The organism is Hydrotalea lipotrueae, assembly GCF_019249625.1.
GTDB classification, from domain to species: Bacteria; Bacteroidota; Bacteroidia; order Chitinophagales; family Chitinophagaceae; genus Hydrotalea; species Hydrotalea flava.
In genome coordinates this window covers 1-57,671 of sequence record NZ_JAESDL010000009.1, presented here as the reverse complement: position 1 = coordinate 57,671, position 57,671 = coordinate 1, and the positions used below count along the sequence as shown (strand labels likewise).

Sequence of the window (57,671 nt, the reverse complement as noted above, 5' to 3'; positions counted from 1 at the left end):
GGATTGATATATGTTCTGATTGTTTTTACAACATCTCGGTAACTTCTGTCATTTTCATAACTACCTATTACTCTAAATGCAAGGTTTTTATTGATGGGCCCATACACATCAACAACGGGCTTATATTGCTGATTGCTTCCCATCAACAATGAAATATTTCCGCCAAAATTGTATTTCGGTAATTTGCTTATCATATTTATAATTAATCCGCCGGAAGAACTTCCATATAAAAAAGCAGAGCTGCCTTTTATAATTTCAACTGATTCTAATGATACAGCTTCGGGCATGCCGGCAATATTGTAGGGCAATCCGTTCTTAAAAATACTTCCGCCACCTGCACTGCCTGTAATACCAATAATATAGCCTCTTGCTCCATAAGTTTCATTAACACCATAACGCATTTGTACCAATGAAACACCCGGAACATTTTTTACGATATCACCTAAACGAATAGCCTGCTGATCGGCAATAACTTTACTACTTATCACTGCAGTTGACAATGGCAAATCTTTATCAGGAATATTAATTTTGCCCGCATTTAGTTTTTTCTGTGCGCTTTCAACAATAATTTCCTGCAACTGTTTTTCTGATATTTTTAATTGATAAGAAAGAGGAAGCCTTGCACCTTCTTCAATCAATATTTTTTGATGAATAGTTTCATATCCAACAAAGGAAATTTCTATTATATAATTTCCTATAGCAACACCACTAAATTTGAAGAAGCCATTTTCATTGGTAACTGTAGTTCTATTTTTATTTTCATTTTTTAAATTTCTTAAATGAACCGTTACGCCTTCTGCAGGTTCATTATCGGCAGTAATTATTTTTCCGCTGATCACTCCGCCTCCTCTATCTTCATTATGCGCAAATGATAATTGAGTTGAAAATATACTCATTAAAACAAAGCAAATAGTTTTTATGCAATTCATCCATTTCATAAACATTAATTTTTTGCAAAGTTGAAACACTGCAAAAAAAATGAATGCCGCATCGGAAAAATTGAATTACGCAAAAAGGAAAAACAAAACTACTTATTAATCATTTTTACAATTGGTATAATCATTTCTTCCATACTGATACCTCCGTGTTGAAAAGTATTTTTGTAATAGTTGGCAAAATGATTATAATTGTTCGGATAACAGAGATACTCATCTTCTTTTGCAAAGATGAATGAAGAATTTACCGTTGGTACGGGCAATCCGGCTTGCCGCGGATCTTTAAATGCTAATACTTCTTTTGGATTGTAATCTAAATTTCTGCCATGTTTGTATCTTAAATTGGTTGTGGTTTGTTTATCACCAATTACTTTACAGGGCGATTTTACCCGCACACTGCCATGATCAGTTGAGAGTATGAGTTTAATATTTTTTTCCGAAATTTTTTTTAATGCCTGGTGTAGGGCACTATGTTCAAACCAGCTTTTGGTAATACTGCGGTAACTGGTTTCATCGGCAGCCAGTTCTTTCAATACTTCCATTTCTGTTCTGGCGTGGCTCAGCATATCTACAAAATTATATACAATTATATTCAAATCATTCTCCAGTAAATTATGCATGTTATTCACCAGTTGTAAACCATCTGTGTGGCTCAATACTTTGGTATAGCTAAATTTCAAATCTTCTTTCTGCAACCGCTTTAGTAATGCCCTGAAAAACAGTTCTTCATATAAATTTTTACCGCCCTGTTCATCATCATTTTTCCATTGTTCGGGGAATTTTTTTTCTATATCTACCGGTAATAATCCGCTAAAAATGGCATTTCGACTGTATTGTGTGGCTGTTGGCAAGATAGAGTAATAGGTTTCATCTTCCAGTATTCTAAAGGTTTCGGCAAAAATGGGTTGAATAACTTTCCACTGATCAAAGCGCAGATTATCAATTAGTATAAAAAATAACGGTGTGCCTTTTTCTACATGTGGCAATACTTTAAACTGCATTAAATAATGGCTCATTATGGGTGTTTCGGCAGTGGCAGGTTTTATCCATTCGGCATAATGTTTGGATACAAATTTTGAAAATTCAGCATTGGCTTCCTGTTTTTGCGATGCAAGAATTTCGCGCATTTCGGCACTATTGGTCTTTTCCATTTCCAATTCCCAATACACTAATCTTTTATAGATTTCTGTCCATTCTTTATAATCGGGGTTGTTATTGAATGCCATAAACAATTCCCTAAATTGTTGCTGATAAGCCGTTGTGGTTTTTTCAGACACCAATCTTTTATTATCAATAATTTTTTTCAGGCATAATAACACCTGATTGGGGTTTACGGGTTTCAATAAATAATCTGTTATCTGGCTGCCAATGGCATCATCCATTAAACTTTCTGTTTCATTTTTGGTAATCAGCACCACCGGTATTGCCGGATGTGCTGCTTTTATTTTAGCCAGTGTTTCCAAACCGGTAATACCTGGCATCGACTCATCTAAAAAAACAATATCCACTAAATTTTCTTCCAGGTATGATAATGCTTCAAAGCCACTGGCAAAACTTTTTACACGATATCCTTTGTTTTCTAAAAATATAATTTGCGACTGTAAACCCTCTATTTCATCATCGGCCCAAAGTATTGTTACTGGTTCCATAAGCATCTTTTTCATTAATTACAATTGTGTGCAAATAGCAGGCCAGTCATCCATCAAACAGATATGCCTGCATTTTACTGCTATAACTCAAATATATTCGATAGCCACACAAATAGTACATTTGCTGGCTGCTTTAACAAACTGGCAACACGCATGAAAGCTACTCAAAAAATTATTAATGACCCGGTGTATGGTTTTATTACCATCAATCATCCATTAATTTTCGATATCATTAATCATCCCTATTTTCAAAGATTGCGGCGTATTCATCAAATGGCATTGGCATATTTGGTGTATCCCGGAGCAGTACATACCCGTTTGCATCATGCCCTCGGTGCTTATCATTTAATGTGCAATGCTATTGCTGAATTAAAAACAAAACAGGTAGAGATTACTCCAGAAGAAGAAGTTGCAGTAAAAGCCGCCATTTTATTACATGATATTGGTCATGGCCCTTTTTCGCATGCCTTAGAAAACCAATTAATTCAATCGGTACATCATGAAACCATTAGCCTTGCCCTGATGCAAACTATAAACCGGCAATTAGATGGCCGCCTGCAAATGGCGATTGATATTTTTACCGGCATCTATCACAAACCTTTTTTACATCAACTCATTAGCAGCCAGTTAGATGTAGACCGGATGGATTATTTAACCCGTGATAGTTTTTTTACCGGTGTGAGTGAAGGAGTGATAGGTTATGACAGAATCATTAAAATGCTTGCCGTTCATAACGGACAGTTAATGGTAGAAGAAAAAGGCATTTACAGCATTGAAAAATTTTTAGTAGCTCGCCGGCAAATGTACTGGCAGGTATATCTGCATAAAACCGTATTAAGTGCCGAAAAAATGCTGGTACATATTTTAGAGCGGGTTCGCTTTTTAATAGCTGCCGGCAACAATAGCTTTAAAACTGGTGGAGTATTGGATGATTTTCTCTATCAAGACACTACCAGCCTTTCTGATGAAATTTTAACCCGGTTCTGCCGTTTAGATGATGTGGATATTTCATTTGCCATAAAAAAATGGTCGGAACACCCTGATTTTATCGTTAATAGTTTATGTAATAAATTGTTAAACCGCCAGTTGTTTAAAATTAAATTAGAAACAAAGCCGTTTACCAATGCATTCATAGCAGAAAAAATTGCTGAAGCTGCAGGTTTTTTAAAAATATCTGAACAGGATGCAGCCAATTTTGTATTTACCGGTGAGGCCGTTAATACCATGTATCAGCCTGATGATGAGAACATTAAAATTCTCTTTAAAACTGGCGAGGTAAAAGATATTTCTGCCATTGATAACCCGTTAATTCACCAAACTATTTCTTCACCCATCAAAAAATTTTACATTTGCACATTATTGTAGGGGTAAGGAAGATTAAAAAGATTAACAAATATGCAATTTACTGCTGCTCAAATAGCTCTATTAATTGATGGACAAGTAGATGGGGATGCTACTGTAGCTGTAACCTCTTTTGGAAAAATTGAAGAAGCCAAAGCAGGGCAATTGTCATTTTTAGCAAACCCTAAATACGAAGATTATTTATACCATACCCAGGCTTCCATTATTATTGTGAATCATAATCAAACTTTAAAACAGCCTGTAAAAGCCACATTAATTCGCGTATCGGATGCCTATGCAGCATTTGCAGCCCTGCTTACTAAATATCAAAAATTAGTAACCGAACAACTCAATGGAATTGAACAGCCCTCATTTGTAGCGGCTACCGCACAATTAGGAGATAATATTTATATTGCAGCTTTTGTGTACATCGGAAAAAATGCAAAGATTGGCAATCAGGTAAAATTGTTTCCGGGTGTTGTAATTGGAGATTATGTAACCATTGATGACAATACTATTTTACATGCAGGGGTAAAAGTATACAACCATTGCCAGATTGGTAAAAATGTTACCATTCATGCCGGAACAGTTATTGGGGGCGATGGCTTTGGATTTGCCCCTTTAAATGATGGTACTTATCAGAAAATACCCCAAATTGGGAATGTTATAATTGAAGACAATGTAGAAATAGGCTCCAATGCCACTATCGACCGTGCTACCATTGGATCTACCATTATTCGTTCCGGTGCCAAATTAGATAATTTGATACAAATTGCCCATAATGTTGAAATTGGGCATCATACCGTTATTGCAGCACAGGCCGGCGTAAGCGGCAGTACTAAAGTGGGCAATCACGTAATGGTAGGCGGGCAGGCGGGTATTGTTGGCCATCTCACCATTGCCGATGGCAGCAAAATTAATGCACAAAGTGGGGTAAGCAAAGCCATCAAACAACCCAACAGCGTAGTAACCGGTTCGCCTGCTTATGAATATACTGCAGCCCTAAGAAGCCAGGCTGCCTCCCGAAAGCTTCCAATACTTGAAAAGAAAGTAATGGAGTTAGAAAAAATGGTACAGCAATTGCTTGCAGAAAGAGTTACACCATAATCTTGCACTTCAACCGTTAATCGGCTTATTTTTGCATAAATTATAACAATTCAGGAAAAAGGAAGCATTATCAAATTGTGAATTTTGCTGCCAATTAAAACAAATCAAGAATGGATCAAAACTTTAATCCGGATAAACAACATACCCTCAGTAAAAGCATTAGTATAAAAGGCACAGGTTTGCATACCGGCATTTTGGTTGAAATGAATTTAAAACCTGCTAATCCGGGTTTTGGTATTCAATTTCAAAGAACCGATTTACCGGGACAGCCCATTATTAAAGCCGATTGCGATTTGGTTACCGATACTTCTCGTGGTACTACGCTTCAATTTGGTGATGCCAAAGTAAGTACTGTTGAACATATTCTGGCTGCCTTGGTAGGATTAGGTATTGATAATGTTTTAATTGAAATAAACGGACCTGAAATACCCATTATGGATGGTAGCTCAGCTCCTTTCATCACTTTTATTGAAGAAGCCGGCATTGCCGAACAGGATGCCGCCAAAGCCTGGTATAGCATTGATGAAAACATTTATTTATACGATGAAAAGAAACGGGTTGAAATGGTAGCGATGCCCGCTATTGATTACCAAATAACTACACTGATTGATTTTAACAGCCCGGTATTAGGTACCCAGCATGCCGGATTAAAAACCATCAAAGATTTTAAAACCGAAATAGCGCCCTGTCGCACTTTTGTTTTTTTGCATGAATTAGAAATGCTGTTAGATAATAACCTGATTAAAGGCGGCGATATTAATAATGCCATTGTGGTGGTAGATAAACCTTTAACCGATGGTGAAATGGAGCGGCTGGCCAAAACATTTAAACGCGAGAAAATTGAAGTTAAAAGCGAAGGCTACTTAAATAATTTAGAATTACGCTTTCCGAATGAGCCTGCCCGCCACAAATTATTAGATGTTGTGGGCGATTTGGCGCTGATTGGTTACCCCATTAAAGCCCGTATCATTGCCAATAGGCCCGGCCACAGCACCAATGTTGAATTTGCAAAGAAAATAAAACAATACATCAAGAAAAACAAACACGTTAAAGATGTACCGGTATACAATCCGGCAGCACCCTCCATATTTAACCTGCAACGTATCGAGAAAACATTACCACACCGCTTCCCGTTTTTGTTGGTAGATAAAATTATTGAACTAACAGATACACATATTGTAGGGGTGAAGAATGTAACTTTTAATGAATGGTTTTTCCAAGGGCACTTCCCTAACAACCCTGTTATGCCAGGTGTATTGCAAATTGAGGCTTTGGCACAAACAGGAGGTATTCTCTGTATTAATACCCTGCCGGAAGGTGATTATGATACTTATTTCTTAAAAATTGACAACTGCAAATTCAAACAAAAGGTATTACCCGGAGATACCATGATTTTAAAAATGGAATTCATTAGTCCAATTAGAAGAGGTATCTGCGAAATGAAAGGTATGGTTTATGTAGGCGGAAAAGTGGCTACTGAAGCTAATTTAGTAGCGCAACTCGTAAAACGCAATTAAACCTTAAACTATTCCTAATATTTCTATTTTTGTAACGGTCGGTAAACATCGGCCCATTTTTTAAAGTCTATTCTGCCATACAAACCAGAATAGCACAAATCAATAAATCAAAGCGGATGACACATCCCTACACCTACATAGATCCCAATGCTAAAATAGCAGCCAATGTTAAAATAGACCCATTCACTGTAATACATGGTGATGTTCAGATAGGCGAAGGCACCTGGATTGGCAGTAATGTCACCATTATGGATGGTACCAGAATTGGAAAAAATTGCAGAATTTTTCCTGGAGCAGTTTTAGGCGCTATTCCACAAGACTTAAAATATAACGGAGAAAAAACAACTGTTGAAATTGGCGACCATACCACCATTCGCGAATTTGTAACCATAAACCGCGGAACAGCCGATAAGTGGAAAACAACCGTTGGCAGCCATTGCCTCATTATGGCTTACAGCCATATTGCACACGACTGTATAATTGGGAACAACTGTATTTTAAGCAACAGTGTTCAGGTGGCCGGCCATGTGGTAATGGGCGATTGGGCCTGGATAGCAGGCGTTAGTGCTGTTCATCAATTTGTTCAAATTGGTCAGCATGCCTACATAGCCGGTGGCAGTTTGGTGAGTAAAGATGTGCCTCCTTATATTAAAGCAGTACGTAACCCATTAAGCTATGGTGGGGTAAACAGTGTGGGACTGAAAAGAAGAGGTTTTGAATTAGAAAAAATTAACCACATCATTGATATTTACCGCATTATTTTCAACAAAGGTTTTAATACCTCGCAGGCACTTGCTTTAATTGAAGAAGATTTGCCTGCCAGCGATGAAAGAGATGAAATTGTAACATTTATCAGGGAAAGTGGCAGAGGTATTATCAAAAAGTTTGCCTCTGATATTAGTGATGAGGATTAATTCAAAGTATCCGCTATTTTCATACAAATGACAATTGTATTACAAGATGCAGGCAAAAAATTTAACCGCGACTGGATTTTCAGGCATGTAAGCTTTACTTTCTCAGCATCAACATCCTATGCTATTACCGGGCCTAATGGAAGTGGCAAAAGTACATTACTACAAGCCATTGCCATGGCATTAAGAGTAAATGAAGGAAAATGCATCTGGCAAAACGAAACCGGGCAATTCATTCCGGAAGATCAGGTACACCAATATTTATCGATTGTTGCGCCTTATCTGGATATAATTGAAGAGATGACAGCTACTGAATTTTTGCATTTTCATGCCCAATTTAAACCACTGCTACCGGGTATTTCAATTCCCGCTATTATAGAAAAAATTGGCCTTGCACAATCGGCCCATAAGCAAATACGCTATTACAGCAGCGGCATGGTACAAAGAGTAAAATTAGCACAAGCTATATTTTCAAATACACCGGTATTGTTATTAGATGAGCCCTGCACCAATCTGGATGCAGAAGGTTACCAGCTTTACCACGATTTAATTGCTGATTATGCCACTGCCAAAACCATTATTGTAAGCAGTAATGATGCAGCCGAAATGGATTTTTGTAAAAAAAGAATTGCTATTACTGATTATAAATAAACCGGAATTAATATCGCCTGCTGGCAATCAGTAAATTCAAATCATTGTATTTCAAATTGAATTTTTGGCTCAGATAAAAATCGGTTAATGCCCCCTTAAACAAATAAATTCCTTCGCGCAGATTAATACTGTGCCATACCATTTCTTCCATTCCCCCTTCATCACTAATTTCCAATAATAATGGCATTAATACATTACTAATGGCATGGCTGGCTGTTCGGGCAAACCCACTGGGTATATTGGGTACACAATAATGAATTACGTTGTGTTTTAGAAATACCGGCTTTTCATGGGTGGTTAATTCACTGGTTTCAAAGCAACCACCACGGTCAATGGAAACATCAATAATGATACTTCCGGGACGCATAGCGGCTACCATTTCTTCAGTAACCACAACGGGCGCTCTTCCATAATCGCTGCTAAGCGCACCAATAGCCACTTCGCAAGTTTTAAGTTGTTTGGCTAAAATACCGGGTTCCAATACACTGGTCCATACCCGCTGCCCCAAATTATTTTGCAATTGTTTCAACCTGTATACATTGTTATCGAATACCTTAACACTGGCACCCAATGCCAATGCATTTCTAGTAGCTACTTCGCCCACTGTTCCTGCACCAATAATAATTACTTTAGTAGGCGGTATACCACTTACACCACCTAACAGTACCCCCTTGCCTTTGTTAAAACTGCTTAAATACTGTCCTGCAATGAGCATTAATGCACCACCTGCAATTTCGCTCATACTTCTTACAATGGGGTAACTGCCGTGTTCATCTTTTAAATTTTCAAAACTTAATGCCGTAATTTTTTTATCCATCATCCGTTCCAATATTTCACTTTTTAAAGCAGAATGATGTATGGGGGAAATAATGGTTTGATGCATCTGTAACAAAGGAATATCTTCTATTACAACCGGTGCACTTTTTAATAACAATGGTGCCTTAAATACCTCAGAATGATGGTATACAATAGTAGCACCCGCCTCGCTGTAATCTTTATCGGTATAATTGCTTCCCTCTCCGGCCTTGTGTTCCACCACAACCCTGTGCCCATTCATCACCATTACACGCACCGCTTCAGGAGTTAATGATATTCTATTCTCCTGAAAAGCCGTTTCTTTGGGCAACCCTATTTCAAGTGGTAAACCCTGTGGTTTAATATCCAATGTTTCTTCCAGTGTTTCGTAACTGAATGAAGTAGAAATAACCGGCTTTTTTGACGACATATGTTTGCTTTAAGAAAATCTATGAATATGGGTAATAAAAATACAGTATTTATTACAAATATGAAGGTATAAATGAATGGTGAGACAGTTCTGTTATAATTCTCCGGGTGGTTTCATTTACCACAACAATCCGAATAATAAAAACATCATCCGGCAAAATACCAATTGCTTTTTCAGGCCATTCTATCCAACACCAATAGCTGTTTACCAATTCTTCTATTCCGGCATTTACAGCCTCTTCCTCATCTTTTAACCGATACCAGTCCATGTGGTAAATAGTTTTGTCCTCGGCCGTAGTATATTCATTTACAAGCGCATAAGTTGGGCTGCTCACTGTTTGCTGAACTCCGCAATAAGTTGCCAAAGCATGAATTAAAGTAGTTTTTCCCGCACCCATAGGTGCTTCAAACACCCATGTATCGGCAGTTTTTCCTTCTTCAATTAAATAAGGCATAAGAGCAGGCAGTTCAGATAATGTAAAAATTGCATCCATAGGGCAAAGATATTCCTACTTACGAAAGGGTTGGTAACCCATAACTAAATTAATTTTGCAGCATGGAAAATGTATCGTGGAAAGTAGAAGGTATGAGTTGCACCAATTGTGCTCTCACCATTCATAAATATTTGGAAGAAAAAGGGGTTGATAATGTGAAAGTAAATTTTATTGGTGGCGAGGTAAATTTTGACTTGAATGATACCACCAAAAAAACCATTCTGCTAAAAGGTATTGAAAGTTTAGGATATCATGTAAAAAACGAAACGATTCCTGCTGAAAGTAAAGCCACTACACGTTGGAATTTACGGTTCACCAATCATGGTCAGCGCTTTTTATTCTGCGCTGTTTTTACCCTGCCACTCATGTTGGATATGTTTGTGCACAGCCATTTTTTAATGAATCCCTATGTACAGTTAGCCCTTACCCTGCCTGTATATTGGGTGGGCATAAAATTTTTTGGAAAAAGTGCCATTAAAAGCTTGCGCAATGGTATACCCAACATGAACGTTCTGATTGCCTTAGGTGCCACTGCTGCTTTTATTTACAGTTTATACGGTATGCTCATTGGCCGTGCTGCCGATTTTATGTTTTTTGAAACAACTGCAGCCATTATAACCTTAGTTTTTTTGGGCAACTGGTTAGAAGATAAATCTGTTGAAACTACGCAAAAAGCCATTCGCAGTTTAGCAGTAACGCAAAAAATCAAAGCAAATATGATTGCCTTTGATGACCAGCATCAAGAGCAAATATTTCAGGTAGAAAGCGAATCATTAAGAGTAGGCGATTTAATTTTGATTAATTCTGGAGAATCTGTACCCATGGATTGTAAAATTTTATGGGGTGAAGCAAAAGTAAATGAATCACTGTTAACCGGTGAAAGTATTCCGGTACAGAAAACAATGAAAGACCTGCTGATTGGTGGCAGCACTTTGGAAAGTGGCACTGTTAAAGCGCAGGTAACTGCGGTAGGAAAAGATACTGTATTAAGCAATATTTTAAATTTAGTAAAACAGGCACAGGCTGAAAAACCACCAGTACAGCAATTGGCCGATAAAATCAGCGCCATATTCGTACCCACCGTTATTAGTATTGCAGTGCTTACCCTAACTGGCAATTATTTTTTTACGAATATTGGTTTTGGTAACAGTTTACTAAGGGGTATTGCCGTTTTAGTGATCTCCTGCCCTTGCGCTATGGGATTGGCTACTCCGGCAGCTATTGCCGTAGGTTTGGGCCGTGCTGCAAAAAATGGCATACTATTTAAAAATGCCAGAAGTTTGGAAGTATTTAAAGACATTAAACAGGTAGTATTTGATAAAACCGGCACGCTTACCACCGGGCATTTTTCTATCACAAAATTTGAAACAACCATTGATACAGATACTTTTCAAAGTATAGTAGCTTCTTTAGAAAAATATGCAGCCCACCCCATTGCAAAAGCGATTGTAAAAGAATGGAAACCGGTTGTACTCATTCACTTTAGTTCTGTTGAAGAAATAAAAGGTTTGGGAATGAAGGGCATTGATAAAGCAGGAAATGTTTACATGGCAACTGCATACAAGCAGGTATCCGGTTTAACTACCGATAATGCACACAATGTATATATTACCAAAAATAATGAACTATTGGGTTGGTTAGATATTGAAGATACCATTCGCCCTGAAGCAGTGCAGGTAATTCAACAACTCCATCAAAAAAACATCAAAACAATTTTATTAAGTGGTGATTCAAAGGCTAATTGTGAGAAGATGGCCAAAGTGGCAGGAATAGATACTGTATTTAGTGAACAAACTCCTGAACAAAAATTGCAAACCATTGCCCGGCTCACCACCCAGGCACCTACTGCTATGATTGGCGATGGTATTAATGATGCTCCTGCATTAGCAAAAGCAACAGTAGGTATTTCGCTCAGCGATGCTTCGCATATTGCCATGCAAAGTGCACAGGTAGTTTTAATGAATCACGGACTTACACACCTGCCGCTGGCATTAGGCTTGGGTAAACACACTTACCAAACCATTCGTGAAAATTTGTTTTGGGCCTTTTTCTACAACATCATTGCCATACCTATTGCAGCATTTGGTTATTTAAACCCTGCCCTGGGTGCATTAGCCATGGGATTAAGTGATGTGGTATTAGCCATTAACAGTGTTCGTTTAAATTACAAAAAAGTAGTATAACCCTCTTTTAAAAAAACAATGGCACTGCCTGTTGGGCAAATATAAATTGCAATTGCAAAGCATTGTTTTGCAACAACTGCCGTTGAATAATAGCTTCATTATTGCCCGAAGGTTTCATATGTGTAATTACAATAGGTAATCCCTGCACAGCATTTATTCCTGTTAAATTGACCAGTACATGCATTTCATCCAATAATAATTTTGGGGTAAGATGACCGAATAACTGATTCTCCGGCTGCTCATTCGGATAAGAAACTTCTATAAAAATGGCTTTTAATTTTTTTTGCTGCACAAAGGGTGCTATGCATTGCCATAATTGTAATAAATCATGGCTATGTTCAATGGTATCGGCCCCAGTATCACCCAAATAAAGCAGGTAACCAGATTGATACCTGACTAAAAATGCCGTACTTTTATAATTAGATCCGTGGCTTAAAACAAAGGGTGTTACCATCATGTCTGTTCCTTCAAGCGGTACCTCCCGTCCCGTTGCGAGGGGCACATAATGGTATTTATTTAAAAATGGCAGCGTTCCTGCATCCCCAAAATTGGCCCAGCTTTGCCAGGTAAAATAGTTTTGTTCTAATACCTGTAAACAATAAGGCATGGCATAAATATTTTTTTTACTGTCGTTGGGAGCATTGATAATTAAACCGGCCACATGGTCTAAATGCCCATGTGAAATGCAATAACCTTTAATTGAATCCTGCAAAACAGCAGTTGAGGTAGTACCCTTCCATAATTTTTTTTGAATGGCTTTTTGAATGCCGGCATCAATGGTGCCGGCATCTAAAGCAATATACCGGCTGGTCCCATTCACCGCAATTAAATAGGCTGATAAGTTACTTTCATCCAATCCACCCTTTACACCTAATGGAACAACTTTAAAAACAGGCTTTTGAGCCTGCAATAGCAGTTGAAAACCCATGAACAAAAATACCATTACAACAAGGCGATACCGTAAGTAAATCATAGTTCAATATTTATAAACACATTTATCAATGATGGAAGTATTGCAAATCAAAACAATAAGGTAAAATGATTTTCCTAAACCTGCATATTTCAATTTTTATATTTATCCGGTAAATTTCAGCGAATAATTTGCAGTTCCATGTTATTTTTATACAGTTTTTTATGAACAGATGTATTAAAGCACCGCCCAATAATGAAATCAAAGCCCATAACACCAAGAGAAGTATTGCAACAGTATTGGGGTTATTCTGATTTTAGGGGATTGCAACTGCCTATTATTGAATCGGTACTGGCAGGAAAAGATACACTGGCTTTATTACCTACCGGTGGTGGTAAATCAATTTGCTTTCAGGTACCCACATTAATGAAAGGGGGTATGGCGCTTGTAATTTCGCCATTAATTGCATTGATGAACGATCAGGTAGCCAGACTCAATCAATTGGGCATCGCCGCTACTACCATTGAAAGCGGCCTTAGCTATTTTGAAATACAATTACTTTTAGAAAAAGCAGTAGATGGTAAATTTTCTTTTTTATATGTATCGCCGGAGCGTTTACAAAATAAACTCTTTCTTCTTTTTTTACCCGATTTACCTATTGGTGTTGTAGTAATAGATGAAGCGCATTGCATTTCACAATGGGGGTATGATTTCAGGCCATCCTATCTGCAAATTGCAAAACTGAAGCATTACATTAATGCAGTACCATTTATTGCATTAACCGCATCTGCTACTTTACCGGTGCAACAAGATATTATTCAGCAACTACAATTAGTGCAAACAGCTGTATTTAAACAATCCTTTACCAGACCTGCACTTTCGTATACTGCATATGAAACAGATAGTAAAATCAATAAAGTTATTGAAATTCTGCAGAAGGTACCCGGTAGCAGTATTGTGTATTGCAGTACCCGAAAGCAGACCAAAGATGTAGCACATTTGTTACAATTACAGGGCTTTTCAGCCGATTTTTATCATGCGGGATTATCTAAAGAAGAAAGAAACCAAAAGCAATTCAACTGGATTCAAAATAAAACACGCATTATGGTTTGTACCAATGCCTTTGGAATGGGTATTGACAAACCGGATGTAAGAACGGTTATTCATTACAACATCCCCGACTGCATTGAAAACTATTATCAGGAGGCAGGCAGGGCAGGCCGCGATAACCAAAAAGCCTATGCTGTTTTGTTATATCATCCCGACGATTTACAGCAATTAGTTCAACTACCTGAAAAACGTTTCCCTCCGGTTGAAATCATTCGGAAAATTTATCAGGGACTAGCCGATTATCTGCAAATACCGGTTGGTATTGGGCAGGGCAACTATTATGATTTTGATATAGAAAATTTTGTACAGTATTTTAAATTAGATGCCGCTACAGTATTTAATGTTTTAAAAGTATTGGAACAGGAGGGGCATTTATTATTCAATGAATCGGTATTTGCACCATCGCAGGCAGGGTTTAAAGTAGACAAAGAGGTATTATTTGAATTTCAGAAAAACTTTCCTGCATTAGAAAAAATAACGCAAACATTGTTGAGAACCTATCAGGGAATATTAGATAACCGTGTTTCTATTTATGAAAGGCAAATTGCCAAAATTGCACGCATCAGTTATGATACAGTAACCGAACATCTGCATCAGTTGCAACAGTATGGCATCATAGAATATTTGCCACAGAAAGATACCCCACAAATTTTTATGTTATTGAACCGGGCACCGGCTGCTTCCCTACACATCAATTATGAACAATACCATGCCAGAAAACAACAGTACAGCCAACGTATTCAATCCATCATAGCCTACGCAAAAGAAACCAAAAACTGCCGCAGCAATATAATTGCCCGATATTTTTCAGATGAATCCAATCAACGGTGTGGCATTTGCGATAATTGTTTACGAACCAATCACCAACATTTAAGTACAAAAGACTTTAAAAAAATTGAACGGGAAATCATGAATGCAATCCCACAACATGGGATTGCGTTGGCTAACTTAAAAGCCCTGTTCCCAAATGAAATGGAAAAACAATTTCATGAAGTACTGCAAAGTTTATTGGATGCCGCATACATTACAATAGATGCACAAAATGGTGTAACTAAAAAATAATTACCACTCCCGGCCCAAAGTGTTTTTTAAAATTTCAGCCAATGATGCTGTTTCCCTTCCGGTTGCATCTGCAATGATTCCGGTTTTTCTAAAATTTGCAAAGGCAGCCAAATAACTTAAAGACTAAATTGCACTGCAACCTGCCATTTATAAATCCTCTTCCCTTTCCAGCATTAAAATGGCATGCTGCGGAACTATAAAATATTTTTCGCCTTCATAGATTAATTCAGTGGCACCATTTAATAAAAATAAAGCCAAATCACCTTCACGTGCCTGTAAAGGAATGTATTTTACCTGTTCTTCCTCTGTTTTCCAGGGTTCGTTTTCAACAGGTAGCGGAATGGCATAACCCGGTCCTGTTTTAATGATATAACCTTGTTGTACTTTTTCTTTTTCCTGTACACCGGGGGGTAAATACAATCCGCTGGAGGTTTGTTCATTCGGTTTAGAAGGTTTAATTAAAACCCTGTCGCCAATAATAATGAGCTTTTTCAATTTGTTGTCCTGCGTTATCATCATATACACTAATTTTCTTCACTTAAAAACAAGCTAAAGTAGCAACTGTTAACGGGTTTTGAAAAATTCTTGTGTAACAACCACAAAAATAGTAATATCTTTAGCAGAATGAAAGCAGCTTTTTAACAAAAGATTGCGCCGGCAATCAAGTTAATTATTGCTGTAATGAACTTTATTTGAATACTTAAAAATAAGAATGGTTATGGAAGAAAAAAAGAAATACAAAATTTTGCTCTGCGAAGACGATACCAATCTGGGTATGGTACTTAAAAATTATTTGGAACTGAATGATTATGAAGTGGTATTGGAAAGAGATGGCCGATTAGGCTTAGCCGCTTTTCAGCGGGAAAAATTTGATATTTGCCTGTTAGATGTAATGATGCCTAACGTAGATGGGTTTACGCTAGCTGAAGAAATTCGTGATGTTGACCCCGATATACCTCTCTTCTTTTTAAGTGCCAAAACCATGAAAGAAGATGTAGTGCAGGGCTATCGTTTAGGTGCCGATGATTATATTACCAAGCCTTTTGACAGCGAAGTACTGCTACTGAAAATAAAAGCCATTTTAAAAAGGAATGAAGAAGAAAACCGCATTAGCGATAATATAGAATTTGATTTAGGCTCTTATCATTTCAATCCAAAACTGAGAGAGTTATCGCATAACGGTCAAACCCATACGCTTTCACCCAAAGAAAACGAATTATTAAAAATGCTGGCAGAGCATAAAAATGATTTATTGCCTCGTGAAAGGGCTTTGAAGAAAATTTGGGGCAGCGATACCTATTTCAATGGCAGAAGCATGGATGTATACATAGCCAAACTGCGTAAGTACCTAAAAGATGATACCAATATTGAAATTGTAAACATTCATGGCAATGGTTTCAGATTGGTAGCGCCATAATGCCAAAAGCATATTCGATTTTTATGCAAAAATGCCACTCGCTTGAATGAAGTGGCATTTTTTATGCTTATTCGTTAAATAAACCGGGCTGTGTACCCTTGGGCTTATGTTTGCCTAAATGTTGGTAAGCTTTGGCAGTTACCTCTCTGCCCCTTGGTGTTCGTTGCAAAAAACCTTCCTGTATTAAAAAAGGTTCATATACTTCTTCAATGGTACCCGATTCCTCACCAACAGCGGTTGCAATAGTAGTAATACCTACCGGCCCGCCTTTAAATTTTTCAATGATGGTTAACAAAATCCGATTATCCATATCATCTAAACCATACTCATCTACATTCAATGCTTTTAATGCATGTTGTGTAATGCCAATATCAATCATTCCGTCATTCAATACCTGGGCAAAATCGCGTACCCTGCGCAATAAACCATTGGCAATGCGTGGTGTTCCCCGGCTGCGCCGGGCTATTTCAGCAGCAGCTTCTTCCGAAACAGGCACATGCAATATAACAGCACTGCGTTGTATAATTTTTTGAAGCGTAGCTGCATTATAATATTCCAACCGCGATTTTATACCAAAACGGGAAAGCAAGGGTGCCGTTAATAAACCACTGCGGGTAGTGGCACCCACCAACGTAAAGGGGTTGATGTTGAGTTGTATGCTTCTTGCATTGGGGCCACTATCAATCATAATATCAATCCTGAAATCTTCCATGGCCGCATACAAGTATTCTTCTACCACAGTACTTAACCGGTGTATTTCATCAATAAACAAAACATCATTGGGTTCCAGATTGGTTAATAAGCCGGCCAAATCGCCGGGTTTTTCAATAACCGGACCACTGGTTTCACGGATGTTTACGCCCAGTTCGTTGGCTACAATTCTGCTTAAAGTGGTTTTACCCAACCCTGGGGGGCCATGAAAAAGTATATGATCCAATGCCTCTCCGCGAATTTTTGCCGCTTTAATAAAGATAATCAAATTTTCTATCAACTGCGGTTGCCCCGAAAAGTCATCCAGCTCATTGGGCCGTATGGTATTTTCAAACTCCTTATCGGGCTGGTTTAACTGTTCTTTGCTACTATCTAAATTAGGATTTGACATTGTGTGTGTGATGCAATAATTTTATAAAGTAAATATTTTCTGAGCATATCATCTGCATTATGGCTTCAGTGAAGCTTTTTTGCCGGAATATGCATGGGTAAAACTACAAAAACAATAGCTACGAAGTTATGCGAGTTCATTTCATACAGCATGTTTCTTTTGAAAATCCGGGCAGTTTACTGCAATGGGCTAAAAATATGGGGCATCAAATTCATATAACCCGTGTGTTCAATGAAGAACCCTTCCCTGAGCCAGATCAATATGATATGCTGATTGTAATGGGTGGCCCTATGGGTATATATCAGGAAAAAAAGTTTAAATGGATGACTGCCGAAAAAACCTGTATTGAACAAGCCATCCACGCTGCAAAGAAAGTGCTGGGCATTTGCCTGGGCAGTCAGCTCATTGCTTCCGTTTTAGGTGCCGGCGTGTATGCGCATGTTCAACAGGAAATTGGCTGGTGGCCTATTTATTCTTCCAATCCACATCCATTAGCACAACTATTGCCACAAGCTTTTCATGGCTTTCATTGGCATGGCGATACGTTTGACCTTCCGGCTAATGCAGTTTCGCTTTTTCATTCAGATGCCTGTACACAGCAGGGTTTCATTTATCAAAACCATGTATTGGCATTACAATTTCATCCTGAAATAGAAATGCATCTTTTATTGCAAATGTTACAACATGGCAAACATGAACTCATCAATGCCCCTTTTGTGCAAACAGAACATGCTATCATTAAGCAAACAGAAAAATTTTTGCCACAACAATATCCATTCCTGATAAAGCTGCTGGATATGTTTTTAAAAGACCAATTTGAATAGTTTATTCTTCTTCAATACCTGCCTGCTTTGCATGGTGTTATACCTGATTATTCATGCGATGCTGCATGTTCTGTATTTGCATGTGTTGTTGGCGGATGATATGGGCCTTTACATTGTGCCATGAGTACCAAAAAACAGAAAACAACCGCAAATGATAAAAAAATGGTGAGGGTAAATTTCTTAGTATCTTCTTCCTGGTGTATTTGATGTGACATGTAATGGTTTTTTCGCAAATTTAAACAGAAGAAATTAAAAATCAACCACAGCATAACGCTGCATTTGTAAAATTACATCTGGATTGGGGCAATTTTGGGCATAGTGGTGCAGTTGATTGGCTGCACAAACACCAGGGTAATCACCTTTATAATCTTCCATATCTAACATTAACTGAAAATGAAGATGCGGTGGCCAATAACCATTTTCTTCCGGAACACCCAACCAGGCAAAATTTTCTCCTCGCTTTATCAATTGCCCTTCTGAAACACGGCTCAAACTTTTTAAAGCCAAATGGCCATACAAACTATAAAATTGTAGTTCATGAATATGGTGCGTTAATATAATGGTAGCACCATAATCGCCACAGGCTTTATTGAAAGCAAAACTATGTACTGTGCCGGCTAAGGGTGCCATTACGGGTGTACCTTCTCTTCCCCAAATATCTATTCCTAAATGAATACGGCGGGGTGCAGTACCATCAAACACTGAGCTACGGGCATAAATATTGCGGTGTTCCAAATAGCCGCCAATACCATATTTTGCTTTTGCCTGCCGCAAAACACCATTCACGGTTGTTGCAAACAAAGCCACATTTTCCACTACTTCTTTGCGCCAAATATCATTTTTTGCTGTAAAATCCATTGCTAATAATTTGTCGGAAAACGCCTGAAAAGGCACTATGGAAGCAAAGCTGGTTTGTAGCGGCTGTATCCGTTCATAAAAATCTGTAAGGCTATCCATTTTGCGTGATTATCTTTAATGCTCTGATAAAAATAAAACTAAATGCCATGCAGAAATTTATCTTTTTCATGATGCTGTTAGGTTACAGCATTATAGGTTCTTCGCAAAACAATCCACCCTTGTGGTTACGTTACCCGGCTATTAGCCCTGACGGCAATACCATTGTATTTGGTTATAAAGGCGATTTATACAGTGTACCTGCCACCGGTGGCACTGCCATCCCGTTAACACTAAATGAATCGCAGGAAGAAATGCCCGTTTGGAGTCATGATGGAAAAAGTATTGCATTTGCCTCTGACCGTTATGGAAATTTTGATGTGTTTGTAATGCCTGCGAATGGCGGCGAAGCAAAACGCATCACTTTTAACTCAGCCAATGATTTTCCATGGGATTTTTCGCCCGACAATACCAAAGTGATTTTTGGAAGTAGCCGAAATGATTTGAATACATCTGTTCGTTTTCCACAAAAAGCGTTGTTCTTAAAATTGTATGATGTGCCAGTAAGCGGCGGCAGAAACATTCTTTTAAATACTGCCGGCACTGAAGACGTGCATTACAGCAATGATGGAAAAGAAATTGTGTTTCAGGATAGAAAAGGGTATGAAGACCCCTGGCGCAAACACCATACCAGTAGCGTAACGCGTGATATTTGGTTGTACAACTTCCAAACAAAAAATTATAGAAAATTAACGAGTTTTATTGGCGAAGACAGAGAGCCTGTTTTTTCAGCCGACAACCAATATGTGTATTATTTAAGCGAGAAAAACGGTACACAAAATATTTACAAAATGCCTTTGCAATTAAAAATGGCAGAACAGCAATTGACCGATTTTAAAGATTATCCGGTCAGACATCTTTCCCGCTCTAACAACAACACCCTTTGTTTTTCCTGGAATGGTGAAATATATACGCTGAAGCCGGATGGTAAACCGGAAAAAGTAAACATCATCATTAACGCAGATACCCGGGGCAATGTTGAAAAAAATGTAACCATTAATGGTGGCGCCACTGAAATGAGTGTATCGCCTAACGGTAAGGAAATTGCGTTTGTATTTAGGGGCGAAGTATTTGTAACCAGTACCGATGGTAGTTATACCAAACGCATTACCAATACACCACAACAGGAAAGAATGGTGGCATTTGCACCCGATGGAAGAAGTTTATATTATGCAGCAGAAAGGGGTAACAGTTGGGATATTATAAAAGCTACCATTGCTCGTAAAGATGAGCCTTATTTTTATGCTGCTACATTAATTAAAGAAGAGCCGATAATTGCTACCGAGAAGGAAGAATTTCAACCCATGCCTTCACCCGATGGTAAAAAAATTGCTTATCTGGAAGAAAGAAATACACTCCGAGTGTACGATATAGCTACTAAAACCAGCACCACTATATTACCGGCAGGACAGAACTTTTCTTACAGCGATGGCGATCAACGATATGAATGGAGCCCGGATAGCAAATGGATAGCCGTTAGAAGCAGTAAAGGTGTTTTTGGTTTAAGCGGCGGTGCTATATTGGTATTTAAAGCAGATGGCACTGATGCCACCGGCACTGATGTTACCCAAAGCGGTTTTAGCAATAACCGCCAGCAATGGGCAATGGGCGGCAAAGCCTTGCTCTTTACCTCTGATAAAGAAGGTAAACGCTCATTGGCTATACAGGGGCCCAAAGAAGCTGATGTTTATGCTTTATTCTTTAACAAAGCAGCTTATGATCAATTTCAACTGAATAAAGAAGATGCAGCCTTATTAAAAGAAAAAGAAAACAAGGATACCATTAAAAAGAAAGAAAACATAGTATTGGATTTTAGCAACATAGATCATCAGAAAGTAAGGCTTACCAATGCTTCCATGAATTTGGATGATTATAAATTATCGGCCGATGGCAGCAAATTGTTTTTATTAGCCCGATTTGAGCAAGGCGCCAATTTATGGCAAATGGATACCCGTACTAAAGAAATGAAGCTGCTTACCAAATTAAGCAGTGGGGGTAATATGGAATTGAGCAAAGATGGTAAACAATTATTTGTTTTAGGCGGCGGTAAGTTGATGAAAGTAGATGTAGAAGACGGCAAGGTAACCCCCGTTACTATTAACGGCGAAATGATTTTAAATACTGCCGGTGAACGTGCCTATATATTTGAACATGCCTGGCGCCAGGTAGAAAAGAAATTTTACGACCCCAAATTACATGGCGTTAACTGGGCAATGTACAAAACAGATTATGCCCGTTTTCTACCCCACATCAATAACAACTACGACTTCCAGGAATTGTTAAGCGAATTATTGGGCGAACTAAATGCCTCGCATACGGGTGGCCGTTATACACCACGTAACCCCGATGGCGACAATACCGCCTCATTAGGTTTATTTTATAATGAAATGAAAGGCGGCAATGGATTAGAAATTACAGAAGTGATAAAAGGCGGACCTGTTGATAAAGCCTCCAGCAAAATAAAAGCAGGCGATATAATCATGGCTATTGACGGTGAAAATATTACCGATACCAACGACTGGAATATTTTTTTAAACAGAAAAGCAGGTAAAAATGTTTTGTTGCAGGTGTATAATCCTGCTACTAAAACCACTTGGGAAGAGACCGTTAAACCCATTACCGTTAGTGAAGAAAATGCACTATTATACAAACGCTGGACCAACACCATGTCTGAAATGGTTAACAAACTGAGCAACGGACAAATAGGTTATGTACACATACAAGGTATGAACGATGCGAGTTACAGAGAGTTTTTTGATAAGGTTATGGGGAAAAACTACAACAAAAAAGCACTGATTGTAGATACCCGTTTTAATGGCGGAGGCTGGCTGCATGATGATTTGGTTACTTTCTTGAAAGGGAAACAATACCTCAGTTTTGCTCCTTATGGCTTTAAAGCAGAAGGTGGTGAACCCGCAGGCAAATGGACGAAACCCAGTTGTGTGTTAATGAGCGAAAGCAATTATAGCGATGCATTTTTATTTCCCTATGCTTATCGTTCCAATGGTATTGGCAAACTCATTGGTAAGCCGGTACCCGGCACCGGTACTGCCGTTTGGTGGGAAACACAAATAGACCCTACCATTGTTTTTGGCATACCCATGATTGCTACCATTGGTAAAGAAGGGCGCCCAACAGAAAACCTGCAAATTAATCCGGATATTGATGTAGATAATCCGTACAATGATGTAGTGTTTGGAACAGATGATCAGTTGGCGGCAGCAGTAAAAGAAATGCTGAAAGAAACCACAGCCAATCAATAATAATAACGGTACCGTATATTATTTCAATAGAGGCCGTCTCAAAACTATTTGAGGCGGTCTTTTTATTTTGTATAAATTTCTAAGTTCAAATAATAGGTGCAATTTTTTAAATATTTGTATTTACGACAGGTAGTATAAACCAAAAGGTACTTCCAGAGCCAAAATCACTGATAACATGAATGCTGCCACCCTGTGCTTCCATAAATTCTTTACATATACTAAGCCCTAAACCGGTTCCTTCATTTCTATTGCCGGGTATACGGAAATAGCGATCAAAAATTTTATTGATGTATTGCGGTGCAATACCAATACCAAAATCTTGTACCGAAAACTGAAAATTATTGTTGATTTGCTGTACCTTAATTTCAACAATTGAGTTATCGTAAGAATACCGAATGGCATTAGAAATGAGGTTCGACAATACCCATGCTGTTCTGTCTTTATCAGCCATTACCTCAGGTAAATTTTCGGGTAAATGAATGTTTAAATGAATATTTTTCTGTGATGCCATTTTTTGATTGGCTTCAATAGCATATTGTACAATTTCATAAGGAGTACATGGAGCAACAGAAAGCTCAATTGCCCCACTCTCTAATTGCGATAAATTTAACAACTCACCGGTTATTTTTAGTAATCTTGTGGCATCCTCTTTTATACTTTCAACAAGGCTTATTTGTTCTTCATTTAAAGTTCCGAGTTGTTTTTTACCAAGTAACTCAACACTCAATTGTATGGAGGATAAAGGCGTTTTCAATTCATGTGAAATGGTTGCAATAAAATTTGTTTTTGCAAAATCTAACTCTTTATAAGGGGTAATATTTTGCAGCAGAATTACATTACCTATCAATTTTTCTTCAGTTTCTCCGGTTGGAATAATTCTGATGGGTATAATTTCTTTTTCGAAGTAACTTTCTTTATTATTAGCATATATTTTTATAGGTTGTTTCTTAATACTTTCATTCTTTGTTTCTACAAACATCTCATGTACCAGATTTCTAATCAGGTCATTTTTAACAGCTATATCCTGAACCGGTTTTCCCATTGCATCTGTATTCTTTAACCCGGTTATTTGTAAAGCCGTATTATTCATAAATAAAATTCTTTTTTGCTCATCTAAACCAATAATCGGATCTTCCAAATTATCAATGAGTGTTTCAATTCGTTTTTTGGCCATCATCAGTTTATCGATATTACTAAGCTGATATTCCTCTAATTTTTCTGCCATAGTATTAAATGATGATGCCAGCTCTGCAAATTCATCATGCCCCGAAAAATGAACCCTTTGTGAATAATTTTGTGCTGCAATCTGTTTAATACTATCGGTTAATTCACGGATAGGATTGGCAATACTGCCCGGCAAATTAACAAACATTACAAATGCTGCTAAAAAACAAATGGTACCTGCTAAGGTTATCCAGAATACAGATTTTTGAGCGGTTAAATTAGCAATATTGCTTTTGCGTTGAATGGCTTGCATATTTAACAGCATAATATCGGTAATATCATTTCTAATTTGCTTTAATAAACCTGAATCTTTTGGATTTGCCATTAACTGTTGAAAATGAGAGGTTAAATGACTGGTTAATTCATCCTCGCCAATTTCTGTAATATTATGTTGTTGATGTTGCAGGCTATTTAAAAAAAGTTTAAGATTATCTTTTTGTTCTATACCATTATTTAATGCAATTTCCATATTTCTGGAATAATCAATTGTATTGTAGTTGGCAACGAGAATATTTTTTGAATCGGAAGACAATTTATTGATGTAAAAAATACTCAAAGCAGTAAGCAGAATTATCATTCCAAATAACAATCCTATTCCAATTGACAATTTCGCCTTCGTTTTCATTTGTTATAGTTTGATTTTAGTTACTTGAAAAATAACTCAATCATTTTCCCGATTGGTATGCAGCTTTTATTATGGCTCATTTCATGTTGTTTAATATGTTGTTATTACTTTTTTGGAATAATGAATGCTTTAACTCAATATAACCAGATCTATTTTACTGGAAGATAATTTTTTTAATAATTCATTAAAAACATTGGTAACCAGTATTAAACGAAACAAACTGAGATGGGGTTTGCCAATACAAATGGTAGTAATAAAACGTTCTTCAGATTGTTCAATAATTGTTTTAGCAATATTGTTATTAGATACTTTTATGATTTCTGCCCCTAATTCAGTAGCTATTTTAAAATTGTTGATTAAGTGTCGCTGTTTATCTAATGGTATGCGTTCCGGACTTTCTTTTGGCGTTTGCACATATAATACATACCATTTTGAATTATAATAATTGGCCAATCGTGCTGTTTTGCGAATAACCGTTTTAGCAGTATGCTCATTAGAACTGATACAGGCTAAAAATCGTTCATGTTTTAGTGCATTGCTCTTTATAACTTCTGTTTCAACTTTTCTTTCAACCTGCGAAGCTACCTCTTTCAATGCCAATTCTCTTAATTGCAAAATATGTTCGCTCTGAAAAAAATTTTTCAGTGCTGCGGCTATTTTATCTGATGTATAAATTTTACCTTCTTTTAATCGGCTAATCAATTCATCGGCTGTAAGATCAATGTTAACTACTTCATCTGCCTGATTCAGCACACTATCGGGTATTCGTTCTTTTACTTCAATACCGGTAATTTTTTTAACTTCTTCATTCAGGCTTTCAATGTGTTGAATATTTACAGCACTAATTACACTAATTCCTGCATCTAAAATATCTAAAACATCCTGCCATCTTTTTTCATTTTTGCTTCCCTCAATATTGGTATGGGCCAGTTCGTCTATAATTACTACTTCAGGTCTTAACTGCATAATGGCAGCAACATCTAACTCTTCTAACTCCTTTCCTTTGTAAAATAATTTTCGTCGGGGTATTTGTGGAAGCCCTTCTAACAATGCTTCCGTTTCCTTACGTTGGTGTGTTTCTATATAACCAATTTTTATATCGATACCATTTTTTAACAGGGCATGTGCTTCCTGTAACATCCGGTATGTTTTTCCTACACCTGCACTCATGCCAATGTAAATTTTAAATTTACCGCGTTTCGACTTTTTAATCAAGTCTAAAAAATGTTGTACTGTTTCTTCTTTGCCCGGCATTATAATACAATTGAAATAGAAGTGGTCATTGCAAAATTGTTATGAACAGGTATATTATTATTTTCGAAATAGGTTTCAGCGGCATAAAAATCTCTTGCCTCTATTCTCCATAAAAGTTTTGAACTAATAGCTCTATCATAATTAATGGAATATCCAAATGTTTTAAAACCATTTTGAAAATTTGCAGGAATAATAACATTATCAGGATCTGCATAATATTCTATTCTTGCAGCCCACACATTTTTTGGAGATGGTTTCCATTGTGCAATACATACGTAAGAATACCAATGATTGAAGGAATGACTTCCGGTTGATTTTTGTTGAAAACCTATATCAAAGCCTGCTGTAATACCCCATTGTTGTGTTAGCTGAAATATACCATACAAATTATGAAAATAACGCATTGCACGAATACTGTCAGGAAGTATATTGCCTATAAATGAACTACTGTTGAGGGTAATATTTGATGTGGGTTTAAATGTAATTTGATGGCCAAAAGCAGGTGTATTATTGCCATTGATTCTGCTTATATTTTGCCAGCCGTTCAACAATAATAGAGCCATATACCATTTTTGGTTGGGTGTAGTATATGCTACCCTTACACCACTTTCATAATAGGGTGTATTCTCCGCCAAAATACTTCTGGAGAGTGTCCAACAATCTTTTCCAATAGCACTTTCAAAACCGATATGTGAAGCAAAAATACCGGCATCTGCCCAAATATCCTTTTTGCGGGATAGCTTTATGCCTATATTAGCTTCAAAAATATTTTTAAATACTCCATTTTCTGTTGAAAGATTGGCATTCATATAAGTTCCTGTAGCAAAAGCAAGATTTGCCCTTACCTTATTTTCAGTAATAGCAGCTTTTAAAAATCCAAGATTCAAATTTACCTCATTGTGTTGGTTGTAGCTATATAAAAAAGCAGGTCTGTTATGGTTAGGCGGATTTGCAAAATCATAAGCATAATATACATCCAAATAGCCACTAAGTTGTAGCTTTTGATTCAATGAATCGTTTTGGGCATGGGCATAACCTGTAATTATATAAACGGATAGAAACATAATTTTCTTCATGTACCAGTTCATTTTACATTCTTGCATGCATAGCTGATGTATCTCTTTAATGGTTTGTCAAGGAATCTAAAGCAATGTTAAGCGCCAATACATTCACAGATTCGGGTCCAAAAATTCCTAACAAGGGTTTATCGGTATGCTGCCGCACCAATGATTCAATAATAGTTTTAGGAATATGTCTTATTTGGGCAATTCTGTTTACCTGTATCATAGCAGATTGCACAGCAATATGAGGATCTAAGCCGCTACCACTTGCGGTAACCAAATCAGACGGTATAGCCGATGCTGGAACACCGGGATGATGGACTTGAAATGAATCAACATGTTGTTGTACCGAAAGCAAATAATCCGGATTATTGGGCCCTTTATTACTTGCACCTGCTGCTGCTGCATTATAATTAACAGCAGAAGGTCTTGACCAAAAATATTTATCATCCGAAAATTTTTGTCCGATATTCCGGTACATTTTTTTTCCATGCACCATCCATACTGCAGCCTCTCCTTTATCAGGCGTAATCTGAGCAACGCACCATACTAATGCAGTATACATTACAGAAAAAAGAAGCAAGCAAACCAATGTTAAACGAATGGCAGGTAATAAATAGTATTTCATAAAGTTTTTATATAAAATTTGCAACAACAATATCAATGATTTTAATGCCCACAAAAGGAACAATAATTCCCCCCAGTCCGTATATCAGCAAATTACGCCGTAGCAGTGCGCTTGCACCAATAGGTTTATAAACTACACCGCGCAATGCCAGTGGAATGAGCAGCGGTATAATAATGGCATTAAAAATAACTGCAGAAAGAATAGCGCTTTGCGGGCTATGCAAATGCATGATATTCATTCCCTGTAGGGCAGGTATATAGGTAATGAACAATGCGGGCACAATTGCAAAGTATTTTGCAACGTCGTTTGCAATACTAAAGGTTGTTAAAGTGCCGCGTGTCATTAATAATTGTTTTCCAATTTCAACTACTTCAATCAATTTTGTAGGGTCATTATCGAGATCTACCATATTACCGGCTTCTTTGGCTGCCTGTGTTCCACTGTTCATAGCTACCCCTACATCTGCCTGAGCCAATGCCGGTGCATCGTTGGTGCCATCTCCCATCATTGCAACCAGCCTTCCTGAAGCCTGTTCTATTTTTATATAATTCATTTTATCTTCCGGCTTTGCTTCAGCAATAAAATCATCCACACCTGCTTTTTCAGCTATAAACCTGGCTGTTAACGGATTATCGCCGGTAACCATAACTGTTTTAATACCCATCTTCCGTAAACGCTCAAACCTTTCTTTAATACCTGTTTTAATAATATCCTGCAATTCTATAACCCCCATTACTTTCTCATTTTCAGCAACCACCAATGGTGTACCACCTTTACTTGAAATGGATTGAACAGTTGCATGTACATATTCAGGAAATGTATTTCCTGCATTTTCACAAATTTTTCGGATAGCATCTGCTGCACCTTTTCTGATACGCATATCACCTATATCAATACCCGAACATCTGGTTTCTGCAGTAAATGGTATGAAACGTGGGTTGTTGAGCTGCATCAACGCAGTATCTAATGCAGCTAATTCAATAATCGATTTTCCTTCGGGCGTTTGATCGGAAACCGAACTCATTACAACCAGTTTCTTAAAATAATCGGGATCAACATTTGTAGCAGGATAAAATTGAGTCGCTTTTCTGTTTCCAATGGTAATGGTACCTGTTTTATCTAATAGTAACACATCAATATCGCCGGCAGTTTCTACTGCTTTGCCGCTTTTGGTAATTACATTGGCTTTCAATGCACGATTCATCCCTGCAATTCCTATTGCTGATAACAACCCACCAATGGTAGTAGGTATCAGGCAAACAAATAAGGCAATAAAAGCGGCAATGGTAATAGGTGTATGCGCATAATCTGCAAATGATTTTAAAGTAACTGTAACAATGATAAAAACCAGTGTAAAACCTGCCAATAAAATGGTTAATGCAATTTCGTTGGGTGTTTTTTGTCGTGAGGCACCTTCCACTAAAGCAATCATTTTATCTAAAAAACTTTCGCCCGGTTCACTGGTTACCTTTACTTTAATTGTATCGCTAAGTACTTTAGTACCGCCTGTAACGCTGCTTTTATCGCCACCCGCTTCTCTAATTACAGGTGCACTTTCACCGGTAATAGCACTTTCATCAATGGTTGCCAGGCCTTCTACTATTTCCCCATCGGCAGGAATAATATCATCTGTTTCACATATAAAAATATCCCCTTTTTTTAATTTGGAAGCCGGAACAACAATCATTTCATTCACATACATTTCGCCTACCGGCAATATTAATTTGGCAGGTGTGTCTTCCCTTGTTTTCCGCAAACTGTTGGCTTGTGCTTTACCCCTTGCTTCGGCAATGGCCTCTGCAAAATTGGCAAATAGCAATGTAATGAACAGTAATAATGTAATTACCAAATTGTAAGTTAAACTTCCCTGACCATTTGCTCCGCCAGCAATCCAGATACATACTCCTCCCATTACTACGGTTCCTACCCAAACGGTAAACATGACCGGATTTAAAATCATGGTAGCAGGATTTAATTTCAGGAATGACTGCTTTAATGCACCGGCCAATAATGCTTTATTTAAAAATTGTTTAGATGCAATATGATTCATTTGAATATATTTTTAATGAAAGGAAAAATATTCAGCAACAGGCCCTAAAGCCAAAGATGGAAAAAATGATAAAGCTGCAACAATTATAATAACGGCCATTACCATTAAGCCGAAGGTAACCGTATCGGTTTTTAACGTACCGGCACTTTCAGGAATATATTTTTTTTGTGCCAGTAAACCGGCAATAGCTACCGGCCCAATGATGGGCAAATACCTCGATAACAGCATTACAATGCCATCCGAAATATTCCACCAGGGAGTATTGGCTCCAAGCCCTGCAAATTCGCTACCGTTATTGGCACTGGCAGAAGTAAATTCATATAACATTTCGCTAAAGCCATGAAAACCCGGATTAGAAAGCCAGCCCGCATATTCAGCAGGATGATGCGCATATAAATAAGCAGCAATGGCTGTACCCGATAATATTAAAAATGGATGAATCAAAGCAATAATCATCGCTATTTTCATTTCTTTTGCTTCAATTTTTTTACCCATCAGTTCGGGTGTTCTGCCTACCATTAATCCACTGATAAATACAGCCAGTATCATGAAAATATAAAAGTTTAAAAAGCCTACGCCAATACCCCCATAAAAAGCATTTACCATCATTCCCAACATGGTACACATGCCGGCAAGCGGCATAAAACTATCATGCATCGCATTTACAGAACCATTACTGGTTACTGTGGTAACAATTCCCCAATACGCTGATGCAGCAGCCCCCAAACGCACTTCTTTGCCTTCCATATTGCCCGAGGTTTGTTCTATTCCCATTTTTGCAATGGCAGGATTCCCTGCAGTTTCCATTATAATGGTGGGTGCTAATAATAAAAAGAAACCCACCGTCATTACCCCAACAATTAGCCAGGCTAATTTTTTCCGTTTCAGCATATAGCCCATTGTAAATATTAATGCAATGGGTAATAATGCAATGGCTATGGTTTCAACCATATTGGTGAAATAATTAGGATTTTCAAATGGATGAGCCGAGTTAGGCCCGAAGAAACCTCCTCCATTTGTTCCCAACTGTTTAATGGCAACAAATGCTGCTACCGGCCCTCTGCTTACCTGAACTGTATCGCCCTGTAATGTAGTAATGGTATCTTTACCCTTAAACGTCATGGGCATACCGTTCAATAAAAACAAAACTGCCATTATAAAAGCAATGGGTAATAAAATCCGGGTACAGCTTCTTACAAAAAGAAAGTAAAAGTTACCCAAAGAATGGTTTGCACCCTCTTTCATAGCCTTAAAAACTACAACACATATTGCCATTCCGCAACCTGCACTGATAAATTGAAATAACATTAAAACTAACTGACCCAGATAAGACATACCTGTTTCACCGGAATAATGCTGCAGATTGGTATTTGAAATAAAACTTACAGCAGTATTAAAAGCCAGATCGGCCGACATGGAGGGATTATGATCAGGATTTAGTGGCAAATGCGCCATATTGGTTAAAACCAACATGGCCAGAACAAACCAGATAAAATTAATGGTGAGTAATACTTTTAAATGTTGCTTCCAATTCATTTCTATTTTCGGATCAACGCCTGATATTCGATAAATCAGTTGATCAATTGGATTGAAAATGGGATCTAACCAGGTGGTTTCTCCTGAAAATAATTTACCCATATACCTGCCTAACGGAATGGCTAACAATACCGTTATCATAAACATGGCTATGATGCCATACATTTCAGTATTCATTTGCTTTGTTTAATTTATTTTAAAATATCAATATGTTCACGGTAAAATGCAGCACGGTAGTGGTACAGCTTAACATTCATTACCTAAAATTGACAGCTCATCTGCTGTGTTAAAATTTTTCAGGATGAATTAAAACATAGCACATATATACAAATACTATAATCGCTACAAAAAATAATAAAAGCATAAGTTTAAATTTTTTCGAACCAATGAATCATTACGTTAAACAACAGAAACGCTAACAGACCGGTAATTAGTAAAAGTAAAAACAGCATGTTGGTATTTTTTATGTATAAATAATATAAGCAGTTTAAGTGGATGATACATCATTCCATCCTTAAACTGTGCCAGCATATTGGCAAAACAAGTGCCAGCTAAAATAAAATACATGAAAATCCTTACTGGAAATGAATTATAAAAATAATATAGTATATATATACAACAACAAACCCTTTCAAAATAAAAGGGTTCACACTATCATTTTAAAAGGGTATGCCTTATGCGCAACACCAAAATAAAAATAAAACTATTATTCAACTGAACTCGTTATTTTATATTCTTCAATTTTTCTGTACAAAGTAGTTAGGGCAATATTCAGTAAGCGTGCAGTTTCTGTTTTATTACCCCCGGTATATTGCAGTACTTTTTGTATGTGTGCTTTTTCAACATCAGCCAGTGCTAATGAAGGTGCAGACACATTACCCATTTGTAAATCGGGTACCTGATAAAAATCAACCGGTAGGGAGGCAGGTTCTAAAATATTATTTTCAGTTAAAATAACACTTCGTTCAATAATATTTTTCAGTTCACGGATATTTCCTTTCCATGTATGTTTTTGTAACAATTGTATGTATGCCGGAGCAATGCCGGTTATTTTTTTATTTGTTTTTTCCGAAAAATATTGTAAAAAATGATTGGCTAATAATGTAATATCGTCAATACGTTCCCGTAAGGAAGGCAGTTGTATTTGAAATACTGAAATACGGTAAAACAAATCTTCCCGAAAGCGGCCGGCATTTACTTCCTTTTTTAAGTCGCGGTTAGTTGCCGCAATTAATCTAACATTTACCCTGGTAACATTGTTATCGCCCACTTTCAGAAATTCGCCTGTTTCTATTACACGCAGTAGTTTTGCCTGCAAATCGAGGGGCATTTCACCTATTTCATCTAAAAAAATGGTACCCTCATTGGCTTCTTCAAAAATACCTTTAGTATCTTTTATAGCACCGGTAAATGCACCGGCTTTATGTCCAAATAATTCATTTTCCAATAATTCTTTACTGAAGGCGGAACAATTCACTGCAATAAAATTACCGTTCTTTCTTTTTCCTGCCTGATGTATGGCCTGTGCAAAAACTTCTTTACCGGTTCCTGTTTCGCCGGTTAATAAAACAGTGGCATCTGTTTGTGCTACTTTTCGGGCGGCTTCAATGGCTAATTGAATACTTTTTGAACAACCAAGTATACTGTTTAATGCATATTTATTATCTAACTGTTTTTCTAATTGTTGTACCCTTTTTGCCAGTTTCACTTTTTCAAGTGCTCTGTAAAGCAATGGAATAATTTTATAATTATCATCTCCCTTTGTTATATAATCAAATGCTCCATTTTTTATAGCTTGTACACTATCCGGAATATTGCCATAGGCTGTCATCAAGATAATTTCAAGCGCAGGATACTTTTGTTTGATATTTTTGGCCAAATCAACACCATGCTCATCGGGCAATTTAACATCGCAAAGTACAATATCTATATTTTGCTGTTCTAATTTTTTAAGCCCGGTTTTTCCATCGCCGGCCTGTAATACATCAAATCCTTCTAAACTCAACATTTTTGCCAACAGTGTTCTGAGTTTTACCTCATCATCTATAATTAAAATAGTATTTGCCATGCGTAACAATAAATGTAACTTGAATAAATGTAAAAGCAATTAGTATTATAACCCAAATGTAAGTATGTAAATAACTACATCATTTTATTTGTACCATTCAAATTTTAAAATATAATTAATAAATTGAACTATTATTTCTTTTATACCTGAGCCATAAAAGCAATCATTTTTTCAGAAGTGCTACTAATTTTACAACTATTTTACTGTTGTAATATGCTTAATGTCGTTTATGGCTGTTCGTTGTATATACTTTTACACTAAACACAACCAATTTATTGGAAAGCTTATTTTTAACCTACTTTCATTTTACTATCTATAAAAAGCCCCGCAATAAGCAGGGCTTTTTAGTTATTTAATGCAGCAAACCTTCCGGTATGGGTTTCTTAATTAAATATTTGTAAATGAACTTCGCTTTCAGATTTTGAAAATCATCCCATTTAGCAGGCAAATAAGGCCAACCATGGCGCCCACCGGGATACAACATCATTTCAAAAGGCTTCTTGGCATCTTCCAAAGCACTAATTAATTGTATGCTGTTTTGCATATGTACATTATCATCCATAGTACCATGTACAATTTGCAACAGGCCTTTATACCGACCAATATAACTCAATACACTACTTTTTTTATAACCCTCCGGATTGCTTTCCGGTGTACCCATATAGCGTTCAGTATAATGGGTATCATACAGGCTCCAGTCTACCACACTGCCACCGGCCATACCATAAGTAAACACATCCGATTTGTAGGTTAATGCATAGCACGTCATATACCCCCCATAACTAAACCCTGTAATAGCAATACGGGCAGGGTCGGCACCAGCATTATGAATAAACCATTTGGCCATAGTGCTGTAATCTTCCATTTCCCAATACCCTAAATCATGGTACATATAGTTTACACCTGCTTTACCAAACTGGCCACTGGCACGGTGGTCAAACGCTACTTGTATTAACCCCTCCTGTGCCAATAGTTCGCGGCTGGGGCTCCAGTTCCACCTGTCCCATACGGTACCGGCATTAGGCCCTCCATAAATACTAATGAGCATGGGATATTTCTTCGTTTTATCATAATGTGCCGGCCAGGTAACCAAAGCGGGCAGTTCAAATAAACCATCAGCACTTTTAATACGTATAATTTCAGTTTTAGCAATAGCATACGCATCCATGTCAGGGCCTTTGGCATTACCCAGTTCTTTAACTATTTTACCATTTACATCTACCAATGCCATACGTGCTGGCGTTTGTGTATTACTGTAGGTGGTAATAAAATATTTACCACCGGGTGAAAAATTGATAGTATGGTTATAATTACCAAAAGTTAAGCGTTGGGGTTGTCCGCCATCAAAACTAATTTTATACAAATCGGTACGGGTTGAGTTTTCAATACCACGTGCTGTAAAATAAATGGTGCGATTGGCTTCATCAATATACTCAATTCCGGTAACGGTGAAATTTCCATTAGTAATAACATGTTGCAGGGTACCATCTATATTGTATAAGTACAGCATATTCCATCCACTTTTATCGCTCTGGGCAATATAACCGCTGCCATCTTTTAAAAAGTTAATACGGCCGCCTACCCTGTCTTCCAAATCAATCCAGGTTTTTTGTGTTTCGGTATATACCGGTTTACGTGCCCCCGTTTGTGTATTAACTTCATAAATAATCAGGCTGTCTTGTTTACGGTTCATCCAGGGCAACCATAAACTATTATTGCTGCTGCGCCACATGGGCCAGCCAAAATACTGGTCATCTTTCTCATTAAAATTGGCCCAGGTGGTATTGCCACCATCCGGACTAACAAATCCCATTTTCACTTCCGGATTTTTATCGCCTGCTTCGGGATAACGGGTATATTCCAAATAACCATGTTGCCCCTCGCTACTGTAAATAGGAAACATAGGCACCATACTTTCATCAAACCTGGCATAGGCAATGGTTTTGCTATCGGGGCTCCACCAAAAAGCCCGGTAATGGGTGGGGCGGCCATAAATTTCTTCCAAATATACCCAACTGGCATAGCCGTTTAAGGTAGTAGCCGAACCATCAAAGGTTAATTGTGTTTCTTTTTGTGCAGCAATGTTGTAGCTATATAAATTATTGTTTTTGGTATAGGCTATATAATTGCTATCGGGCGAGAAAGTGGGGTTGTGTTCCTGCGCCGTATCGTTGGTAATGCGTGTAGGCGTTCCGTTTACAAACAAATACAAGTCATGGTTCATTTCGGTAACAGCCTTATCAGGCTTTAACTGTGCAGGAGCAGTATACGATAACATTTTTCCCGAGGGAATATCAAATAAAAATGTTTGTGCATCTTCTCTTTTTTCGCCGCGTTGCAACAACAATACCTGGTTATTGTTCAGCCATTCTATTACAGAAGGCAGCGGTTTGTAAAAGCCGTTGGGCGCTTTTCCGGTAACCAATTGCGCCATACTTATTTCTTTTTGCTGGGCATAAGTAAACAATGCTGTTAAGCAACAGCATGCAATAATGCCAAAAATTTTCCTCATGTGTTTGAATTTTGCATGAAGATAAATATCCTCCTCCTTTTTTACGATACCATTCAAAAAAAAATTATAAACGCCAGTATTTTCGGGCTTTTTTCGAGATTTGTTCGACAGTTGTTCGACTCCGGCCCATACAAATGCAGCATTGATAAGGGTTGTATCGAACCATTGTCGAACATGTATCGAATTTGTCTCGAACAAGGTAGGGAGAAAGGGGTTGGAAATGGGTGGTGGGTGATGGTGGTTAGGAGGTGGGGATTGAGGAGCATGTGACTCCCAACTGTGAAAAGGATGAATAGGCAGTTTAAATGTGTGTATAAAGGGATTTCGTTAGAAAAAATGAGATAATATTTTTTTTATAAATACATAAATTTGATTAGTTTAGGGGGAGAAAAAAAAGCCCCACATTGTAAGGTGAGGCGACTTAAATGTTTTCACAACGGAATAATCCTTATTGTGATGATAAAAAAAGTGACTACCGAATATTATTCAAGCAGTCACTCAGAAAGAAGATCTGCGGCTTATAGCCTTGTTGTGATTTGTCTTTCAAATCAAATGTAGAAAGAAAAATAATCAATATGAAAAAAATTTTAGGACTTGATTTGGGTAGTTCATCAATTGGATGGGCATTAAGAGATGAAGAAAATAATATCAAAACGGGTGTAATAACATTCGATGCAGGAATGTTGAAAGGAACCGGAGGATATACTTCGCCAACTAAAGATAGACGTGAAGCTCGTTCGAAACGAAGATTATTACAAGCCAGGAAATACCGTAAATGGGCTTTGCTTGAGGTGCTGGGCGAAAAATATTCGCCGTTACAACAAACAGAACTTGAGCAATGGAGTAAATACAGGAAAGGGCACCCCCAAAAATTTCCGGAAAGTAAGAAGTTTTTAATGTGGTTGAAATGTGATTTTAGTTATTTAGAAATTGATACCGAATATAAAAATCCTTATGAACTAAGAGTAAAAGCTCTGGATAAAAAATTACATCCACATGAATTTGGCAGAGCATTATATCATTTAGTACAAAGAAGGGGGTATAAAAACATTGGTGAATCAGACACGGATGAGTTAAATATTGATGAAGCAAAAAAAAATATTGAAACAAAAAAACAACTTGAAAGAAGGGAAAGTGAAGGATTTGCTAAGGCATTAGAAACTAATCGTTCTATTGCTGAAGCCCTGAAAAAAGAATTTTTAGATAAAGGGAAACGAGCTAGGAATCAATATCCGCTGCGTAAGGAATATAGGCAAGAGTTTGAACTACTATGCAATGCACAGGGCTTTGACATACACAGAGATAGTGCAGGAATCTATCAGGATTTATTTGTTCAGAAATTATGGAAAGCAATTATCTGGCAGCGTCCTCTAAGAAGTCAAAAGGGGAATATTGGGCGGTGTACTTTAGAAAATGATAAGCCACGTTGTCCTGTTTCGCATCCATTATTTGAAATTTTCAGAGCCTTGCAATTCATCAATACCATCAAAACTGTACGTGAAGAAAATAATGAAACGATAAAAGAAGAATTACCACTTCACATAAGAGAAAAGTTGTATTATGATTTCTTTTTAAAAAAAGATAAAAATGTAAAGTTTGCAGAAATAAAAAAATTTCTTGATAAACAATTTAAACACTCTATTAAGTACAATTATAATTACAAAGATGACCACTCTGCATCTACCATGCCAGTGTGCAAGGGGCTTATAGATGTTTTTGGCACACCCGTTTTTGAACAAATTAAGGAGCTATACAAATATAATATTGGAAATGCACCTAAAATTATCAAAGAAAAGTATTCAGTGTTTGACTTATGGCATGCATTGTACAGTTTTGACGAAGCCTATCTTAAAAAGTTTTCAGTTCAAAAACTAAAAATTGCAGATGAGATAACTTCAAAAGGAAAAAATTATAACCCATTTGTTGAGATAAGGAAAAATATCACCTCTGCATATTCTGATTTAAGTGTAAAAGCTATCTGTAAAATTATTCCATTTTTACAGGAAGGTTTTTTGTATAATGAAGCAGTATTACTGGCAAAAATGCCTGAGTTAATAAATGGCAAATGGGATGTAAAGAAAGAAAAAATTTATGAGGCAATACAAATAGCAAATGGAAATTATAACTGGGAAAAAATGGTTATCGCCATTACAAACAGCTTAATAGACAGATGGAAAGGTTTACAACATGATGAAAAGTTTGCTTATAAAGACGTAAGCTACATTCTTCAACCTGATGATGTTGATGATATAACCCACGCCTGCCTGAAACATTTTGGGGAAACAACATGGAATAGTAAAAGCAGTGAGATAAAAAATAAAATCATCAATGAGGTGAAAGATCAATATCAGAAGTTTTTCAGTAATTCAAAAAGAGCTTTTAGGGAAACTTTTACTCTTGATAAAATACTGAATGATGAATTGAATAAACTGGAAATTCACCTGAAAGGAGAACTCTACCATCACTCCAAACGAGAGAATCTATATCTGAAAAAGACAGGAACAAAGCCTGACGGAACACCGAATCTTCCACTTGACAAAAAAACCGGCAAAGAAATTTTGCCAACTCCATTGATTGACAGTATCAAAAACCCCATGTTTAATAAAGCATTAAGTGTTTTAAGAAAGCTGCTGAATGAACTTATTATTAATGGAGATATCGATAATGATACAGAGATTATGATTGAGGTAGCGAGAGAATTAAACGACAATAACAAAAGAATTGCGATTGAACGTTACCAAAGAGAACGTGAAAATCAAAAAGAGAAGTACAAGGAATTTCTCAAAGAATTCAAGGAGAAAGAAAATATTTCTATTAACGTGGATGAAAATATTTCACTATTTGAAATGTGGAATGAACAAAACTTTTCAAAAGTACAAGACGATAAAGGAAATTCCCGGCTTGTACGAGAGCTTATATTAAAGGAAAAAGATTCTCTAAAAAGATATGAACTATGGATGGAACAAAAAGGCCAATGTATGTACACAGGAAAAATGATTGGCCTGAAACAATTATTTTCTAATGAAGTTGACATAGAACATACCATACCACGTAGTATATTACCGGATAATACCCTGTCCAATCAAACCGTTTGTTATGCATGGTATAACCGCGACAGAAAAAAGAAACAGTTTCCAACTAGTTGTGATAATTATGAAGAGAATGTAGATGACTGGGGAACTGCCATTAAACCACGGCTGAAAGAATGGATTAAAATCAGAGATCATTATGAAATAGAATATGAAAAACACAAAAAACATAAACCCGGAGAAGATGAAGCAGGAAAAAATGATCGTATTCAGAAAAAGCATTATTATAAAATGCACTTTGATTATTGGAATGATAAAATAGAACGGTTTACCTGTACAGAAATTAAAGAAAGCTGGATAAGGAGGCAACTCACCGATACACAAATGATATCAAAATATGCTCGGGAATTTTTAAGCATTTACTTCAATAATGTAAAAGTTCAGAAAGGCACCGTAACCGCCGATTTCCGAAAAATTTTCAGCATACAGGAAGAAGATGAGATTAAGAACAGGAATAAGCATACACATCATGCCATTGATGCTGCTGTTTTGACATTAATTCCGACAAACAGCAGTTATCGGGAACGATTATTGAAAACAATGTATGAGTGGCAAGAGCAAAAAAAGGGTCAATTTACTACTACGCCATTCGCCAATTATAATTCTCAACAATTAATACAAAATATAGACAACTCAGTACTGGTTGTCAATTATGTTACAGACAAAATTCTAAAAAGAACATATAAGATTAATCGAAACAGAGGCCGGATTATTTTCCTGCCTAATATCAAAAATCTTCCGGAACCATTAAAAGATAATCATCAAATCAAAAACGTAGTAGAAAGAGCAAATAAAATACCTAAAATAGCTTGTGGAGATAGTATAAGAACTTCCCTTTATAAACAAACCTTTGTGGCTAAACTCAGAGATGTAGAAAGAGAGAACGGAAAACCATTACGCAATGATGACGGAACGTGGAAGTTCAAAACCGGTGCAGATGAATTCTTTTATGCAGAAAGGGTAAGCATTAATGATGCAAAAAAATATATTAAGGATATCGTAGACCCTACTATTCAAAAACTAGTGAGTGAACAGAAAAATAACCCGATAGTTAAAGACCATCAGGGAAATATCATTCGCCATGTTCGGGTAAGAACAAATGCAGGAAAAATAGTAAAGCAAAGGTTAAATTATCAATCAAAAAATGAATATAAAAATCAATATTATGCAGCTTCTGGTGAGCTTCCTTACGCCGCATTTCTGCAACGGATTAATGATGGTAAGATAGAAAGATTGCTTATACCTATATCATCAGCAGAGTTAGCCAAAACGTATAAAACAAATAGAATATTTAATCTTGATAAATTTATTGAACTAAATTATCCCGATTTCGTGTATTATCCCGACAAAAAACTATTAAAAATTGGTCAGAAAATATTTGTTTTGAAAAATGATGATGAGTATGAAAAAAGAAATGATTTAAATTTCCAAGTGAAAAGGTTATATAAAATCACCCAGTTCCATTATACAGGTAACAAGATAATACTGCAATATCATTTAGAATCAAGAACAAAAGTAGAAATAGACAAATCAATTAAGGAGTCAAAAAACAGCATTTTAAAACCGTATGAACAAAAACTTAATATTCCGGTTATTATGCCAGATGAAAGCATAAGCAATATAGCAGACAGGAAGAAAGAGTATGAAAAAAGGCTTTACGATTTTGATGCACGAATTGAAAATGTCAGATATTATTCTTCGGAGGATTTTGCAAAAAAACTTAAATCTCAAATTGAAGAATTTAAAACTGAATCTTCTGAAATAAATGATAAAAATCCGGCTCCTATTTTGGGCTTAAGTCGAAGCAACTGGACCTTCTTGCTGGAAGGTGAAGATTTTAATATTTCGATGAGTGGAATACTTACATTTAAATAATATTCAATAACTTATTTTATTATCATGCCTCCACTTCTTCCCGGTCGATATTATCATATTTACAACCATGCCAATGGTGATGATAACCTTTTCCGGGAAGCAGAAAATTATCGTTTCTTCCTGCAACAATACTATAAACATATAGATGCTGTAGCAGATACTTTAGCCTGGTGCTTAATGCCGAATCATTTTCATCTACTGGTTAAAATAAAAAACGAAGAAGCGCTGCTGCAAACTTTTCCAAAGTTCGAAACTTTGGAAAAGTTGCTGTCGAAGAAATTCTCCAACCTCTTCAGCAGCTATACGCAGGCTTTTAATAAAGTTTACCAACGCAGGGGTTCGCTTTTTATTAAAAACTTTAAAAGAAAGGAAATTACCTCTGCGCAATATTTACAAACCCTTGTTTTATACATTCATCTCAACCCGGTTAAACACAGTTTTACAAAAGAAACAACTGAGTGGCCCTGGAGCTCTTACCACTATGTTCATGCTCATTTTGAAGAGCTTCCCTTCTTCCGGGAAATCTTCGAAAATAAAAATAGCTTCCTCGCACAACATACCCTTAAACTTGAACGTTTTATTGAATATATCGCATTGGAGGAATCGCTCACCCGGTAAATCATACCAGCATGCTCAAACACACCCTTTGCATAGAAAACCCCTGCCATTTAAAATGCAGTAATGCGCAATTGGTGGTAAGTTAAGTATAATAAAGGAATGAAGTACAATTACCGTGAAAAATTATAAATACATTATACAATTTTCACGGTTCATAGTTTTAGCTTTTAATAATCAATATTTACAACCATTTAGGGGTTTGTTGCAGTTATTTATTCAATGACCAAATTATTGGTTAGAAGGATTATTCTAAAATAATTCAATTTTTAACTACACTTATAATTTTTCAAGATTTAAGCTGCTAAACACAAGCACCATATATACATACCGGAAAGGATTCATTTTTTTGTTCCTCAATTACATTTTTAGGCATAACCCATTTCATTACTTTTTTATTACCGTGAAAAATTATAAATTTGTTGTACAATTTTCACGGTAAAGATGATTCAACGGAATATTATAAAAACACTACAAAAGCAGATGAAACAGTTTCCTGCCGTAGCTATAATAGGTGCGCGGCAGATAGGCAAATCAACTATTGCCAGGCAGATTGCAGATAAAAAAAAATCTACTACAGTTTATTTTGACTTAGAAAAACCATCTGACAGGCGTAAACTGGAAGATGCTGAAACCATGCTGGCCGGATTAAAAGATAAACTGGTGATTATTGACGAAGTCCAAACGATGCCCGAATTATTTGCCATATTACGCCCATTAATTGATGAATACCGAAAACCCGGACGTTTTATGCTATTGGGCTCGGTTTCACCTTTTTTAGTAAGAGGCATTTCTGAAAGTTTGGCCGGTAGAATTGCCCATATAGAACTACCCACCATTAACTTAATGGAAGCCAATAAAGCCAAAATTGCACAGGATAAAATATGGTTCAGAGGCGGCTATCCTGAAGCACTTACCTTAAGAACCAATGCACAATGGTATGCATGGGCCGAAAATTACTACTGCACTTTTGTGGAGCGTGATGTAAATTTTTTAATGAATGAAAATCTATCACCGGCTACTGTTCGAAATCTATGGACCATGTTAAGCGCAATTAGTGGCAATATTGTAAACTACGAAAATATTTCACGTTCATTAGGCATTAGTAGAGCCACTACGCTAAAATATCTGGATTTTATGGAAGGAGCTTTTTTAATCAGACGTTTACAGCCATGGTTTATCAACACTACTAAACGGATCGTAAAATCGCCTAAAATCTATTTTCGTGATAGCGGCTTATTGCATTACATGAACCGCATACAAACAACTGATGAATTAGCCGGCCACATTGTTTCAGGTGCCTCATGGGAAGGTTTTGTTATTGAACAAATACATCAACTGGTACCATCTCATTTATCTGTATATTACTATCGCACACATCATGGTGCAGAATCAGATGTAGTATTGGTTAACGGAAATATACCCGTAGCCTGTGTTGAAATAAAACGTAATAATGCACCGGAAATTTCAAAAGGCTTTTTAAATTGTATTGCAGATTTGAATACACAAAAAAATTTTATTGTAACACCTGGAAGTGATAACTATACAAACAATCATATTCAAATCTGTTCACTACATACTTTTTTAACCAAATATATCACACATATCTAATGCTTAAACGCACCCTCTGCATAGAGAACCCCTGCCACCTAAAATGCAATAACGAACAATTGGTGCTTAGCTATGCCCACATAAAAGGGTTGGAAGACCGGCAGGATAAAACGGTACCCATTGAAGATATAGGCGTACTGGTATTAGAGCATCCGCAAATTACCATTACCCATTTTTTGTTAGACCAACTGATTACCAACAATATTGCGGTAATAACCTGCAACAGTACCCACCACCCCAGCGGCATGCTGCTGCCTTTAGAGAGCCATACCCTGCAAAGTGAGCGTTTTAAGGAGCAATTAGCCGCCAGTGAACCCCTAAAAAAACAATTGTGGCAGCAAACCGTAAAAGCAAAGATTAATAACCAGGCGGCTGTTTTAAAAAAATGGAACATACCCCATGGCTATTTAAACAATGCCCGGCAAAATGTAAAAAGTGGCGATGCCGATAATGCCGAAGCCAAGGCAGCGGCCTATTATTGGGCGCATTTGTTTCCAGATGCCTGGCAGTTTTTTAGAAAACGGGATGGGCCACCCCCCAATAATTTATTGAATTATGGTTATGCCATTATTCGGGCTGCTATGGCCCGTGCCATTGCAGGAGCGGGTTTATTACCCACACTGGGCATTTTTCACCGCAACCGTTACAATGCCTATTGTTTAGCCGATGATATGATGGAACCCTACCGCCCATTTATAGATGCCATTGTACGCAACATTATTCACGAAACATCGGCAGTAGAAGTATTAACACAACCCATAAAAGTGCAACTGCTGAATGTGTTAACCCATGATACACGGATAGAAGAACAAACCAGCCCCTTATGGGTAGCCATGCAAAAAACAGCTTTCTCTTTAAGCAAATGTTATAGCGGCGAGCAACGAAAATTGGATTTTCCTGAACTACCATTAACATAAGCCCATACAAATAAATATTACTTTTTATTTGTTACCCATAATAATATAATGCCTTACTACGTTTTAATGATGGCAAATGAACATTTGCCGGTTATTGATGACAGACTGTTCCCTTTATGCCCAGGCACAATAACACATCCGAACGTTTCAATGCCTATCGTATTATGTGGATAATGGTATTTTTCGATTTACCTACCGAAACCAAAACAGAGCGAAAAACGGCACAAGAATTCAGGAAGAAAATTATGGCCGATGGCTTTGTAATGTTTCAATTTTCCATATACCTGCGGCATTGCCCCAGCATGGAAAACGCCGCCGTGCATATAAAGCGGGTTAAAAAAATATTACCTGAAAAAGGGCATGTGGGCATTATGACCATTACCGACAAACAATTTGGGATGATGGAGCTATTTCAGGGTAAAAAAGAAGCGCCGGCACAACCCATACCCCAGCAATTAGAGTTATTTTAATGCAATATAACAAAAATAGAAAAGTAAAAAGGCTGCCCTGCCAACTGCAGGCACAGCCATTTCAATCATTTTTTTCTTTCTATTTTCTTTGAAAACCCTTACAGTCATTGTATTACAGCATTTACTGTTGTTATCAAAGATCTGATAAAAAGAATTTGAAAGCAAATCACAACGAAGGTTTATTGCACGATGCTACAGAAGCCGTTGTTATCAAAGATCTGATAAAAAGAATTTGAAAGCAAATCACAACAAGATTACCTTTTTCCCATTTATCATAGATGTTGTTATCAAAGATCTGATAAAAAGAATTTGAAAGCAAATCACAACTTAAACGTTGTTTTAACTGGCGGTTTATTGGTTGTTATCAAAGATCTGATAAAAAGAATTTGAAAGCAAATCACAACTAATCTTTTTTGGTTGCGTAATGAAAAAGTGTTGTTATCAAAGATCTGATAAAAAGAATTTGAAAGCAAATCACAACAATGGGTGTGCGGTATTGTGCAGTTGTATGTTGTTATCAAAGATCTGATAAAAAGAATTTGAAAGCAAATCACAACTCAGGAATTAACTCGGATAGCAAACACATTGTTGTTATCAAAGATCTGATAAAAAGAATTTGAAAGCAAATCACAACTGTAATCCCACATTTGCTTTTGTAACTCTTGGTTGTTATCAAAGATCTGATAAAAAGAATTTGAAAGCAAATCACAACGTAACCGGTGGTTACTTTTTGGTAATATAAGTTGTTATCAAAGATCTGATAAAAAGAATTTGAAAGCAAATCACAACTACTGGAGGTGGCAATACAATTGAAGGATTGTTGTTATCAAAGATCTGATAAAAAGAATTTGAAAGCAAATCACAACGTTCAATGCTTCAACATTTGCATTTTCTTGTTGTTATCAAAGATCTGATAAAAAGAATTTGAAAGCAAATCACAACTACACTATTGCTCGTTTGAATAGGTGCAGGGTTGTTATCAAAGATCTGATAAAAAGAATTTGAAAGCAAATCACAACTAATATCTCCATTGTAATTGGCGTACCAACGTTGTTATCAAAGATCTGATAAAAAGAATTTGAAAGCAAATCACAACAACAACTTTAATCTCACTTAAAGCGTAGCTGTTGTTATCAAAGATCTGATAAAAAGAATTTGAAAGCAAATCACAACAGAGTCGGAGTATTTTGATTAGCACCCCAAGTTGTTATCAAAGATCTGATAAAAAGAATTTGAAAGCAAATCACAACAAATGGGCTAAAACCTAACCTAAGTTCAATGTTGTTATCAAAGATCTGATAAAAAGAATTTGAAAGCAAATCACAACATCAATCAAATTAGCCCAAATATAACTATGTTGTTATCAAAGATCTGATAAAAAGAATTTGAAAGCAAATCACAACTAGAGGAGCCTGTAAAGACAAATGATGATTGTTGTTATCAAAGATCTGATAAAAAGAATTTGAAAGCAAATCACAACAGCTCTCTTGTATGGGTCTGTGTCGTATACGTTGTTATCAAAGATCTGATAAAAAGAATTTGAAAGCAAATCACAACCACAGCCTGTATCATCATCATTAGTTCCTGGTTGTTATCAAAGATCTGATAAAAAGAATTTGAAAGCAAATCACAACCTCAATAATGGTTATGCAGGTATTTTATTAGTTGTTATCAAAGATCTGATAAAAAGAATTTGAAAGCAAATCACAACTGCGTCTGCTTCTGCATTTGCTTTGTTAGCGTTGTTATCAAAGATCTGATAAAAAGAATTTGAAAGCAAATCACAACTGCATGTGCAACAAAAAAAATAATAAAAAGGTTGTTATCAAAGATCTGATAAAAAGAATTTGAAAGCAAATCACAACTCAGGTGGGCTGACGAATAAATGATTTAATGTTGTTATCAAAGATCTGATAAAAAGAATTTGAAAGCAAATCACAACGAGTACCTTTTAAAAAATAAAGATGATTACTTTCGAGCCAGTGTTTTTTGACACATCCCTACTATAATCACCTTTATCGTTGTTATCAAAGATAAGTGTAGTTGCCTGTCAAATACTCGGCAACAATTAACATTTTTAATGTTAACCTTATTTAGTATTAACAATTATATGTAAACTTGTGTTAGGATTATTAACCAAATAGTGTAAACTTTTTTTAGGTCGAGACATACTATCAAACCTTTGTGCAGGTTGACAGTGAAGTGCACCGAAATTGCCAACTACGGCAACACGCAAACTGTTGATAGCAAGCGTATTTTAGCGTCAACCAATTCTGACAATTAAGCAACATTATTAAAGTAAATTTCCTTATTGACACAATTTTATGATAAATAAGATTTGTACAATAATCTTATTATTGTATTTTTGCGATATTAAATGACTAAAAATGACTTTATTACCATACTCTGAAGAACAGGTTCTCGACCGACTAAGATTTGAAAATCCTTGGTGGGTGACAGGAACAGTAGAAGATTATTATACCTCGATGCAAAGGAGATTATATTTTGACTTATTCATGCCACTCGTTACAGAGACAGGTGTTAGACGTGCTGTTGTTCTAATGGGACCTCGAAGAGTTGGGAAAACAGTAATGATGTATCATGCAGTTCAAAATCTTCTTGAAAACGAAATTGACCCTCTGAAAATAGCTTTCATATCTATTGAAACGCCTATTTACAACAATATTAGTTTAGAGCAACTTTTTACCTTTTGCCGAAAAGCAACAAAACAATATAGTCCTAAAGGGTGGTTTATTTTCTTTGACGAAATACAATATTTAAAAGATTGGGAAGTGCATCTAAAGTCATTGGTTGACAGTTATCCTCATACTCGATTTGTGGTCTCGGGTTCTGCTGCAGCTGCTTTACGACTTAAGAGTAACGAGAGCGGTGCAGGAAGATTCACAGATTTCATGTTACCACCTTTAACTTTTAATGAGTTTCTACATTTAAAACAATTAAACAGACTAATCACAGAAACCAATTTGGACTGGCAAGGTAGTTTGACAAAGTTTTACAGCACCAATAATATAAATGAACTTAACAAGTATTTTTTGGACTATATCAATTATGGTGGTTATCCCGAAGTTATTTTCTCAGATAAAATTCAAAGCAATCCGGGACGCTACATCAGAAGTGACATTATCGACAAAGTTTTATTAAGAGACTTGCCCAGCCTTTACGGAATAAGAGACGTTCAAGAACTCAATTCGCTATTTACGGCAATTGCATATAACAGTGCCGGAGAAGTAAGCCTTGAAGAATTGAGTAAAAATTCAGGCGTTCAAAAGAACACCATTAAACGTTACATTGAATACTTAGAAGCTGCATTTCTTATAAAAGTTGTTCATAAAATTTCAAATAAGCCCAAACAATTTCAACGAGCAACACAGTTCAAAATTTACCTGACTAATCCTTCGTTGCGAAGTGCGTTGTTTGCTCCGCTACAACCAACTGACCCGTTCATAGGAAACATGGTTGAAACAGCTATCTATGCTCAATGGCTGCACAGAGATTGGTTCACTCCATATTATGCGAGATGGCAGAAAGGAGAAGTTGATATGGTAAAACTTGACGACAAAAATTTTAAACCTCAATGGGCTGTAGAAATCAAATGGAGTAATCAGTTTTTTGAAAAACCAGGTGACTTAAAACCTCTACTGCAATTCCTTAGAGACAACAACTTGAAAACGTCTTTAATTACAACTATAGACAAAGAAGGCACAAAAGAAATAGACGACTTAAAATTAAAATATATTCCTGCATCAGTTTATGCATACACTGTTGGAAAGAACACTATTTTACAAAAGCAAAGACTAAACACATGACAATAGAACGCCATTAAAGATCTGAAAAAAAATAATTTGAAAGCAAATCACAACGAGTACCTTTTAAAAAATAAAGATGATTACTTTCGAGCCAGTGTTTTTTGACACATCCCTACTATAATCACCTTTATCGTTGTTATCAAAGATAAGTGTAGTTGCCTGTCAAATACTCGGCAACAATTTCCTTTTTTGTTTTTTTTGACTCATTTTGTGCGAAATAAAGTTAACAATTTTGTCAACCTATTTCAGGACAAGTCACTTTGGCTTTTGCCTGTGGGTCGGCTTACTCGTTGTCCGTTTGAAATATGTCTGTATGTTGGTCACCTTTTCGCTTTATTATAATAAAACGAACAAAATGTATATGAATGCTGATTCCACAATGAATGTCTGAGAATTTTTAAATGAATCAGTTGCCTTCGGCTTTCTACCTTCATCAAAAAGCTATCTTCCGCAAACAACCCATCACTTCCCCAAACCTTTTACCTTTGTAACCAATACCCATTTAAACCCGATTACATAAAATGATAGCAATTGATCAGGTATTAATCAGCGATGCTGTAGTAGAAGAACAATTTGTATGCGATTTAAATAAATGTAAAGGCGGTTGTTGTGAGGATGGCGATGCCGGTGCGCCATTGGAAATAGACGAATTGAACGCAATAAAAAACAGCATTGCCGCAGCTAAGCCGTTTATGAGTGCAGCGGGACTGAAAGAACTGGAAAAACAGGGTGAAGCAGTGTACGATAAGGAATTTGGCTGGGTAACCCCAACCATTGGCTCAGGCATTTGTATTTATGGCAAACGTGATGCGCAAGGTGTTATTCTTTGCGCTTTTGAACAAGCATATATGCAAGGCCTAACCCAATGGAAAAAGCCCATCAGCTGTCACTTATACCCCATTCGCATTTCGGCCAGTAAAAAACATACAGATGTGGAATATGTAAATTATGAACCAAGGGAAAAGATGTGCAGTCCGGCCTGTTCGCTGGGTAAACAACTAAAAGTACCGGTATATCTTTTCTTAAAAGATGCACTGATTCGAAAATATGGTACCGAATTTTATGAAGCGCTGTCAGCAACCGCCGAAAATATGCGCCTGGCCAAAAAATAATTTTTTGAATTCAAATTGCAAGTGTTTATCAGCATTAAATTGAGAGGATATGAACAAAAATGCAGCAGGTTTTATTGCAAAAAGCACCATTAAAGCACCCGATTTAGACCATCGCCGAAAAATTAATTTCAATATTGGCAAATACAATGCTGCCGTTCCAAAAGGGCAACAACAATTTGCCGACCTGCCTGCTGTTCGCGAAAAAGCCAAGAATATTAAATGGCGTGCTATTGAACAATTAGATACTTTATTAGAGCAATTCGAAAAACAAATAACAGCCCGTGGGGCGCAGGTTATCTGGGCCGAAAATACCGAACAGGCACTGGCTGCCATTGGCCATATTTGTAAAGCTAAAAACTGTACTACTGTTGTAAAAAGCAAGAGTATGGTTACCGAAGAAATTCACTTAAACCATTTTTTAGAAACCAATGGCATTGAAAGTGTAGAAACCGATTTGGGAGAATACATTCAACAATTGGATGGCGAACCACCCTACCATATTGTTACCCCTGCCATGCACAAAAGCAAGGAAGATGTAGCTAAATTGTTTGCCGATAAATTGGGTGTTCCCGGTGGCTTAACCCCCGGTGAAATTACGCAGATTGCCCGGCAAAAATTGAGGGAAAAATATACTGCGGCGCAAATTGGGATAACCGGTGCCAATTTTATTCTGGCCGATATTGGCAGTATTGCCATTACTGAAAATGAAGGCAATGCACGTTTAACAACCGCCTGGCCCAATACCCATATTGTAATTGTGGGAATTGAAAAAGTGTTACCCTCGGTGTATGACCTGCCTTTGTTTTGGCCCTTATTGTCATCGTTTGGCACTGGCCAGCAAATTACCGTTTATAATTCCATTATTACAGGGCCGCGGCAACCCGGTGAAACAGACGGACCTGAAGAAATGTATGTGATATTATTAGACAATGGCCGCACCAACCTTTTGGCCAATGCAAAAACCCGTGAAGCATTGTACTGTATACGCTGCGGTGCCTGTTTAAATGCCTGCCCAGTATATAAAAATATTGGTGGCCATAGCTATGAAACCACCTACAGCGGCCCCATTGGCAGTGTAATTACGCCCCATTTAAAGGGAATGAAGGAGTATCAACACCTCAGTTTTGCATCCTCACTTTGCGGTAACTGCACAGAGGTTTGTCCGGTACGTATTAATCTGCATGAATTATTGTTAGAAAACAGGCACGAATCGGTTCAGGAAGGCAATAGTGGACTCTCAGAACGTTTGGCCTGGAAAGCCTGGAAAATGGCCAGCCTGCACAGAGGCATGATGAATACAGGCAATGGAAAGCTGAAAACCAAAATGGTGCATCGATTATTCAAAGACTGGACTAAACACAGAACCGCATTACAGTTCAGCCCAAAAACTTTTAATGAGTTGTGGAAAGAACAGGCACCTAAACGATAGCATGTATTACCTATGAAAGCTGCTAACCCCACACACTTGCTGTTTGCAAAAGAACCCTCGCCCAGGTTAACTTATATTATGGAAACCTTGTTAGGCAAACATTGGCAAATTACGCATGACCTGCGCTTTTTTGAAAAGTGTAAATCCATTAAAATTAATTACTCCACTTTAACGGTTCAGTGCCCTTGCTTAAATGTTATACCACACGGACTGTTACACCAAACCGATATACACAAACAACGGATATATATTGACAATTGGTTTAAACTACCCGTTTTTTTTTGTTTTGGATGTGAATTAGGCTTTGATATTTTTGCTGCATCATTTTATTTACTATCCCGTTACGAAGAATACTTACCACATGAAACGGATAGTTTTGGCAGGTTCCCTGCAAACAAAAGCTTAGCCTATCGTGAAAATTTTCTCCAAATACCCATAATTGATTTGTGGTTGCAACAGTTTGAAAAAAAAATGCAATGCCTGTTTCCTGCATACCAATTACCCCAACATTCATTCACATTTATTCCCGGTTTTGATATTGATATGGCATTTAAATACCATTACCGGGGAATCATAAAAAACATGGCAGATTTTTTTAAAGCCATGATAACAGGAAATTTTGAGAAATTTACAGAATCAGCACGTGTATTTACCGGCAACCAACGTGATCCGTTTGACGTATTTGATGAGATGACTCAAATATTAACTACCCAGCACCTTCCTGCATTATTCTTTTTTCTGCTATCCCAAAATAAACATAAATTAGATAAAAATATTGCACCCTATAAAAAAGGAATGCAAAGGCTCATTAAACGCATCAGCCAGCAATTTGAAACGGGCATTCATTTATCGGTACAAAGCAGTACGGCACCGAACTTAGCCGTAGCTGAGCAGGAAATAAAAATCCTTACTAACCTTATAAAATCTCCCATCACCAAAAACCGATTTCATTACTTACACTTTCATTTACCGGAAAGCTATGAACAACTGATTGAGTTAGGTATTACCGCCGACTATTCTATGGGATACAGCACAGCAAATGGGTTTAGAGCATCCTATGCACAACCGTTTCAATGGTATCATTTACCAAAAGAAACTACCACCCACCTAACGGTTTACCCTTTTTGCTGGATGGATACAGCCGCTATTTTTCAACAAAAGCTAACACCACAGGCCGCTTATACCGAGTTACAGCAATTGATAGCAATAACCCAATCGGTAAAAGGTTTTTGCATGCCGGTATGGCATAATCACTGCATTAGTAATGAGTGGAATATGAAAGCGTGGAAACAAGCTTTTTACAATTTTTTTACAACACCGTAAATATGGGTACTACATGCCCTCGGCATCGGCAATGGTCATTGTATGGACTTGTACACTTCTATTCACAATATAAACACCTGCCAAAGTAATCAGCGAACCAACAATATTTGTAAAAGTTAAAGCATCATTCAATAAAGCAGCTCCAATTAACAAAGCTACAATTGGGTTAATATATGCATACAATGCAGCCACCGAAGGTGTTAAATGTTCCATCGTATACAAAAATGCTTTAAAAGCCAGGATTGAACCCGCTACAACAAGATAAGCCATGGCGCACCATGAAGTAAGTGTAATTTGATGAAACGGAATATGATTACCGGTAACAAATGCCAGGAAACCTATAAAAAAAGAAGCAGAAAACATTTGCCAACCCAATGCATATTGCCGATGTATTTGTAAAGTGTTTCCGGCCAGTAAAATAGTACCCACACTCCAACCGAGCGTAGCAATTAAACAAAGTAATATACCCTTCCAATAATGCGGCGTGTTTTGATGTATGGCATTTTCATAAAATACCAATACAATACCGCCTATACCCATTGCAAGCCCCAAAAAAGTGGCAGGACGTGCTATATTTTTTTTGAAGAAAATAATTTCAATGAGAACAACAAATAATGGATACATAGCTGCAATGAGTGCAGCCATACCCCCGGAAATATAATTAAGCCCCCAGGTACTCACTCCATTTGATAAAAAGAAAGTAAAAAAACCCATTCCTGCTAAAAATACAAATTGTCTGCGTGTAGGTAGTGGTTGCCCCTTAGCCATAAAATAACCTATTATCAACAATCCGGCAATGCACTGCCGTATGGCTGAAAATTGTAAACCGGGTAAGGTACCTACCCCAATTTTACTGGCTTCCCATGTACTGCCCCATAAAATACCGGTGGCAGCAAAAGCAATATAGGCTTTAGTTTTTGTTTGCATGGTGTATAAAAGGCCACTTATAAACTGAAGTGGCCTAATTGAATCAGATTAATAAAAAGCACTACAATGGTTGTGTTTAATGTTTAAAGTGGCGCAAGTTGGTAAATACCATAGCCAGTTTATTTTCCACACAATAATCAATACTGTCTTTATCGCGAATAGAACCACCGGGTTGAATAAAACATTCAATGCCGGCAGCATGTGCAATTTGTACACAATCATTAAAAGGGAAAAAAGCATCACTGGCCAATACAGCACCTTTCAGTGAAAAATTAAATTGCTGTGCTTTTTCTATGGCATGCCGCAAGGCATCAATACGCGAAGTTTGTCCGCAACCCTTTCCCACCAACTGTTTATCCTTCACCAATGCTATTGCGTTGCTTTTTAAATGTTTGCAAACCAAATTGGCAAACAATAAATTTTCTTTTTCCCATTCGGTTGTAGTTCTTCCACCTGTTTCTTTGTATTCCAAAATATTTCCTTCATCGGCAGTTTGTTGCAATATGCCGTTGAGTAATGATTTTTGTTGTTGTTTTTCTAATGTAATTTCAGGATGCAATTGCAATAAAATGCGGTTCTTTTTTAACTGCAGAATACGCAGGGCTTCGGCATCAAAGCCCGGGGCAATCAATACTTCAAAAAATATTTCCTGAATAGCGGTTGCGGTTGCGGCATCTACAATATGATCGGTAATCAACACCCCGCCAAAAGCACTTTCCGGGTCGCCGGCTAAAGCAGCTTCCCAGCTTTCTTTCAAAGTCGGCCTTTCAGCAATGCCACATACGTTGGTATGTTTAAAGATGGCAAATACCGGTTGTTTGGCTACCGTTTTAATATCTAACAACAATTGAATGGCCGCTTCTACATCTACCAAATTATTGTACGATAACTCTTTTCCATGCAGTTGCTGAAACAAAGCGCTTAAATTACCCCTGAATGCGGCTTTCTGATGCGGGTTTTCTCCATAACGCAACACTTGCTCTGTTAAAGAAGCCGGGGGTGTAAAATATTGGTGAATAGCTACATCATAATGCATCACTACTTCAAAAGCCTTGGCGGCAAAGGCACGCCGTTGTTCCAATGTAGTGGCACCTTGTTGTTCAGTAAGCAATTGCAGTAAAGCAGCATAATCTTCTTTAGCTGCCACTACCATTACATCTTTAAAATTTTTGGCAGCCGCACGAATCATTGACGGACCGCCAATATCAATTTTTTCAATAATTTTTGCTTCTTCATGGGTGGCAGCAACAGTTTCTTCAAAAGGGTATAAATCCACTATCACCAAATCAATTTCAGGAATGGCATACTGTTGCATTTCGGCCATATCCTGTGCTTCTGCTCTTCTGCCTAAAATTCCGCCAAAAACGGCCGGATGCAGGGTTTTTACCCTTCCCCCCAAAATACTCGGATAATGGGTAAGTGTTTCAACGCCTACACAGGGTACACCCACTTCTTTTTCTAAAAATTGTTGGGTGCCACCGGTTGAATAAATAGTAATTCCTAATGCCTGTAATTGCCGGGCAATGGGCGCTAATCCGTCTTTATAAAAAACTGAAACTAGGGCCGACTTCATTTGTTTTTGCATACTATGGTACGATTGGTTGTTTGCCGGAATAACCCGCGGTGGCTATAAATTTAAAGTAAAAGCCCCCGATTCGGGAATGGAATGAAGGCGCAAATGTAAAGCCTCGGCTTCTTTTTTCCATTGATTGATTTTCCACAAGGAATTACTACCATCGGCAACAAACTGTTTACAAGGCCATTGCCGGTGTATTTCCAGCAGCGAAACGTTTGGATTTTGGGAAAGAATCACTACTTCTGGATGTATAGACGGAGCCGGTAATGAGGATAAAGTTAGCCGATTGTTGAGCCATACAATCTGTTTTTGTTGCAGGGTAATGATTTTAGGTGCGGTTAATTGGGTATCTAACACCTGAATAGTTTGTATACGATGTAAAATACGGGAGGGCTGCAAATGAAAATTTCGCAGATATCCATCTTCCAAAAGTTCAGGCGCCCCTATAAACCGGCAGTTACGCCCCTGAATAATATCGATAGCTGTCGTTTTGGGCACCTGATAAACTATGAGTTTGGTTTGCTGTTGCTTTTCCAATAAATCAGCCGAACGAATGCCGGCAAACAATAAAGTAGCCAGGAGTGCCCAATAAATACCTGCTGTTTTTTTCTGTAAAAACCAATAACCCATGCCGGCAATGGCTATGATTACACACCCTGTCTGCCATGCATTGATTTGAATACCACCCCAAATCGCATGCGGCCAATGATCAATAGCAGTAATACCCGCATTCATCCATTCAATTCCATTGTTCAAAAATTTACCGAAAAGTACCGCAACCGCAGGCCAGCTATGCACCAATAAAAGTGCCATTAACCCATATAATAACAACCCTGACAATGGCACCACCCAAATATTGGCCAATAAAAAATAAACCGGAAACTGATGGAAATGGTACCAACTGATGGGCAAAGTGAGTATTTGTGCAGCAAGCGTAATGGCCATTAATTGTCCTATTTTTTTAAGCAGTCCCGGCCAGTTCAGTTGTTGTTGTATAATGGGCTGAAATAACACAATACTCAATACCGCTGCATAACTAAGCTGAAAACCCACATCCCATAAATTAAAAGGGTTGTACAATAACAAGAAGAATGCAGAAGCGGCCAGATTATTGTAAATATGGGTGTTACGGTTTAACCATTGCCCCAAAATAATGAATGAAAACATTACTGCACTGCGGGCAATAGAAGGCACGCCACCGGCAATTGCGGTAAATAGCCATATAACACTTAACATTAAGCAATATTTCACCGGCCGCCATTTTGCCGAACGTTCCAATGGTGCCAGTAAAAAGAACAATAACCCATATATCATTCCCAAATGCAACCCGCTAATGGCAATGATATGCACCACACCCACATTGCTGTATGCCTGCACCAGTTCGCGGTCTAAATAATTACGATATCCAATCAACAAAGCTGCAGCCACACCCCGGGCATCTTTATCCGGAATATATTTATCTAAAATTTGTAAAACACCTTTGCGTAGTTGCCATAACGTAGTTTGCAGGGTTGATAAATGTCCACCGGTTACCACAACGCATTGCCGCATGGGTACAAAACTCTGATAATAAATACCTTTCCGGTGGCACCAGGCTATGTAGTTAAAAGCACCGGGATTACCCGAATTGGCAATGGGTTGCACAGTAGCCTGCATTAACAACAATGTTCCTGCTTGTATAGCCGGAATATGCCGTAACAAAGCCGTATCTTTTTGAAAATAGAGGATGATTTTACCTTTAGCCATTTGTGGCCTGCCCTTCACAATTTGTTGTTGCAAAGTGGCTACCCCCTTATAAGTTTTATCACGCTCTGTAAGCGGTTCATCAAATTGTACGAGTATTTCCTGTTTTCCCGGCTGTAACAAGGGTGCGGGTTGGGTTTGTTGTACCTGCAGCGTATACACACTCATGCCCAATACTATAAAAATAAACTGCAGTATGCATCCTTTTACCCAAAACCAATGGTAGCGCCAGGCAAGTGGTAATAATTGAAAAGCAGTGAGCAACAGGCAACCGCCCAATCCACCCACCAGCAGCGTTAAAAAAGTAATGGAAAAATGATATTGCAACAAAATACCGGCCATAAAAGGAACCAGCAAACGCAGCATGGGTGCTTTTTGCAGCCAGTTGGGGCCAAAATGTTGCGGTATGGGGTGGGCAGATGTATGCATAGAAAAAAGAAAAATACAACAGATTACACAATCAGGAAAATGTTATCGACGTTTTTGCTGTTTACGGCAGGGTATAAAAAAATTTCCCCAAAACATTCAGAAGAAATTTTGAGGAAATAACTGGGCTAAGCCTTAGGATATTGGATTTGTAAAAACGGTTGGCGGTCAACCCATAGCTAATTTCTATACTTATTTTGAATTGAGGTAATTATTGTTAAAAAAAATAAAACGGTATTTTTTACCGTGCTTTTACGGGGTTTTTTCTGCGGGTTACTACGTGTTTTTGATACCGTGTTTTTACGGTTTTTTACCCCGTGTTTTTACGGTTTTTTTTGCGGGTTTGTACATAAAAAAGGTTAGTGCTGAATTGTTTATGAATGAAATTAATCTGTAATTGATTGATAAACAAAGGGTTCTGAATATAATTCAAAAAAACTATTAAATAGTTTTACTCTGTCATTCAAAAACAACAAATTTTTAAACATCTAAAAAACCTACAGCTATGCAAACTATTGAAAAAAAATCATTAAAGGTTGGTAAATACGTAAATACCGCTCATGTTGACAAAGTAATCCGTAATTACAAACAAGAACGTTGGGTACACAACAGTGAAAGAATTGGTAAAGAAGATTCATTAAGTGGCTGGTGGAGTATTGAAGAAATGGAGGAATTTATTGCCAAAGCCAAAAGCCATGGAGCCGATGGTATTAAATTTTATTTTGGTGCTTACGATGCGGATTATGCGGAAAAACCAGAATATGCCGGCCGCCAAACCTTGGTAATGGTAGGTACCAAACACAACGAAACCGGCGTAGGCATGTTGAATAAAGACATTTACTATACCGATGCCAGCGGGCAAAGCAATGTTCTGGCGTATAATGCAATGAGTTTATGCCCCCCCTTCTGCTCAGGCACATTGGGCAAAAGTATTGATGACAATGAACTGGGGGTTACATTGGTAGACAAAGGGGAAGACGGTATGATTTTAATTTAACATTCCTATTGTTTAAATAAAATAGGATTAGGTAGAATAAGCGCAAAGGGATTTTAGATAATTGTAAGGATGTGGAATTTGATTCATCAATCTTTCCACTACATCATTAAATAGCCACTTAC

At 37.2% G+C, this 57,671-nt stretch carries 41 protein-coding genes and 1 CRISPR repeat array (1 of these 42 running past the window's edge); of the genes, 20 read left to right on the top strand and 21 right to left on the bottom strand.

Annotation, left to right across the window (positions count from 1 at the left end):
• Both JK139_RS07195 and porX read right to left on the bottom strand, forming a co-directional pair.
• Positions 1-896, bottom strand: partial view of a TonB-dependent receptor gene (locus JK139_RS07195; RefSeq protein ID WP_218330928.1) — the 5' portion only. The gene continues 1,540 nt to the left of window position 1, outside the view; only the first 896 of its 2,436 coding nucleotides appear in the window; the start codon lies at positions 894-896; the stop codon falls past the left edge of the window.
• A 131-nt stretch (positions 897-1,027) separates the two neighbouring features.
• Positions 1,028-2,584, bottom strand: a complete 1,557-nt coding sequence (gene porX, locus JK139_RS07190; protein WP_074417475.1) for a T9SS response regulator signal transducer PorX — start codon at positions 2,582-2,584, stop codon at positions 1,028-1,030.
• A gap of 153 nt (positions 2,585-2,737) precedes the next feature.
• Between porX and JK139_RS07185 the strand changes: the two genes are divergently transcribed.
• From JK139_RS07185 to JK139_RS07165, 5 genes are all read left to right on the top strand, one after another.
• On the top strand, positions 2,738-3,949 hold the full coding sequence (locus JK139_RS07185; RefSeq protein WP_074417476.1) for an HD domain-containing protein: 1,212 nt from the start codon (positions 2,738-2,740) through the stop codon (positions 3,947-3,949).
• Between the two features lie 30 nt (positions 3,950-3,979).
• Positions 3,980-5,032 carry a UDP-3-O-(3-hydroxymyristoyl)glucosamine N-acyltransferase gene (lpxD, locus tag JK139_RS07180; RefSeq protein ID WP_218330927.1) on the top strand — a complete coding sequence of 351 codons (1,053 nt, stop codon included), beginning with the start codon at positions 3,980-3,982 and terminating at the stop codon, positions 5,030-5,032.
• 110 nt (positions 5,033-5,142) lie between these two features.
• Positions 5,143-6,549: a bifunctional UDP-3-O-[3-hydroxymyristoyl] N-acetylglucosamine deacetylase/3-hydroxyacyl-ACP dehydratase gene (locus JK139_RS07175; protein WP_074417478.1), complete on the top strand. Its 1,407-nt coding sequence runs from the start codon at positions 5,143-5,145 to the stop codon at positions 6,547-6,549.
• 116 nt (positions 6,550-6,665) lie between these two features.
• Positions 6,666-7,463: an acyl-ACP--UDP-N-acetylglucosamine O-acyltransferase gene (lpxA, locus tag JK139_RS07170; protein WP_074417479.1), complete on the top strand. Its 798-nt coding sequence runs from the start codon at positions 6,666-6,668 to the stop codon at positions 7,461-7,463.
• A gap of 27 nt (positions 7,464-7,490) precedes the next feature.
• Entirely contained in the window at positions 7,491-8,111 is a 621-nt protein-coding gene (locus JK139_RS07165; RefSeq protein WP_074417480.1) for an ABC transporter ATP-binding protein, read from the top strand.
• Between the two features lie 7 nt (positions 8,112-8,118).
• On the opposite strand, the gene JK139_RS07160 is transcribed toward JK139_RS07165, so the two are convergent.
• Both JK139_RS07160 and tsaE read right to left on the bottom strand, forming a co-directional pair.
• Positions 8,119-9,336 carry an alanine dehydrogenase gene (locus tag JK139_RS07160; RefSeq protein ID WP_068246160.1) on the bottom strand — a complete coding sequence of 406 codons (1,218 nt, stop codon included), beginning with the start codon at positions 9,334-9,336 and terminating at the stop codon, positions 8,119-8,121.
• A 52-nt stretch (positions 9,337-9,388) separates the two neighbouring features.
• The gene (tsaE, locus tag JK139_RS07155; protein ID WP_074419824.1) at positions 9,389-9,829 is read right to left on the bottom strand and encodes a tRNA (adenosine(37)-N6)-threonylcarbamoyltransferase complex ATPase subunit type 1 TsaE; all 441 of its coding nucleotides are present in this window, start codon (positions 9,827-9,829) and stop codon (positions 9,389-9,391) included.
• 62 nt (positions 9,830-9,891) lie between these two features.
• On the opposite strand from tsaE, the gene JK139_RS07150 reads away from it, so the two are divergent.
• Positions 9,892-12,012, top strand: a complete 2,121-nt coding sequence (locus JK139_RS07150; protein WP_218330926.1) for a heavy metal translocating P-type ATPase — start codon at positions 9,892-9,894, stop codon at positions 12,010-12,012.
• 7 nt (positions 12,013-12,019) lie between these two features.
• On the opposite strand, the gene JK139_RS07145 is transcribed toward JK139_RS07150, so the two are convergent.
• A complete protein-coding gene (locus JK139_RS07145) occupies positions 12,020-12,985 on the bottom strand; it encodes an MBL fold metallo-hydrolase (protein ID WP_074419822.1) in 966 nt (321 codons plus the stop codon).
• Positions 12,986-13,177: 192 nt separating this feature from the next.
• Here JK139_RS07145 and JK139_RS07140 point away from each other — a divergent pair, with 192 nt between their 5' ends.
• Entirely contained in the window at positions 13,178-15,094 is a 1,917-nt protein-coding gene (locus JK139_RS07140) for a RecQ family ATP-dependent DNA helicase (protein ID WP_074419821.1), read from the top strand.
• Between the two features lie 147 nt (positions 15,095-15,241).
• On the opposite strand, the gene JK139_RS07135 is transcribed toward JK139_RS07140, so the two are convergent.
• Complete coding sequence (locus JK139_RS07135) at positions 15,242-15,613, bottom strand: co-chaperone GroES (protein WP_074419820.1); 372 nt, start codon at positions 15,611-15,613, stop codon at positions 15,242-15,244.
• Positions 15,614-15,812: 199 nt separating this feature from the next.
• Here JK139_RS07135 and JK139_RS07130 point away from each other — a divergent pair, with 199 nt between their 5' ends.
• Positions 15,813-16,511, top strand: coding sequence for a response regulator transcription factor (locus tag JK139_RS07130; protein ID WP_074419819.1), 699 nt, complete (start codon positions 15,813-15,815; stop codon positions 16,509-16,511).
• 67 nt (positions 16,512-16,578) lie between these two features.
• Here the strand turns inward: JK139_RS07130 and ruvB are convergent, their stop codons facing one another.
• Positions 16,579-17,613 carry a Holliday junction branch migration DNA helicase RuvB gene (gene ruvB / locus JK139_RS07125; RefSeq protein ID WP_074417485.1) on the bottom strand — a complete coding sequence of 345 codons (1,035 nt, stop codon included), beginning with the start codon at positions 17,611-17,613 and terminating at the stop codon, positions 16,579-16,581.
• 128 nt (positions 17,614-17,741) lie between these two features.
• On the opposite strand from ruvB, the gene JK139_RS07120 reads away from it, so the two are divergent.
• Positions 17,742-18,437 (top strand): type 1 glutamine amidotransferase, encoded by a 696-nt coding sequence (locus tag JK139_RS07120; protein ID WP_218330925.1) that lies wholly within the window; start codon positions 17,742-17,744, stop codon positions 18,435-18,437.
• Between the two features lie 47 nt (positions 18,438-18,484).
• Here the strand turns inward: JK139_RS07120 and JK139_RS07115 are convergent, their stop codons facing one another.
• Both JK139_RS07115 and JK139_RS07110 read right to left on the bottom strand, forming a co-directional pair.
• Positions 18,485-18,652: a hypothetical protein gene (locus JK139_RS07115; RefSeq protein WP_176712962.1), complete on the bottom strand. Its 168-nt coding sequence runs from the start codon at positions 18,650-18,652 to the stop codon at positions 18,485-18,487.
• Positions 18,653-18,686: 34 nt separating this feature from the next.
• Positions 18,687-19,394 (bottom strand): peptidoglycan DD-metalloendopeptidase family protein, encoded by a 708-nt coding sequence (locus tag JK139_RS07110; RefSeq protein ID WP_218330924.1) that lies wholly within the window; start codon positions 19,392-19,394, stop codon positions 18,687-18,689.
• Between the two features lie 47 nt (positions 19,395-19,441).
• On the opposite strand from JK139_RS07110, the gene JK139_RS07105 reads away from it, so the two are divergent.
• Complete coding sequence (locus JK139_RS07105) at positions 19,442-22,654, top strand: S41 family peptidase (protein ID WP_218330923.1); 3,213 nt, start codon at positions 19,442-19,444, stop codon at positions 22,652-22,654.
• 106 nt (positions 22,655-22,760) lie between these two features.
• Here the strand turns inward: JK139_RS07105 and JK139_RS07100 are convergent, their stop codons facing one another.
• The 9 genes from JK139_RS07100 to JK139_RS07060 form a co-directional block, all read right to left on the bottom strand.
• Positions 22,761-24,503, bottom strand: coding sequence for an ATP-binding protein (locus JK139_RS07100; protein WP_218330922.1), 1,743 nt, complete (start codon positions 24,501-24,503; stop codon positions 22,761-22,763).
• A 129-nt stretch (positions 24,504-24,632) separates the two neighbouring features.
• Complete coding sequence (locus JK139_RS07095; RefSeq protein ID WP_218330921.1) at positions 24,633-25,757, bottom strand: sensor protein KdpD; 1,125 nt, start codon at positions 25,755-25,757, stop codon at positions 24,633-24,635.
• Entirely contained in the window at positions 25,757-26,833 is a 1,077-nt protein-coding gene (locus JK139_RS07090; RefSeq protein WP_218330920.1) for a porin, read from the bottom strand. The genes JK139_RS07095 and JK139_RS07090 overlap by 1 nt, the downstream gene beginning before the upstream one ends.
• A gap of 46 nt (positions 26,834-26,879) precedes the next feature.
• Positions 26,880-27,446, bottom strand: a complete 567-nt coding sequence (locus JK139_RS07085; protein ID WP_218330919.1) for a potassium-transporting ATPase subunit C — start codon at positions 27,444-27,446, stop codon at positions 26,880-26,882.
• A 7-nt stretch (positions 27,447-27,453) separates the two neighbouring features.
• A complete protein-coding gene (kdpB, locus tag JK139_RS07080; protein ID WP_218330918.1) occupies positions 27,454-29,496 on the bottom strand; it encodes a potassium-transporting ATPase subunit KdpB in 2,043 nt (680 codons plus the stop codon).
• Between the two features lie 12 nt (positions 29,497-29,508).
• The gene (gene kdpA, locus JK139_RS07075; RefSeq protein ID WP_074421057.1) at positions 29,509-31,209 is read right to left on the bottom strand and encodes a potassium-transporting ATPase subunit KdpA; all 1,701 of its coding nucleotides are present in this window, start codon (positions 31,207-31,209) and stop codon (positions 29,509-29,511) included.
• A 109-nt stretch (positions 31,210-31,318) separates the two neighbouring features.
• A complete protein-coding gene (locus tag JK139_RS15855; RefSeq protein WP_074420511.1) occupies positions 31,319-31,396 on the bottom strand; it encodes a potassium-transporting ATPase subunit F in 78 nt (25 codons plus the stop codon).
• A gap of 342 nt (positions 31,397-31,738) precedes the next feature.
• Entirely contained in the window at positions 31,739-33,100 is a 1,362-nt protein-coding gene (locus JK139_RS07065; RefSeq protein WP_218330917.1) for a sigma-54-dependent transcriptional regulator, read from the bottom strand.
• A gap of 352 nt (positions 33,101-33,452) precedes the next feature.
• Positions 33,453-35,612 carry a S9 family peptidase gene (locus tag JK139_RS07060; protein ID WP_218330916.1) on the bottom strand — a complete coding sequence of 720 codons (2,160 nt, stop codon included), beginning with the start codon at positions 35,610-35,612 and terminating at the stop codon, positions 33,453-33,455.
• 575 nt (positions 35,613-36,187) lie between these two features.
• Between JK139_RS07060 and cas9 the strand changes: the two genes are divergently transcribed.
• The 9 genes from cas9 to JK139_RS07015 all read left to right on the top strand — a co-directional run bounded on the left by cas9 (position 36,188) and on the right by JK139_RS07015 (position 51,880).
• Positions 36,188-40,576, top strand: coding sequence for a type II CRISPR RNA-guided endonuclease Cas9 (gene cas9, locus JK139_RS07055; protein WP_218330915.1), 4,389 nt, complete (start codon positions 36,188-36,190; stop codon positions 40,574-40,576).
• A 24-nt stretch (positions 40,577-40,600) separates the two neighbouring features.
• The gene (locus JK139_RS07050; RefSeq protein ID WP_228733157.1) at positions 40,601-41,194 is read left to right on the top strand and encodes a transposase; all 594 of its coding nucleotides are present in this window, start codon (positions 40,601-40,603) and stop codon (positions 41,192-41,194) included.
• Positions 41,195-41,674: 480 nt separating this feature from the next.
• Entirely contained in the window at positions 41,675-42,802 is a 1,128-nt protein-coding gene (locus tag JK139_RS07045; protein WP_218330914.1) for an ATP-binding protein, read from the top strand.
• On the top strand, positions 42,802-43,719 hold the full coding sequence (cas1, locus tag JK139_RS07040; protein ID WP_074419545.1) for a type II CRISPR-associated endonuclease Cas1: 918 nt from the start codon (positions 42,802-42,804) through the stop codon (positions 43,717-43,719). The genes JK139_RS07045 and cas1 overlap by 1 nt, the downstream gene beginning before the upstream one ends.
• A gap of 116 nt (positions 43,720-43,835) precedes the next feature.
• Positions 43,836-44,189, top strand: coding sequence for a CRISPR-associated endonuclease Cas2 (gene cas2 / locus JK139_RS07035; RefSeq protein ID WP_074417496.1), 354 nt, complete (start codon positions 43,836-43,838; stop codon positions 44,187-44,189).
• Positions 44,190-44,315: 126 nt separating this feature from the next.
• Positions 44,316-46,131: a CRISPR direct-repeat array (repeat unit 47 nt; unit sequence GTTGTTATCAAAGATCTGATAAAAAGAATTTGAAAGCAAATCACAAC).
• A 445-nt stretch (positions 46,132-46,576) separates the two neighbouring features.
• A complete protein-coding gene (locus JK139_RS07030; RefSeq protein WP_074420378.1) occupies positions 46,577-48,016 on the top strand; it encodes an ATP-binding protein in 1,440 nt (479 codons plus the stop codon).
• Between the two features lie 521 nt (positions 48,017-48,537).
• Positions 48,538-49,128: a DUF3109 family protein gene (locus JK139_RS07025; protein ID WP_074420377.1), complete on the top strand. Its 591-nt coding sequence runs from the start codon at positions 48,538-48,540 to the stop codon at positions 49,126-49,128.
• A gap of 49 nt (positions 49,129-49,177) precedes the next feature.
• A complete protein-coding gene (locus JK139_RS07020) occupies positions 49,178-50,557 on the top strand; it encodes a LutB/LldF family L-lactate oxidation iron-sulfur protein (protein ID WP_074420376.1) in 1,380 nt (459 codons plus the stop codon).
• A 12-nt stretch (positions 50,558-50,569) separates the two neighbouring features.
• On the top strand, positions 50,570-51,880 hold the full coding sequence (locus JK139_RS07015; RefSeq protein WP_218330913.1) for a DUF7033 domain-containing protein: 1,311 nt from the start codon (positions 50,570-50,572) through the stop codon (positions 51,878-51,880).
• A 9-nt stretch (positions 51,881-51,889) separates the two neighbouring features.
• Here the strand turns inward: JK139_RS07015 and JK139_RS07010 are convergent, their stop codons facing one another.
• From JK139_RS07010 to JK139_RS07000, 3 genes are all read right to left on the bottom strand, one after another.
• On the bottom strand, positions 51,890-52,807 hold the full coding sequence (locus JK139_RS07010) for a DMT family transporter (protein ID WP_218330912.1): 918 nt from the start codon (positions 52,805-52,807) through the stop codon (positions 51,890-51,892).
• A 76-nt stretch (positions 52,808-52,883) separates the two neighbouring features.
• Positions 52,884-54,380 carry a bifunctional phosphoribosylaminoimidazolecarboxamide formyltransferase/IMP cyclohydrolase gene (purH, locus tag JK139_RS07005; RefSeq protein WP_228733156.1) on the bottom strand — a complete coding sequence of 499 codons (1,497 nt, stop codon included), beginning with the start codon at positions 54,378-54,380 and terminating at the stop codon, positions 52,884-52,886.
• Between the two features lie 54 nt (positions 54,381-54,434).
• A complete protein-coding gene (locus JK139_RS07000; protein WP_218330910.1) occupies positions 54,435-56,555 on the bottom strand; it encodes a ComEC/Rec2 family competence protein in 2,121 nt (706 codons plus the stop codon).
• Between the two features lie 502 nt (positions 56,556-57,057).
• Between JK139_RS07000 and JK139_RS06995 the strand changes: the two genes are divergently transcribed.
• Positions 57,058-57,549, top strand: coding sequence for a hypothetical protein (locus tag JK139_RS06995; protein ID WP_218330909.1), 492 nt, complete (start codon positions 57,058-57,060; stop codon positions 57,547-57,549).
• Positions 57,550-57,671 lie beyond the last annotated feature (122 nt).

What these genes read in the sequence shown, in the direction of transcription:
- porX (WP_074417475.1), bottom strand. Translation starts at nt 2,584, where the DNA reads ATGGAACCAGTAACAATACTTTGGGCCGATGATGAAATAGAGGGTTTA.
- JK139_RS07185 (WP_074417476.1), top strand. Translation starts at nt 2,738, where the DNA reads ATGAAAGCTACTCAAAAAATTATTAATGACCCGGTGTATGGTTTTATT.
- lpxD (WP_218330927.1), top strand. Translation starts at nt 3,980, where the DNA reads ATGCAATTTACTGCTGCTCAAATAGCTCTATTAATTGATGGACAAGTA.
- JK139_RS07175 (WP_074417478.1), top strand. Translation starts at nt 5,143, where the DNA reads ATGGATCAAAACTTTAATCCGGATAAACAACATACCCTCAGTAAAAGC.
- lpxA (WP_074417479.1), top strand. Translation starts at nt 6,666, where the DNA reads ATGACACATCCCTACACCTACATAGATCCCAATGCTAAAATAGCAGCC.
- JK139_RS07165 (WP_074417480.1), top strand. Translation starts at nt 7,491, where the DNA reads ATGACAATTGTATTACAAGATGCAGGCAAAAAATTTAACCGCGACTGG.
- JK139_RS07160 (WP_068246160.1), bottom strand. Translation starts at nt 9,336, where the DNA reads ATGTCGTCAAAAAAGCCGGTTATTTCTACTTCATTCAGTTACGAAACA.
- tsaE (WP_074419824.1), bottom strand. Translation starts at nt 9,829, where the DNA reads ATGGATGCAATTTTTACATTATCTGAACTGCCTGCTCTTATGCCTTAT.
- JK139_RS07150 (WP_218330926.1), top strand. Translation starts at nt 9,892, where the DNA reads ATGGAAAATGTATCGTGGAAAGTAGAAGGTATGAGTTGCACCAATTGT.
- JK139_RS07145 (WP_074419822.1), bottom strand. Translation starts at nt 12,985, where the DNA reads ATGATTTACTTACGGTATCGCCTTGTTGTAATGGTATTTTTGTTCATG.
- JK139_RS07140 (WP_074419821.1), top strand. Translation starts at nt 13,178, where the DNA reads ATGAAATCAAAGCCCATAACACCAAGAGAAGTATTGCAACAGTATTGG.
- JK139_RS07135 (WP_074419820.1), bottom strand. Translation starts at nt 15,613, where the DNA reads ATGATGATAACGCAGGACAACAAATTGAAAAAGCTCATTATTATTGGC.
- JK139_RS07130 (WP_074419819.1), top strand. Translation starts at nt 15,813, where the DNA reads ATGGAAGAAAAAAAGAAATACAAAATTTTGCTCTGCGAAGACGATACC.
- ruvB (WP_074417485.1), bottom strand. Translation starts at nt 17,613, where the DNA reads ATGTCAAATCCTAATTTAGATAGTAGCAAAGAACAGTTAAACCAGCCC.
- JK139_RS07120 (WP_218330925.1), top strand. Translation starts at nt 17,742, where the DNA reads ATGCGAGTTCATTTCATACAGCATGTTTCTTTTGAAAATCCGGGCAGT.
- JK139_RS07115 (WP_176712962.1), bottom strand. Translation starts at nt 18,652, where the DNA reads ATGTCACATCAAATACACCAGGAAGAAGATACTAAGAAATTTACCCTC.
- JK139_RS07110 (WP_218330924.1), bottom strand. Translation starts at nt 19,394, where the DNA reads ATGGATAGCCTTACAGATTTTTATGAACGGATACAGCCGCTACAAACC.
- JK139_RS07105 (WP_218330923.1), top strand. Translation starts at nt 19,442, where the DNA reads ATGCAGAAATTTATCTTTTTCATGATGCTGTTAGGTTACAGCATTATA.
- JK139_RS07100 (WP_218330922.1), bottom strand. Translation starts at nt 24,503, where the DNA reads ATGAAAACGAAGGCGAAATTGTCAATTGGAATAGGATTGTTATTTGGA.
- JK139_RS07095 (WP_218330921.1), bottom strand. Translation starts at nt 25,757, where the DNA reads ATGCCGGGCAAAGAAGAAACAGTACAACATTTTTTAGACTTGATTAAA.
- JK139_RS07090 (WP_218330920.1), bottom strand. Translation starts at nt 26,833, where the DNA reads ATGAAGAAAATTATGTTTCTATCCGTTTATATAATTACAGGTTATGCC.
- JK139_RS07085 (WP_218330919.1), bottom strand. Translation starts at nt 27,446, where the DNA reads ATGAAATACTATTTATTACCTGCCATTCGTTTAACATTGGTTTGCTTG.
- kdpB (WP_218330918.1), bottom strand. Translation starts at nt 29,496, where the DNA reads ATGAATCATATTGCATCTAAACAATTTTTAAATAAAGCATTATTGGCC.
- kdpA (WP_074421057.1), bottom strand. Translation starts at nt 31,209, where the DNA reads ATGAATACTGAAATGTATGGCATCATAGCCATGTTTATGATAACGGTA.
- JK139_RS15855 (WP_074420511.1), bottom strand. Translation starts at nt 31,396, where the DNA reads ATGCTTTTATTATTTTTTGTAGCGATTATAGTATTTGTATATATGTGC.
- JK139_RS07065 (WP_218330917.1), bottom strand. Translation starts at nt 33,100, where the DNA reads ATGGCAAATACTATTTTAATTATAGATGATGAGGTAAAACTCAGAACA.
- JK139_RS07060 (WP_218330916.1), bottom strand. Translation starts at nt 35,612, where the DNA reads ATGAGGAAAATTTTTGGCATTATTGCATGCTGTTGCTTAACAGCATTG.
- cas9 (WP_218330915.1), top strand. Translation starts at nt 36,188, where the DNA reads ATGAAAAAAATTTTAGGACTTGATTTGGGTAGTTCATCAATTGGATGG.
- JK139_RS07050 (WP_228733157.1), top strand. Translation starts at nt 40,601, where the DNA reads ATGCCTCCACTTCTTCCCGGTCGATATTATCATATTTACAACCATGCC.
- JK139_RS07045 (WP_218330914.1), top strand. Translation starts at nt 41,675, where the DNA reads ATGAAACAGTTTCCTGCCGTAGCTATAATAGGTGCGCGGCAGATAGGC.
- cas1 (WP_074419545.1), top strand. Translation starts at nt 42,802, where the DNA reads ATGCTTAAACGCACCCTCTGCATAGAGAACCCCTGCCACCTAAAATGC.
- cas2 (WP_074417496.1), top strand. Translation starts at nt 43,836, where the DNA reads ATGCCCAGGCACAATAACACATCCGAACGTTTCAATGCCTATCGTATT.
- JK139_RS07030 (WP_074420378.1), top strand. Translation starts at nt 46,577, where the DNA reads ATGACTTTATTACCATACTCTGAAGAACAGGTTCTCGACCGACTAAGA.
- JK139_RS07025 (WP_074420377.1), top strand. Translation starts at nt 48,538, where the DNA reads ATGATAGCAATTGATCAGGTATTAATCAGCGATGCTGTAGTAGAAGAA.
- JK139_RS07020 (WP_074420376.1), top strand. Translation starts at nt 49,178, where the DNA reads ATGAACAAAAATGCAGCAGGTTTTATTGCAAAAAGCACCATTAAAGCA.
- JK139_RS07015 (WP_218330913.1), top strand. Translation starts at nt 50,570, where the DNA reads ATGAAAGCTGCTAACCCCACACACTTGCTGTTTGCAAAAGAACCCTCG.
- JK139_RS07010 (WP_218330912.1), bottom strand. Translation starts at nt 52,807, where the DNA reads ATGCAAACAAAAACTAAAGCCTATATTGCTTTTGCTGCCACCGGTATT.
- purH (WP_228733156.1), bottom strand. Translation starts at nt 54,380, where the DNA reads ATGAAGTCGGCCCTAGTTTCAGTTTTTTATAAAGACGGATTAGCGCCC.
- JK139_RS07000 (WP_218330910.1), bottom strand. Translation starts at nt 56,555, where the DNA reads ATGCATACATCTGCCCACCCCATACCGCAACATTTTGGCCCCAACTGG.
- JK139_RS06995 (WP_218330909.1), top strand. Translation starts at nt 57,058, where the DNA reads ATGCAAACTATTGAAAAAAAATCATTAAAGGTTGGTAAATACGTAAAT.